The organism is Arthrobacter livingstonensis, from assembly GCF_003219815.1.
GTDB classification, from domain to species: Bacteria; Actinomycetota; Actinomycetes; order Actinomycetales; family Micrococcaceae; genus Specibacter; species Specibacter livingstonensis.
In genome coordinates this window covers 1-56,407 of record NZ_QJVD01000018.1, presented here as the reverse complement: position 1 = coordinate 56,407, position 56,407 = coordinate 1, and the positions used below count along the sequence as shown (strand labels likewise).

52 protein-coding genes, 3 tRNA genes and 1 pseudogene (1 of these 56 cut by a window edge) are annotated in these 56,407 nt (G+C 65.1%); 23 read left to right on the top strand and 33 right to left on the bottom strand.

Features of this window, described 5'->3' with window-relative positions; genetic code table 11:
• A protein-coding gene (locus CVV68_RS15765) for an SACE_7040 family transcriptional regulator (RefSeq protein ID WP_211320870.1) crosses the window boundary here: on the top strand, positions 1-112 show its end. It extends 497 nt beyond the left edge of the window; 112 of the gene's 609 nt are visible here — the last part of the coding sequence; its start codon lies off the left edge, out of view; its stop codon occupies positions 110-112.
• A gap of 295 nt (positions 113-407) precedes the next feature.
• Here the strand turns inward: CVV68_RS15765 and CVV68_RS15760 are convergent, their stop codons facing one another.
• Together CVV68_RS15760 and CVV68_RS15755 are read right to left on the bottom strand one after the other, a co-directional pair.
• Complete coding sequence (locus CVV68_RS15760) at positions 408-4,208, bottom strand: discoidin domain-containing protein (RefSeq protein ID WP_170133197.1); 3,801 nt, start codon at positions 4,206-4,208, stop codon at positions 408-410.
• A 294-nt stretch (positions 4,209-4,502) separates the two neighbouring features.
• Positions 4,503-4,988 (bottom strand): recombinase family protein, encoded by a 486-nt coding sequence (locus CVV68_RS15755; RefSeq protein ID WP_245933579.1) that lies wholly within the window; start codon positions 4,986-4,988, stop codon positions 4,503-4,505.
• Positions 4,989-5,348: 360 nt separating this feature from the next.
• On the opposite strand from CVV68_RS15755, the gene CVV68_RS23230 reads away from it, so the two are divergent.
• Positions 5,349-5,552 carry a hypothetical protein gene (locus tag CVV68_RS23230; RefSeq protein WP_146238920.1) on the top strand — a complete coding sequence of 68 codons (204 nt, stop codon included), beginning with the start codon at positions 5,349-5,351 and terminating at the stop codon, positions 5,550-5,552.
• A gap of 278 nt (positions 5,553-5,830) precedes the next feature.
• Here CVV68_RS23230 and CVV68_RS15750 read toward each other — a convergent pair whose 3' ends face one another.
• Entirely contained in the window at positions 5,831-6,625 is a 795-nt protein-coding gene (locus CVV68_RS15750; protein WP_245933578.1) for a metallophosphoesterase family protein, read from the bottom strand.
• 100 nt (positions 6,626-6,725) lie between these two features.
• On the opposite strand from CVV68_RS15750, the gene CVV68_RS15745 reads away from it, so the two are divergent.
• Positions 6,726-7,271: an ASCH domain-containing protein gene (locus CVV68_RS15745; protein ID WP_245933577.1), complete on the top strand. Its 546-nt coding sequence runs from the start codon at positions 6,726-6,728 to the stop codon at positions 7,269-7,271.
• Between the two features lie 509 nt (positions 7,272-7,780).
• On the opposite strand, the gene CVV68_RS15740 is transcribed toward CVV68_RS15745, so the two are convergent.
• The 4 genes from CVV68_RS15740 to pdhA all read right to left on the bottom strand — a co-directional run bounded on the left by CVV68_RS15740 (position 7,781) and on the right by pdhA (position 11,812).
• Positions 7,781-8,149 carry an SPW repeat protein gene (locus CVV68_RS15740; protein WP_110501949.1) on the bottom strand — a complete coding sequence of 123 codons (369 nt, stop codon included), beginning with the start codon at positions 8,147-8,149 and terminating at the stop codon, positions 7,781-7,783.
• Positions 8,150-8,265: 116 nt separating this feature from the next.
• Positions 8,266-9,657: a dihydrolipoamide acetyltransferase family protein gene (locus CVV68_RS15735; RefSeq protein ID WP_110502001.1), complete on the bottom strand. Its 1,392-nt coding sequence runs from the start codon at positions 9,655-9,657 to the stop codon at positions 8,266-8,268.
• Between the two features lie 5 nt (positions 9,658-9,662).
• Positions 9,663-10,673 carry an alpha-ketoacid dehydrogenase subunit beta gene (locus CVV68_RS15730; protein WP_110501948.1) on the bottom strand — a complete coding sequence of 337 codons (1,011 nt, stop codon included), beginning with the start codon at positions 10,671-10,673 and terminating at the stop codon, positions 9,663-9,665.
• Positions 10,670-11,812 carry a pyruvate dehydrogenase (acetyl-transferring) E1 component subunit alpha gene (pdhA, locus tag CVV68_RS15725; protein WP_110501947.1) on the bottom strand — a complete coding sequence of 381 codons (1,143 nt, stop codon included), beginning with the start codon at positions 11,810-11,812 and terminating at the stop codon, positions 10,670-10,672. The genes CVV68_RS15730 and pdhA overlap by 4 nt, the downstream gene beginning before the upstream one ends.
• 236 nt (positions 11,813-12,048) lie before the next feature.
• On the opposite strand from pdhA, the gene CVV68_RS15720 reads away from it, so the two are divergent.
• The 3 genes from CVV68_RS15720 to CVV68_RS15710 all read left to right on the top strand — a co-directional run bounded on the left by CVV68_RS15720 (position 12,049) and on the right by CVV68_RS15710 (position 13,777).
• On the top strand, positions 12,049-12,519 hold the full coding sequence (locus CVV68_RS15720; protein WP_110501946.1) for an Lrp/AsnC family transcriptional regulator: 471 nt from the start codon (positions 12,049-12,051) through the stop codon (positions 12,517-12,519).
• A gap of 149 nt (positions 12,520-12,668) precedes the next feature.
• Positions 12,669-13,073 carry a DUF4383 domain-containing protein gene (locus CVV68_RS15715; RefSeq protein WP_110501945.1) on the top strand — a complete coding sequence of 135 codons (405 nt, stop codon included), beginning with the start codon at positions 12,669-12,671 and terminating at the stop codon, positions 13,071-13,073.
• A gap of 2 nt (positions 13,074-13,075) precedes the next feature.
• A complete protein-coding gene (locus CVV68_RS15710; protein ID WP_110501944.1) occupies positions 13,076-13,777 on the top strand; it encodes a hypothetical protein in 702 nt (233 codons plus the stop codon).
• Positions 13,778-13,858: 81 nt separating this feature from the next.
• On the opposite strand, the gene CVV68_RS15705 is transcribed toward CVV68_RS15710, so the two are convergent.
• The gene (locus tag CVV68_RS15705; RefSeq protein ID WP_110502000.1) at positions 13,859-15,475 is read right to left on the bottom strand and encodes a monocarboxylic acid transporter; all 1,617 of its coding nucleotides are present in this window, start codon (positions 15,473-15,475) and stop codon (positions 13,859-13,861) included.
• A 39-nt stretch (positions 15,476-15,514) separates the two neighbouring features.
• Positions 15,515-15,886, bottom strand: coding sequence for a DUF485 domain-containing protein (locus CVV68_RS15700; protein WP_110501999.1), 372 nt, complete (start codon positions 15,884-15,886; stop codon positions 15,515-15,517).
• 156 nt (positions 15,887-16,042) lie between these two features.
• Here CVV68_RS15700 and CVV68_RS15695 point away from each other — a divergent pair, with 156 nt between their 5' ends.
• The 4 genes from CVV68_RS15695 (at position 16,043) to CVV68_RS15680 (ending at position 20,519) form a co-directional block, all read left to right on the top strand.
• Complete coding sequence (locus tag CVV68_RS15695) at positions 16,043-17,263, top strand: GAF domain-containing sensor histidine kinase (protein ID WP_438502650.1); 1,221 nt, start codon at positions 16,043-16,045, stop codon at positions 17,261-17,263.
• 621 nt (positions 17,264-17,884) lie between these two features.
• Positions 17,885-18,610: a LytR/AlgR family response regulator transcription factor gene (locus CVV68_RS15690; protein ID WP_110501942.1), complete on the top strand. Its 726-nt coding sequence runs from the start codon at positions 17,885-17,887 to the stop codon at positions 18,608-18,610.
• The gene (locus CVV68_RS15685; RefSeq protein WP_245933576.1) at positions 18,607-19,029 is read left to right on the top strand and encodes a hypothetical protein; all 423 of its coding nucleotides are present in this window, start codon (positions 18,607-18,609) and stop codon (positions 19,027-19,029) included. Before CVV68_RS15690 ends, CVV68_RS15685 begins: the two co-directional genes overlap by 4 nt.
• Positions 19,026-20,519 (top strand): sodium/solute symporter, encoded by a 1,494-nt coding sequence (locus CVV68_RS15680; RefSeq protein ID WP_110501941.1) that lies wholly within the window; start codon positions 19,026-19,028, stop codon positions 20,517-20,519. Before CVV68_RS15685 ends, CVV68_RS15680 begins: the two co-directional genes overlap by 4 nt.
• A 59-nt stretch (positions 20,520-20,578) precedes the next feature.
• On the opposite strand, the gene CVV68_RS15675 is transcribed toward CVV68_RS15680, so the two are convergent.
• From CVV68_RS15675 to rpsB, 6 genes are all read right to left on the bottom strand, one after another.
• On the bottom strand, positions 20,579-21,178 hold the full coding sequence (locus CVV68_RS15675) for a DivIVA domain-containing protein (RefSeq protein ID WP_438502647.1): 600 nt from the start codon (positions 21,176-21,178) through the stop codon (positions 20,579-20,581).
• Between the two features lie 67 nt (positions 21,179-21,245).
• Positions 21,246-22,160: a phosphatidate cytidylyltransferase gene (locus CVV68_RS25095; RefSeq protein WP_438502649.1), complete on the bottom strand. Its 915-nt coding sequence runs from the start codon at positions 22,158-22,160 to the stop codon at positions 21,246-21,248.
• A 731-nt stretch (positions 22,161-22,891) separates the two neighbouring features.
• Positions 22,892-23,449 carry a ribosome recycling factor gene (gene frr, locus CVV68_RS15665; RefSeq protein ID WP_110501939.1) on the bottom strand — a complete coding sequence of 186 codons (558 nt, stop codon included), beginning with the start codon at positions 23,447-23,449 and terminating at the stop codon, positions 22,892-22,894.
• Positions 23,450-23,597: 148 nt separating this feature from the next.
• Positions 23,598-24,359 carry a UMP kinase gene (gene pyrH / locus CVV68_RS15660; RefSeq protein ID WP_110501938.1) on the bottom strand — a complete coding sequence of 254 codons (762 nt, stop codon included), beginning with the start codon at positions 24,357-24,359 and terminating at the stop codon, positions 23,598-23,600.
• 221 nt (positions 24,360-24,580) lie between these two features.
• Positions 24,581-25,408, bottom strand: coding sequence for a translation elongation factor Ts (gene tsf / locus CVV68_RS15655; protein WP_110501937.1), 828 nt, complete (start codon positions 25,406-25,408; stop codon positions 24,581-24,583).
• A gap of 108 nt (positions 25,409-25,516) precedes the next feature.
• Positions 25,517-26,440 carry a 30S ribosomal protein S2 gene (gene rpsB / locus CVV68_RS15650; protein WP_110501936.1) on the bottom strand — a complete coding sequence of 308 codons (924 nt, stop codon included), beginning with the start codon at positions 26,438-26,440 and terminating at the stop codon, positions 25,517-25,519.
• A 349-nt stretch (positions 26,441-26,789) separates the two neighbouring features.
• Between rpsB and CVV68_RS15645 the strand changes: the two genes are divergently transcribed.
• Positions 26,790-27,416: a M23 family metallopeptidase gene (locus CVV68_RS15645; protein ID WP_110501935.1), complete on the top strand. Its 627-nt coding sequence runs from the start codon at positions 26,790-26,792 to the stop codon at positions 27,414-27,416.
• 35 nt (positions 27,417-27,451) lie between these two features.
• On the opposite strand, the gene CVV68_RS15640 is transcribed toward CVV68_RS15645, so the two are convergent.
• The 6 genes from CVV68_RS15640 to CVV68_RS15615 form a co-directional block, all read right to left on the bottom strand.
• Complete coding sequence (locus tag CVV68_RS15640; RefSeq protein WP_110501934.1) at positions 27,452-28,648, bottom strand: acyl-CoA dehydrogenase family protein; 1,197 nt, start codon at positions 28,646-28,648, stop codon at positions 27,452-27,454.
• A gap of 232 nt (positions 28,649-28,880) precedes the next feature.
• Positions 28,881-28,954, bottom strand: a tRNA-Ile gene (locus CVV68_RS15635).
• Between the two features lie 83 nt (positions 28,955-29,037).
• The gene (locus tag CVV68_RS15630) at positions 29,038-30,243 is read right to left on the bottom strand and encodes a glycosyltransferase (protein ID WP_245933574.1); all 1,206 of its coding nucleotides are present in this window, start codon (positions 30,241-30,243) and stop codon (positions 29,038-29,040) included.
• A gap of 136 nt (positions 30,244-30,379) precedes the next feature.
• Complete coding sequence (locus CVV68_RS15625; RefSeq protein WP_110501932.1) at positions 30,380-31,279, bottom strand: DMT family transporter; 900 nt, start codon at positions 31,277-31,279, stop codon at positions 30,380-30,382.
• Entirely contained in the window at positions 31,276-31,884 is a 609-nt protein-coding gene (locus tag CVV68_RS15620; protein ID WP_306415701.1) for a CDP-alcohol phosphatidyltransferase family protein, read from the bottom strand. The genes CVV68_RS15625 and CVV68_RS15620 overlap by 4 nt, the downstream gene beginning before the upstream one ends.
• Positions 31,885-31,946: 62 nt before the next feature.
• Entirely contained in the window at positions 31,947-32,786 is an 840-nt protein-coding gene (locus CVV68_RS15615; protein WP_110501930.1) for a phage holin family protein, read from the bottom strand.
• A 307-nt stretch (positions 32,787-33,093) separates the two neighbouring features.
• Between CVV68_RS15615 and CVV68_RS15610 the strand changes: the two genes are divergently transcribed.
• The gene (locus CVV68_RS15610) at positions 33,094-34,314 is read left to right on the top strand and encodes a multidrug effflux MFS transporter (protein ID WP_110501929.1); all 1,221 of its coding nucleotides are present in this window, start codon (positions 33,094-33,096) and stop codon (positions 34,312-34,314) included.
• Positions 34,315-34,373: 59 nt separating this feature from the next.
• Here the strand turns inward: CVV68_RS15610 and CVV68_RS15605 are convergent.
• The 3 genes from CVV68_RS15605 to dnaG all read right to left on the bottom strand — a co-directional run bounded on the left by CVV68_RS15605 (position 34,374) and on the right by dnaG (position 36,795).
• A tRNA-Asn gene (locus tag CVV68_RS15605) sits at positions 34,374-34,446 on the bottom strand.
• Positions 34,447-34,594: 148 nt separating this feature from the next.
• A tRNA-Asn gene (locus CVV68_RS15600) sits at positions 34,595-34,667 on the bottom strand.
• Positions 34,668-34,734: 67 nt separating this feature from the next.
• Positions 34,735-36,795 (bottom strand): DNA primase, encoded by a 2,061-nt coding sequence (gene dnaG, locus CVV68_RS15595; protein ID WP_110501928.1) that lies wholly within the window; start codon positions 36,793-36,795, stop codon positions 34,735-34,737.
• A gap of 210 nt (positions 36,796-37,005) precedes the next feature.
• Here dnaG and CVV68_RS15590 point away from each other — a divergent pair, with 210 nt between their 5' ends.
• From CVV68_RS15590 to CVV68_RS15570, 5 genes and pseudogenes are all read left to right on the top strand, one after another.
• Positions 37,006-37,344 carry a hypothetical protein gene (locus CVV68_RS15590; RefSeq protein ID WP_110501927.1) on the top strand — a complete coding sequence of 113 codons (339 nt, stop codon included), beginning with the start codon at positions 37,006-37,008 and terminating at the stop codon, positions 37,342-37,344.
• A 69-nt stretch (positions 37,345-37,413) separates the two neighbouring features.
• On the top strand, positions 37,414-37,791 hold the full coding sequence (locus CVV68_RS15585; protein WP_110501926.1) for a VOC family protein: 378 nt from the start codon (positions 37,414-37,416) through the stop codon (positions 37,789-37,791).
• A 123-nt stretch (positions 37,792-37,914) separates the two neighbouring features.
• Positions 37,915-38,157: pseudogene (locus CVV68_RS24640) on the top strand (ATP-binding cassette domain-containing protein); the annotation flags it as partial.
• Between the two features lie 35 nt (positions 38,158-38,192).
• The gene (locus CVV68_RS24635) at positions 38,193-38,702 is read left to right on the top strand and encodes an AAA family ATPase (RefSeq protein WP_211320868.1); all 510 of its coding nucleotides are present in this window, start codon (positions 38,193-38,195) and stop codon (positions 38,700-38,702) included.
• Positions 38,695-39,480: an ABC transporter permease gene (locus tag CVV68_RS15570; protein WP_110501924.1), complete on the top strand. Its 786-nt coding sequence runs from the start codon at positions 38,695-38,697 to the stop codon at positions 39,478-39,480. Before CVV68_RS24635 ends, CVV68_RS15570 begins: the two co-directional genes overlap by 8 nt.
• Positions 39,481-39,510: 30 nt before the next feature.
• Here CVV68_RS15570 and CVV68_RS15565 read toward each other — a convergent pair whose 3' ends face one another.
• Positions 39,511-40,785: a deoxyguanosinetriphosphate triphosphohydrolase gene (locus CVV68_RS15565; RefSeq protein WP_110501923.1), complete on the bottom strand. Its 1,275-nt coding sequence runs from the start codon at positions 40,783-40,785 to the stop codon at positions 39,511-39,513.
• Between the two features lie 154 nt (positions 40,786-40,939).
• The gene (gene dusB / locus CVV68_RS15560) at positions 40,940-42,121 is read right to left on the bottom strand and encodes a tRNA dihydrouridine synthase DusB (protein ID WP_211320867.1); all 1,182 of its coding nucleotides are present in this window, start codon (positions 42,119-42,121) and stop codon (positions 40,940-40,942) included.
• Between the two features lie 184 nt (positions 42,122-42,305).
• Between dusB and CVV68_RS15555 the strand changes: the two genes are divergently transcribed.
• Positions 42,306-42,896, top strand: a complete 591-nt coding sequence (locus tag CVV68_RS15555) for a TetR/AcrR family transcriptional regulator (protein ID WP_110501922.1) — start codon at positions 42,306-42,308, stop codon at positions 42,894-42,896.
• Positions 42,897-42,930: 34 nt separating this feature from the next.
• Here CVV68_RS15555 and CVV68_RS15550 read toward each other — a convergent pair whose 3' ends face one another.
• On the bottom strand, positions 42,931-43,980 hold the full coding sequence (locus CVV68_RS15550) for an alpha/beta hydrolase (protein WP_211320866.1): 1,050 nt from the start codon (positions 43,978-43,980) through the stop codon (positions 42,931-42,933).
• A 96-nt stretch (positions 43,981-44,076) separates the two neighbouring features.
• On the opposite strand from CVV68_RS15550, the gene CVV68_RS15545 reads away from it, so the two are divergent.
• Together CVV68_RS15545 and CVV68_RS15540 are read left to right on the top strand one after the other, a co-directional pair.
• On the top strand, positions 44,077-44,934 hold the full coding sequence (locus CVV68_RS15545) for an alpha/beta fold hydrolase (RefSeq protein WP_110501994.1): 858 nt from the start codon (positions 44,077-44,079) through the stop codon (positions 44,932-44,934).
• Positions 44,934-46,343, top strand: a complete 1,410-nt coding sequence (locus CVV68_RS15540) for an MFS transporter (RefSeq protein ID WP_110501921.1) — start codon at positions 44,934-44,936, stop codon at positions 46,341-46,343. Before CVV68_RS15545 ends, CVV68_RS15540 begins: the two co-directional genes overlap by 1 nt.
• Before the next feature lie 33 nt (positions 46,344-46,376).
• Here CVV68_RS15540 and mgtE read toward each other — a convergent pair whose 3' ends face one another.
• The 5 genes from mgtE to CVV68_RS15515 form a co-directional block, all read right to left on the bottom strand.
• Positions 46,377-47,735, bottom strand: coding sequence for a magnesium transporter (mgtE, locus tag CVV68_RS15535; RefSeq protein WP_110501993.1), 1,359 nt, complete (start codon positions 47,733-47,735; stop codon positions 46,377-46,379).
• A 516-nt stretch (positions 47,736-48,251) separates the two neighbouring features.
• The gene (locus CVV68_RS15530) at positions 48,252-48,860 is read right to left on the bottom strand and encodes a response regulator transcription factor (protein ID WP_110501920.1); all 609 of its coding nucleotides are present in this window, start codon (positions 48,858-48,860) and stop codon (positions 48,252-48,254) included.
• An 88-nt stretch (positions 48,861-48,948) separates the two neighbouring features.
• Positions 48,949-50,067, bottom strand: coding sequence for a sensor histidine kinase (locus CVV68_RS15525; RefSeq protein ID WP_110501919.1), 1,119 nt, complete (start codon positions 50,065-50,067; stop codon positions 48,949-48,951).
• A 32-nt stretch (positions 50,068-50,099) separates the two neighbouring features.
• Positions 50,100-50,927, bottom strand: a complete 828-nt coding sequence (locus CVV68_RS15520) for an ABC transporter permease (RefSeq protein WP_110501918.1) — start codon at positions 50,925-50,927, stop codon at positions 50,100-50,102.
• A 6-nt stretch (positions 50,928-50,933) separates the two neighbouring features.
• The gene (locus CVV68_RS15515; RefSeq protein ID WP_110501917.1) at positions 50,934-51,998 is read right to left on the bottom strand and encodes an ABC transporter ATP-binding protein; all 1,065 of its coding nucleotides are present in this window, start codon (positions 51,996-51,998) and stop codon (positions 50,934-50,936) included.
• A 177-nt stretch (positions 51,999-52,175) separates the two neighbouring features.
• Here CVV68_RS15515 and CVV68_RS15510 point away from each other — a divergent pair, with 177 nt between their 5' ends.
• Genes CVV68_RS15510 through CVV68_RS15500 form a run of 3 tightly spaced genes read left to right on the top strand, consistent with a single transcriptional unit; the run spans position 52,176 to position 55,303 of the window.
• Positions 52,176-53,402 carry a type III polyketide synthase gene (locus CVV68_RS15510; RefSeq protein WP_110501916.1) on the top strand — a complete coding sequence of 409 codons (1,227 nt, stop codon included), beginning with the start codon at positions 52,176-52,178 and terminating at the stop codon, positions 53,400-53,402.
• Complete coding sequence (locus CVV68_RS15505; RefSeq protein WP_110501915.1) at positions 53,386-54,111, top strand: class I SAM-dependent methyltransferase; 726 nt, start codon at positions 53,386-53,388, stop codon at positions 54,109-54,111. Before CVV68_RS15510 ends, CVV68_RS15505 begins: the two co-directional genes overlap by 17 nt.
• A gap of 25 nt (positions 54,112-54,136) precedes the next feature.
• Positions 54,137-55,303: an FAD-dependent oxidoreductase gene (locus CVV68_RS15500; protein WP_110501992.1), complete on the top strand. Its 1,167-nt coding sequence runs from the start codon at positions 54,137-54,139 to the stop codon at positions 55,301-55,303.
• Between the two features lie 38 nt (positions 55,304-55,341).
• Here CVV68_RS15500 and CVV68_RS15495 read toward each other — a convergent pair whose 3' ends face one another.
• On the bottom strand, positions 55,342-56,055 hold the full coding sequence (locus CVV68_RS15495; protein ID WP_110501914.1) for a hypothetical protein: 714 nt from the start codon (positions 56,053-56,055) through the stop codon (positions 55,342-55,344).
• Positions 56,056-56,407: the final 352 nt, after the last annotated feature.

The window sequence follows — 56,407 nt, the reverse complement described above, 5'->3', positions numbered from 1 at the left end:
CAACTCCACCCCACACAGCGTGCGGCTGCACGGCCGGCGCGCCGATACGGCCACGGCCCGCCCGGTGCTGGAGACCATGGCCTGGAACGGGCTGGCCGGCACGCTGCCGTAGACGGGCCGCCATGACGGCGACCGGCCCATGGTGCCGATGCCATGCGCGGAAGGGTGTTGGTGCGGCCAGGCACGTGTAGGTTCTCAAGCTGGCTGTCGGTATTCTCAAATTCGGGTCACCAAGCCTTGGCCTGGTGTGGACGTCAACAAGACCAAGACTCCCGAGCCAGTCGATGATCCGTGCGTCCCGCAAAGGGAACCTCTTATGGGACTCAAAGGCGGCGTGACCCCGAACTACCGGGTCACGCCGCTTGGAACGCTGACTTTGACTTACGGCCATGCGGCCCTGGTATTTGTCAGATGGTGTAGTTGAAGTAGACGATCTGGTTGGGACCGGTGCCGACTGCGGCCTGTTTCTGTACCCGCTTGCCGTTGTAGACATCCGCGAAGCTGTAGGTGCCAGGGAGCATCTCGGTTTGCACGATCTTCTTGTTGTTTGGGTTCTCAGTGGTGATGTTGCGCCAGCTGCCGGCGTAGAAGGACGCCGCGCCGCTGATGATCCCGCTGACCTTGCCTGCGCCGGTGACCGATTGTGTCTGCACATTCACCAGCGTGGTCGCGAACGCAACAGTCTGCGTCGCATTCGCGTGGTTGTTCGGGTTGGGCTCTATGACCGTGTACTGCTTCTGGCTGCGCATCCCGTTGTAGGTCACTGCGAAGCTGTAGGTGCCCGGCAACATCTCAGCCTGCGCACCGGTCATATCGCGCCAGCTGCCGGCATAATACGACGCGGAATCGGCAGTGAGGGCGGCGCCCTTGCTGCTCTGCAGGCCCACGTTCACCAACGCGGTGTGGAAGTACACGGACTGGCTGCTATTCGCACCATTGTTCGGGTTCGGTTCGAGGACCGTGAACTTCTTCTGTTCCCGAGTGCCGTTGTAGACATTCTGGAAGGAGTACGTGCCGGGTAGCATCTGGGCCTGCACTATGCGGGAATCGTTCGCATTGGGGGTCGTGATCGGATGATACTCACCAGCCGCATAATACGATGCGGACGCACCACCGATGGGCGTGCTCGTGTGACTTTGGGTCCACACGTTCACCAACGCAGTATGGAATTCGACGGACTGCGAAATGCCGGATACCACCTGACCGTTGACCTGTTGCCGAGTGCCGTTGTAGGTCATCGCGAACGAGTAGCTACCGGGCGGGATTTGCGCATCCACCGTGCCCTTAATGCCAGTGGTACCGATCGTATGCCAGGCCCCACTGGCATAATAAGATGCGGTTCCGCCGGCCAGCGGGTTCCCGCGGCTGTCTTTCAACACTGTGGTCGCAGTCGTTGTGGTGCCGGATCCCTGGTAGACGGCGAGAGTCAGCGTCTGCTCCGCGGCCGTGGTGAGGCCGCCCGCGGCAGCTGTCTTCTGGTCCCAGGTGCGGCCCGGGGTGGTCGCTGCCTTTGCAGAACCGATCCCCAAAACCAGCCCGGAGTACCGGTTGACGAGCCGGAAGCTGCCGGTCGCCTCCCCTGTTGTAGGCGACGTGTTCGGCACGATGAACCACTGCTGGCCGACGCCGGCTGCATCCTTCGCCGTGAGGGTCAACGGTGTGCCCCAGGCGCGGTCCGACGTCTTCGAAGCGTCGACGCCGAGCAGCACGCCAGCTTGGTCGGTGATCGTGTACGCGCCATCGCCGCTGGCAGCGAAGGTCCAGGCCCCGGCTGCTTTGTCGGCCGTGGCCGCGCTTGTCAGGCCCGTGCCGGCGGCGGTCACGGTGAGCAACTGCTTGTCACCGTTCGCGATTGTGTACGCCTTGGTGGTGTCGATCGCGGCCGCTGGCTTGTCGACGTCGATCGTGATGTTTGCGTACTGCGCTGAAGAGTTGTTCATGCAACCGAATGAGCAGTATGAGCGGAACGACTTGCCTACGACGGCCGAGTTCGTCTTGTTGGCCGGGTCGATGAACCAGCGGTACCACGACGCCGTCGTGTAGGCCTTGCCCGTATCGCCGAGCTTGAACCACTTCTGGGTAGCGAGGTTCTTCGTGGCGTAGAACTCCTGCGGTGCGGTACCCGACTGGTCGGGGTTCTGTGGCTCGCCGATATACAGGCCGAGGTACGCATCGTACGTGACATCCATGACAAACAGCGGCGACGTCGCCGGCATCTGGCCGTTCGTGATCTGCTGCTGGGCCGATCCCGGTGTGTTCGGGTTGTATTCCTTGTCGGGGGCCGTGTAGCCGGTCGTGCTGCTCTCGGTGACAGGAGTCATGTTGCTCTCCTTGCCCCCGACGCCGGGCTGCGTCCACGCCCCGTCGTACCATTTCTGCCACGATCCTGTCGCCATCTTGTCGGCGATGGGGGCACGGGCGACGTGCTCGTAGAACGCGACCCAACTTCCGCTCTTGTTCACGACGCGGGAGCCGTAGAACGCGTAGAAGTAGCCCGAGGCCTGATCGACGTAGAGGCGGGGGTCCCCGTCGCCGTAGTAATACGTCTGCTCCGGGAACGTCGCGGTGTCACCGCGGACCGTGCTGTACGGCGTCGTGATGGCGTGGCCAGGGATGCTCCAGGTCTTTCCCTGATCATGCGAGACTGCATAGTCGATGGCGTCGTAGTGCAAGCCATCACCGAACGGCTGCGGCGTGAACTCATTGTGAACGAGGCCGTACCAGTCACCTGTGTCGGGGTCGACCCACATCTGCGTAATGTCGCAGTAGTTCGGCTGCTTGTAGCCGGATCCCTCTGGCGCCTTCGTCGATTCCTTGCCGGTAGGACTGGAGTTGCAGAAGTTCGTCGTATCGGGGTTCGTGCCGGAAGCATTCAGCGCGGCGTCGGGGCCGGCCGTGTCGATGTTCACCCCTGTGTACCAGTTCCACTGGCGAATGTTGCCATTGCTGCCGTCCGCCTCATTGCCGTAGTTGGCGTGGGACTCACCGAAGTGGAAGGTGCCGTCCTTGTCCGTGAACGGGCTCGCCGGAGTGTCATCCGGGTACTTCCAGCCGGACGAGTTCACCGAATCTACCTTGACCGTGTAAGGCGAGGGCGGCCCGCTCGGCGTTGTCGGTGCGGGCGTGGTGTCGCTGTCAGTCGAATACGCCACGATCTCGGATGCTGATGCGTTGGCCGAGCCGTTGATCGAATTCTCAGCCTCGAATCGCACATAGCGTGCCTTGACCGGCTTGGAAAAGTCGACATATTGGATCTCTGTGTTGCTTGTGGGCTGTGCGAAGGTCGCGGTACCGGACTGCGTCCATCCGGACGCGTTCGGGTCCTTGGCGACTGCGGCGTCGTCGGTTGTGAAGACCTTGACGTCCTCCACCGGGCCGTTGCCCTGAACCTTGACTGAGTAGCCGAGGCCGGTGAGGTCGAACGACCCGCCGACGTCGAACGTGATCCAGTGCGGGAAGCCGGGCTGCGGGTTCGTCTGCCACTCACTGGCCCACTGCGTCGAATAGTTCTGATCGAACGCAGCCTCCGCAGAACCGTCGCCGTTGCTGGCAGCCTCGGAGTCTTTCCCGAGGACTGCGTACTGGGCGTTGGTGATGGCCTTGCCCGCCGGCAGAGCCGAGGTGTCGTCAGTGGAGTACACGACGATCTCGGACGCCGAGGCGTTGTTCGAGCCGTTCACCGCATCGAGAACCTTGAATTCGACATACCGCGCAGTGACGGGCTGGGCGAACGTGACGTACTGGATCTCGGTGTTGCTTGTGGGCTGGTGGAACGTCGCCGTCCCTGCCGAGGCCCACTTAGTGCTTTTGCCGTCCGCCGCGACGCCCGCATCGTCTGTGGTGAGCACCTCGACGTCTTTCACCGGGCCGTTGCCCTGTACCTTGACGGAGTAGCCAAGACCGGTGAGAGTGTGCTCGGCACCGGTGTCGAACGTGATGTAGTGCGGCATCGGGTCCGGGTTGCCACCGTTGTAGTTCGACGCCCACTGCGTCGAGTAATCGCCGTCGAACGCACCGGTAGCAGTGCCGTCAAGCGACGGCGGAGCCGGGTACGCGGCCGACTGCGAGTCGACGTCGAGCAGGGTGTAGTGCGAGTCGGCGATTCCGGCGCCGGGCGGTGGGACGACGGGATCGGCGTTGGCAGGCGCGGCCGCACCGAGCATGAACATCGCGGCGACGAGGGCGGACACGGAGGCGCCCGCGAACATGGTCCACGACCTTCGGTGTGTGTGGTCGAGGTGTGGGGCAGCGTGTCTCATGTGTCTACCTAGCTACTTCGTTGGACCGGATGAGGAGAAAAATAAACGTATCGTTCAGAGTGTGATATCGATAACATTAGTCCGAAACGGTCAGAGCGCAACCCCTTTTTGATCGGAAAGTTAGAGCTAAAGGTGGTCCCGCACCGAACGGAAACGGGCGTGACCGGCACCGCTTCCTCCCAGTGCAAGGCTTGATCCCTAGCGTTCCTTGGTGTTTCAAACTTTGACGTTTGTCTTGAGTTTTTAGGCAGCATTTCCCAGCTTGGCGTTGTCAATGTAGCCGCGGACGTTGTGGTCGATGGTTTCTCGGCTGATGCCGTATTGGCGGGCCAGGGCCGCTTTCGGCTCCCCGGCTGCTGCGCGCCGGGCCAACTCGGCTGCCTGCTCGGCGGAGAGAGCTTTCTTGCGTCCGCGGTAGGCACCGCGCTTCTTGGCCAGGGCAATGCCTTCCCTCTGGCGTTCACCAATGAGGGCCCGCTCGAATTCCGCGAATGCCCCCATGACGGAGAGCATAAGGTTTGCCAGGGGTGAGTCTTCGCCGGTGAAGACGAGATTTTCTTTGAGAAACTCGATGCGGGCGCCGCGGCTGGTCAGTTTTTGCACCACGGAGCGCAGGTCATAGAGGTTGTGTGCTAGCCGGTCCATGCTGTGCACGACTATGGTGTCGCCATCGCGGGCGAACTTCAACAGTTCCTCGAGCTGGGTGTCATTTTCCGAAGACGAGTGCACAAATTTCAGGAGTCGTGCTCACTGTCCATACTTGTCAGAAGTGCTGTGCACAGAATTTCAGAAGACGTCAGCACATCCCTCCCGCGTCCGCAGGGGAACGCTGACCGGACAAGATATGGAGTCTCGGGCGCGTTGCACTCAGAACCCGGTCGGATGAAGCGCATAGAAGCGCAAATACCTGGTCAGAGTGAGACCGTGCAATTCTGCCCGCTTCGCAAATATTGACGCTGCTTGTAGCGTCAGGGCATGAGCGAGGCTGAGGGGTCCAAGTGATTTCAACCCAAAATGACTCGAGGTGGCTTTCGTTTCCTAAGGAAATCCGCAAATCGTGGACGGTTTTTAGCATGAAGGAGATGGAAAATGACCCCCAATGAACCGAAACGAGTCCCGCCCACACCAAGAACGTTAGCGATCATACTTCTCGCTCTCGGCATCGTCTTAATTGCCCTCTCAATCTATATGTTCGTGAATCGCGAAACTCTGCTGGCAGTTGCAATGCTGATCATAGGCGTGGCAAATACTGCACTTGGACTGAGGCGCTTTCTGCAAACCCAAGGACGCTGAAAGCCAGCGACCATCAACGCTTACAAATGGTCCAATGTAAACGTCGGCCCGATCTGGGCGGCACTCCGGCATCCTCGCGAGCATCATCAGTCCGTCTTCGGGGAGGGAACTCCATCGATTCCAAATGCACGTCTGGTTCGGATCTGTGCTGTCCCAGATGATCGGAGCTGGAACTATCCGCCGGCAGCACTCTCCATCCTGTGACTTTTAACCTCGTACATCGTTTAGCGGCCAATTCCAGCTTCGATTGGCAGACTTCGCGGGTCGTATGTGGAACGTTAGCTGGGACGGCCGTCGCGGGCGCTGAAGGTGGTGAGCGCTTCGGCGTCGCTGGCGGCTGAGCGTATGAACAAGTCAGCCCACTCTTGACGAGTAGGGAAAGTCGATTCCGCGACTACCTGCGCGACTGCTGCGTCAATATCAATGATGGTCCGGTGAAGCGCAACGGAACCCTTGTCGAGCAATGCCCAGCTGCCCCCTAGGTGGCCGTAGGGCATGCCGATGCTTCCGGGATTGATCACAAGACGTCGGTCGACGAGCCGGATGAAAGGCATGTGCGTGTGCCCGCACACTACGGTCTGAATATCTTCGGGTAGTTCGTTGAACACGTCGGACCAACGTTTCAGGCTGCTGTCCACAAGGACGACTTCTTCGTCGTTTCGAGGCGTTCCGTGGCAAAACAAGACGGGGCCGAACCCCTCAACATCAACGCTCACCGGGTGCCGCAGCTCAGCAAGCAGGGCGATGTGGTCGGGAGAGAGTTGTGCGGCCGCCCATGGCGTCACGTCGTCGGGAATGCCTATTGATTCGCCTCGGGCCAGGGAAACCAACTCCCGGTCCGCGTTCCCGCGCACGAGCAGCACCCTGTCCCCGAGCGACGCCAGCCGATCCAACACTTGAGTTGGCTGGGGGCCAGAAGCATGGTCGCCAGTCACGACGATCAGTTCGGCTTCCATCACCGCCGGTTCCGCCAAGACAGCATCGAGAATAGGCAACACGCCATGAATATCCGATAAGACCGCAACGCTTCGCACCATGCTGCTGAGCATGCCCCATTGGGAAAGACCTGACAAGCACCGCACTCGACATCAACTGGCCTGACCGCTGGGAAACGCTGACCGGCACAGCATGTGCGCGCACATCGCCAGGTCGGACCCCATTCGCGATTCGAGAATGACTCTTTCACACGCCCAGAGCTTTGAATTGTCGCCAGACCAAGCCGCCGAACACCTGTCCGATGAATTGATGCAGAGGGACATCAAAAGCCTGGCCGGGCGATACGCTGTCACAATGACCGATTACAGCGCCCTGCCCGTATGTGAGTTTGCCTTCCCCGGTCCTCTCCGGGACCAGCTGGTGGCCGCCGTTCTGGACGGTTCCAAGACCTCCACGACGGCAATGCTCATTGGGTACGAGATTGATCAGGAAGATCTGCCCGTGGCCGGTTTGAAAGAAGTGGTCATCGACTCCGCCGGAACGCCAGTGGCCGTGATCGAGATGACGGAAGTACGCCAGACCCGCCTTGACGACGTGGATTTGCAACACGCCATCGACGAGGGCGAGGGCTTCACTACCATCGACCAGTGGCGCGCAGGCCACGAGGAGTTCTGGCATTCGCAGGACATACGAGATGAAATGAACGACCTGCACTTCACGGTCAATGACGACACCATACTGGTGCTCCAGCGATTCAGGCTCGTTTCGCGCTTACCGCAGTGACCCAACCAGAAAAGACACTTCTTTGCTCCCGAATAGGCGACAACGTCCCGTTAGGAGTTTGCCCGGAATGGCTTTTCTCCGTGTCCCGCAAACCGGTCCCTCACCGGACAGAATGCCCTCTGGACTGCAGGTTTGAATCAGAGACTTGGGGAGTGTCCCATAAGCCCGCGAAAAAGCCCGGTGAGCGGGCGGCGGGCGCTATACGGGACAGAATTCAAGTCCCTCACGGGTCCCCCTTCTTCTGGCTCCGACAAAAACTGGCTCTATGCTCGCCAATAACCCACTGATCCCAGGCAGTTTGGACGTCATACTTGCAACAGCGCGCGGTCATTGTCAACAACGGTGATGCACGTCGTAGGAATGTGACATGAATGTGAGAATTTCTGGGAATTAGCCTGGAGCATCGATCCAGGTCCGAGCGATCCGCTGGTGCCAGACAGCGCGGGATCCAGCAGCACGAAGGAAGCGCCGGGGTTCCCGGCGCTTCCAGGGTTTAGCAGGAATGAATTTTAATGTGCAGCCAGGCCGTTGTCGTGGCCCACCGTGTGCTGGCGCATGCTGGGCTGGACTGCCAGGACGCCGGCAATCAAGGCCACAGCACCCGCAATCCAGGACGTCCAGGCCGCCCCCATGTGTCCGGTGTATCCGGCAATCCACGGGGAGATGAACAGCAACGCCCCAAGCACCATCAGAACCCATACAGCGACCGGCGTGCCGGGGCTCATCAGGTTCCAGACGCCCGCAACGATCAGCAGCACTCCGCAGCCGATCATCATGACCATGGAACTGCCTTGCTGTGCTGTCCACAATGTTGACAACGCGGCGTAAAGGCCTGCAATCACGGCAACATAATCTTGCCAGCTGTTCCACTTCTTCATCGATACCAACCTCCTTCAGGTTTCCCGTCAGTTGGCTCCCAAAGTGGGGGTCACTACAAATATACGTCTGCTGCGGCGCCGATTCCAGAGGCCGGTGATTGCAGTAGGGCCGCGGTTCAGGACAGGGCCAGCGCCATGGCCGGATCCGAAATTATGGCACCGACATCGGCCAGGAAGCGTGAGCCCTGTTCGCCGTCGACCAGCCGGTGGTCGAAAGACAGGCTCAGTGTCATGATCTGCCGCAGCGCAATGCCGCCCTGGTACTCCCAAGGCGTGTTCCGCACGGCCCCCAACGCCAGGATCCCGGCCTCTCCGGGATTCAGGATGGGCGTTCCGGCGTCAATGCCGAACACTCCAATGTTGGTGATGGAAAAAGTGCCCCCGGCCAGGTCCGCCGGCTGGGTCTTCCCGCTCCGGGCGGTGGACGACAGCTCCCCGAGCGCTGCGGCCGTACCGTGCATCCCCAGCTGTTGCGCGTCCTTGATGTTGGGCACCACCAGCCCCCGGGGCGTGGCGGCTGCAATCCCCAGGTTGACGTAGTTCATGGTCACGATCTCATTGGCCCCGCCGTCCCACCGCGAATTCAGCGACGGCTGCCGGGCAATCCCCAGGCACACGGCCCGCGCGGCCAGCGTCAGCGGCGTGAGCTTGACGTCCGCGAACTCCCTGGACGCCCGCAGCCTCGCCAGGAAGTCCATGCCTGCCGTGACATCCACGGTCAGGAACTCCGTGACGTGTGGTGCCGTGAAGGCACTCTGCACCATGGCCGCTGCCGTGAACTTCCGCACGCCTTTAATGGGTGTGCGGACCTCCCGGGCAGCATTGCCTGCGGCGTTCCAGCTGCCGGTCCTGCCCTCCCCGTTCGACGCCGGAACCTCCGCCGCAGCGCCCGATTCCCGGGTGGGGTCCCCGACAAGTGCGGTGACGTCCCCGCGCGTAATCAACCCACGGTCGCCCGAGCCCACCAGCACGGCCAGGTCGATCCCCAGGTCCCGTGCCAGCTTTCGCACCGGCGGGGTGGACCTCGGCCGGTCCGCCTGGACACGTGCCGAGGCCAGAGGGGCCGCGGCTTCCGCGGCGGGAACCGTGGTCGCGGTGGTGGTTGAGCCGGACGCAGCAAACGAGCGCGCCCGCCGGGCGGGCCGCTTCGACGATTCGGGATCGGCGCCATAGCCAACGAGCGTGGGGACGCGCTTTTGTGGTTCCTCCCCGGTCACCGGCTGGGAACTGGCGGGGGTCCCATTGCGGCGGGGGCCGGTGCCGGCTGGCGCGTCAACCTCAAAGGTGATGATGACTTCTCCGACCTCCACGACGGTGCCCGGCTCGTGGGCGATTGCCGTGACGGTGCCCGCGAATGGTGACGGCAGTTCAACAACGGCCTTTGCTGTTTCCACTTCACCGATGGCCTGGTTCAATTCAACGGTGTCGCCCACGGCCACGTGCCAACTGACGATCTCCGATTCCGTGAGTCCTTCGCCAAGGTCCGGCAGCTTGAATTCCTGGATCATGGTGGTCATCCTTCCAGCCCCGAAAGGGAGTTGGGGCGGCCGAGGACGCGGTCAACGCCGTCGAGCATGCGGTCGAGGTCGGGCAGGTGGTGCTTCTCCAGCTTTGAGGGCGGATACGGGATGTCGAAGCCGGTGACGCGCACGGGTGCTGCCTCCAGGTAGTTGAAGCAGCGTTCGGTGACGGCTGCGGAGATTTCGGCACCCAGGCCCAGGGTTTCGGAGGCCTCGTGCGTGATGACCAGCCGGCCGGTGCGGCGCACTGATTCCTCCAGAGGGCCGTAGTCGATGGGCGAGAGCGAGCGCAGGTCGATCACTTCCAGTGAAATGCCGTCGTCGGCGGCAGCCTTGGCCGCGTCGAGGGCGGTGCTGACCAGCGGCCCATAGGTCACCAGCGTGACATCGGTGCCGGCGGACACGATGCGGGAGGCGCCCATGGCGGGGGCACGCGAGAGGTCCGCATCCAGGTCCACCTCCCCCTTGGTGTGGTAGCGGCGCTTGGGCTCAAAGAAGAGTACGGGATCGTCGCACGCGATGGCCTGGCGCAGCATGGTGTAGGCATCCTGCGGGTTGGAGGCGCTGATGACACGCAGGCCGGAGGTGTGCACAAAATAGGCTTCGGGCGATTCCGAATGGTGTTCAGGAGAGCCGATGCCCCCGCCAAACGGCACCCGGATGGTCAGCGGCATGCGCACCTGGCCGTGCGTGCGCATGTGGAGTTTGGCCACCTGGGAGACAATCTGGTCAAATCCCGGGTAGATGAAGCCGTCGAACTGGATCTCACACACCGGGCGGAAGCCGCGGTAGGCCAGGCCCACTGCGGTGCCGATGATGGCGGATTCGGCCAGGGGCGTGTCGATGACCCGGTGCGAGCCGAAATCCTTCATCAGCCCGTCGGTGACGCGGAACACCCCGCCCAGCGTGCCGATGTCCTCTCCCATGAGGACCACCTTCGGGTCCTCCTCCATGGACTTGCGCAGCCCGGCGTTGATGGCCTGTGTCAGTGTCAGACTGCTCATGACCGGCTTCCTTCCAGCTTGGAGGTGGCGGATTCCGTGCCGGCAAAGCCAGCCAAATACCGCTCGTAGTGGTCGCGCTGGCGGTCCAGGATGGCATGTTCGGTCGTGTAGACGTTGTCAAAGACGCTCATCGGTGCGGGATCGGGCATGTTGATGCAGCCCTCGCGCAGCTCGGCGGCCACGGCGTTGGCCCGCGCAGCCACCTCGGCTTCCGCTGCGGCGTCGAGCTTGCCCCGGCCTTGCAGGAACGCCTTGACCCTGGCGATGGGGTCCTTGGCCGCCCATTCCTCCAGTTCGGTGACGCCCCGGTAGCGGGTGGGGTCATCGGCGGTGGTGTGGGCGCCCATGCGGTAGGTGACGGCCTCGATGAAGCTGGGGCCGCCGCCGCTGCGCGCCCGGGCCGCGGCCCAGCGCGTGGCCGCCAGGACGGCGAGGACGTCGTTGCCGTCAACGCGCATGCTGGGAATGCCGTAGCCCGGCGCCCGGCCGGCGATCGGCGTGTGCGCCTGGAGGCCCACGGGCTCGGAGATGGCCCAGTGGTTGTTTTGGCAGAAAAAGATGACGGGGGCCTGGAAGCTGGCGGCGAAGACCATGGATTCATGGACGTCGCCCTGGCTGGTGGCGCCGTCGCCCAGGTAGGCGATGGACAGCGTTTCCCTGCCGTCCAGGACCAGGCCCATGGCGTAGCCGGTGGCGTGCAGGGTCTGTGCGCCGATGATGATTTGCGGGGTGGCCATGTTGAACTTGTGCGGGTCCCAGCCGGTGTTGGCGCTGCCCCGCCAGGTGCTCATGATGCCGGCCAAGTCAGCCCCGCGAAGGAAGGCCACACCGTTTTCACGGTAGGTGGGGAAGATGAAGTCGTCCTGGTCCAGGGCCCGGATCGAGCCGACCTGGGCGGCTTCCTGGCCCAGCATGGGCGGCCAGAGGGCCAGCTGGCCCTGGCGCTGGAGGGCTGTGGCCTCCATGTCGATCCGCCGGATGGTGACCATGTCGGCGTAGAACTGGATGAGTTGTTCGTCGTCGACGTCGGCGACAAGGGGCGCCAATTCCTCATCGTCCACGCCGGTGCCGTCTGCGGCAATAAGCTGGTGAATTCCGGGTTGCGGTGATGCCCCGGAGTTGGCTGATGCTTCCAGCACGGCAGTTCGCCTCCTTAACGTCTCGCCCGGAGCCTTGGCTCCCGGCAATGGGCCGGCGCATCTTGTGGATGCAGGCCCCCAGGCCGCAGGCGTTGGGTTGTCGCGCGCGGCAGGGCGGCGTCATTGCAACCCTTAGCTGTGACCCTACTCACAGCATGCAGCTGGCGCAATGTCTCTTCTAAAGACTGAGCATTTTGCTCTTTATGCGGTGGACTGACCGTGCTAATCTGCGCACTATGCATACTTTGGATGGAACTGACTCCCGCATCCTCCTGGCCATGGTGGCGGACCCCCGCCAGACAGTGGTGGCGCTCTCCCAGCAGCTGGGCCTGTCACGCAACACTGTTCAGGCGCGGATGGCGTCCCTGGAGAAGCGGCACGCCTTTTTGACCTTCGACCGCCGCATCAACCCGGCCGTGCTGGGGTACCCGCTGACTGCCTTCATCTCCATCCACGTGCAGCAGCAAAAGCTCGCACCGCTGGCCGTTTCGCTTGCTGCCATCCCTGAAGTGATCGAGGCCCACGGGCTCAGCGGCCGGGCCGACATTTTGGCGCGGGTGGTCTCCACGGGCGCCGAGGACCTGTTCCGCATCAACGGCAAGATCCTCGCGTGCGACGGCGTGGAGCGCACCGAAACGTCGCTGGCCATGAATGAGCTTGTCCCGTTCCGCCTCACGCCCCTGCTGGAGCGGGTCCTGGACAAGTAGCCGGGAACGCCACGGACGCCCCAAAAAATAGCCTGGAAGGCGCAATCCAAAATGGGGTGGCCTCCGAATGACTTCCATGGGCTCCACCCGGATCCCATTCAAGTTGATGCGGACAGGCAACTCCGCACTACCAAAAAGGATTGAACACCATGCGCACTTCACCGAACAGGCTACTCGCCACCGTCTTCGGAGCCGTCTACCTACTGGTGGGCATCGTCGGATTCTTTGTGACCAGCGGGATTGGGTTCTTCGCCACGGAGGGCCGGAACTTGATCGTCTTCGAGGTCAACCCCTTGCACAACATCATCCACCTGGCCATCGGCGCAGCGCTCCTGCTCGCGGGACTGGGTTCCGTGACGGCGGCCAAGACCGCCAACTCAACCGTCGGTGCCGTCTACCTGCTGGTGGGCATCGTGGGACTGTTCCTGACCAGCTCCGCGCTGAACATCATCGCGCTCAACGGTGCTGACAACGTCCTGCACCTCGCCAGCGCTCTCGTGCTGCTGGCAGTCGGCCTGTCGCAGGACCGGACCGTCGCAGCCCGGACCGCCTAGCCGTGGCCGCCATCCAAGCCTTGAGCGCCGCTTCCCCCGAGGTGAGGATTGCCCAGCGCACCTTCCGGGGGAAGCCCCGGGTCTCCACCCAGACCGGCGGTGAGCTGGCCAGCCTGTACGTCAGCATTGCCGCAGTGGGTATTGCGGCCTTGAGCAGTGCCGCGGCGTCCAGCCTGATTGCGGGCTTGAACGGCGTGGGCGGGGCAGCGGCTTGGGGACAATGGGTGGCCGTGATCGCGGCATCAAGCTGGGCAGTCGCCGGGCTGCTCTACGCTTTTGTCAGTTTCCGCACCGCGAACCTCCCGACCATCTTGACGGTCCGGGCCGTGGTGGCGGCGGCCTCGGCCCACCTGGCCATCCTGATCGTGGGCATGTGGCGCCTGCCCGAGGACCTGAGGTCACTTGACCTGACCCTGGCTTCACTACTCGTGCTGGAAATGTCAGTGATTGCCGTGCTTGGCTGGCAGCACAACAGCGGCCTACGGGTGCGGGTCCCGGGTGCCAGGCACAAGCCGTCGGCCTTGGCCGTGGTCGGTACGTTGTTTGCCGCATCAATCCTGGTGGCCTCCGTGACAACGGTGGGCATGGCGGCCTCCACGGCCGGTGAACTGGCAGTTCCACATTCCGGACACGGCGCCACCACCCCGGGGTCTCCCCTGCCAGGCAATCTCGAGCAGTTGAAGCACTCCGGCCATCACCACTGACAGACCGCCCAAAAAGGGCCCCGTGCGTTCCCAAGCTATGTGGGGAACGCACGGGGCCCTTAGGGGTGGTGACGGCCGGGTCTAGTGGTCCGCCGCCTTTTCGGCACCGACGCCAGTCAGCGAACGGACTTCCATTTCGGCCTGGATGCGCGGATTCTCCACGTTCTTGTCCAACACCGTGCCCAGCCAGCCCAGGAAGAACGCAAGCGGGATGGAGACGATGCCGGGGTTGGCCAGCGGGAACCAGTCGAAGCTGGCACCGGGAATCATGGCCTTTTCGCTGCCGGATACCACCGGAGAGAACGCGATGAGGATGATGGCAGCGGCCAGGCCGCCGTACATGCTCCACAGGGCGCCCTGGGTGGTGAACTTCTTCCAGAAAAGCGAGAAGATGATGGTGGGCAGGTTGGCCGATGCCGCGATGGCGAAGGCAAGCGCCACCAGGAACGCGATGTTCTGGCCGTTGGCGAGTATGCCGCCGGCGATCGCCACAATGCCGATCACCACCACGGTGCGTCGTGCCACCTTGACTTCCATTTCCGGCTTCGGTTCGCCCTTGACGATCACGTTGGAATAGATGTCATGGGCGAACGAGGCTGCCGCGGTGATGGTCAGCCCGGCCACCACGGCCAGGATGGTGGCGAAGGCGACGGCGGAAATGAAGCCCAGCAGGATGGGCCCGCCCACCACGAACGCGAGCAACGGTGCGGCGGAGTTGACGCCGCCGGGAGCCGCGAGGATCGCGGTCTTGCCAATCAAGGCAGCGGCACCGTAGCCGAGCACCAGGGTGAAGATGTAGAAGATGCCGATGAGCCAGATGGCCCACACCACGGATTTGCGCGCTTCCTTGGCGGTGGGGACCGTGTAAAAGCGCATCAGTACGTGCGGCAGGGCCGCGGTGCCCAGCACCAGGGCCAGGGCCAAGGAGATGAAGTCAAGCGGGGCCTTCCCGTACGCGGCTCCCGGGTTCAGCAGGGCCGCACCGGCGCCACCTTCATCGATTGACGTCTGCACGGCGGCGTCCATGAGCGTGCTCAGGTTGAAGCCGTTCATGGCGAGCACGATGATGGTCATGATGGCGGCGCCGACAATGAGCAGGCAGGCCTTGATGATCTGCACCCAGGTGGTGCCCTTCATGCCACCGATCAATACGTAGACGATCATGAGCACGCCGACCACGGCAATGACAATGGCCTGGCCCGTCTTGTTCCCGTTGTCCAGGCCAAGGAGCAGGGAAACCAGCCCTCCGGCACCGGCCATCTGGGCCAGGAGGTAGAAGAAGCAGACCACCAGGGTGGTGGTGGCCGCGGCGATGCGGACTGGCCGCTGCTTCAGGCGGAAGGAAAGAACATCGGCCATGGTGAACCGGCCGGTGTTGCGCAGCAGCTCGGCCACCAGCAGCAGGGCCACCAGCCACGCTACAAGGAATCCGATCGAGTAGAGGAATCCGTCGTAGCCGTTGATGGCGATGGCTCCGGTGATGCCCAAGAACGAAGCGGCGGAGAGGTAGTCTCCGGCGATCGCGGTGCCGTTTTGGCCGCCGGAAAAGGACCGGCCCGCCGCATAGTAGTCAGCGGCGGTCTTGTTGTTGCGGCTGGCACGGAACACCACCACCAAGGTGACACCAACGAACGCGACGAAGATCAGGATGTTGATCCACGACGTCTCCTTGGTCTGCTCGCCCAAGGACTTGTCCAGGGCGGCAACATGATACAGAGCAGATGTCAGGCCCACGGGTTAAACCTCTTCCTTGGTCGAGTTGGCAGCGGCGATCTGCGCCTCGAGGCGGGTCCGGATCTCTGCTGCCTTGGGGTCGAGCTTGTTGTTGGCGTACGTGACGTACCACGTGGTGATGCCGAAGGTGGTGACGAATTGCAGCAGGCCCATGACCAGGCCGATGTTGATGGAGCCCCAGACCTTGATGGACATGAAGTCGTGCGCATACGCCGCCAAAAGCACGTAGGCAAAATACCAGAGCAGGAAGCCGACGGCCACCGGGAACACAAAGCTGCGGTGGCTCTTGCGAAGGTCCCTGAATTCCTTCGACGCCTGAACTTCAACAAAGTCCACGTCGGGACTTCCTTGACTTGCATGGGCAGAATTACCCATCATTCCTCCTTGGGTGATGTGATGCCTCTACTATGGAGTGTCCTGAATCACATTTCCGTTAGGAATGGCGGATGCGCGCCGAATGGCACCGGGCATGCGCCCAACGGCAGGGCGCGCTTGGGGACAGCTAGTGTTTATCCCATGTCCGCCGATCCCTTGAGTGACTCCACGCTCCTGCTCATCATCACCATCGCCGTGGTGGCGGCCGCCGTCGCCGTGGTGGCTGTGGCCGGCTTCCGGCTTTCGCGTTCACACCGCGAGCTGGGCACCGACGCCGAGAGAGCCACGTTCCGCGCGCTGCACTCGGCCGCCGCGGCCGGTGCCCAACTGCGCAACGGGCTGGAGCCGGCGGGCGCACTGAAGGCCAGCAGGCAGCTGCGCGCCCTGCTGAACTGTGCCGCGTTCGCCATGACCGACGGCTCGGGGCTGCTGGCCTGGGACGGTTCCGGCGCGGCGGCGAAGCAGCCCGACTCGGGCGTTGTCATGGGCCTGGCAGCACAGGCCCTCGGCAACGGACGCACCCAGGTGGCCGTACTGGACTCGGCCCTGCGGGAATCGCTGGGGCTGCCGGAGGAAGACTCGGACTTGAAGGCCGCGGTGATCTGCCCACTCAACGTGGACTCCCGGGTGGTGGGCACCGTGATCATTCTCAGCAAGCAGCCCAGCGCCGGGCTGGTCCGGGCCACCAACGAGGTTGCCGGATGGGTGTCGGCGCAGCTGGAACTGGCCGAACTCAGCGCCTCCCGCACCTTGCTGGCCGAGGCGGAGGTCCGGGCCCTACGCGCCCAGATCAGCCCCCACTTCATCTACAATTCGCTCAACGCGATCGCCTCCTTCATCAACACCGACCCCCAGCGGGCACGGGACCTGGTGGTGGAGTTTGCCGATTTCACCCGCTATTCCTTCCGCCGGCACGGCGATTTCACCACCCTCGCAGAGGAACTGCGCTGCATCGACAGGTACCTGTTGCTCGAAAGCGCCCGCTTTGGCGACCGGTTGCGAATCAGCCTCCAAATTGCCCCCGAAGTCCTCAGCACCGTCATCCCGTTCCTCAGCCTGCAGCCGCTGGTGGAAAACGCCGTGCGGCACGGGCTCGAGGCCAAGGAAGGGCCAGGCCTGGTGCAGCTTTGTGCCCGCGACCTGGGCGCCTACACGGAGGTCACCATCGAGGACGACGGCGTCGGCATGGACCCCGGGGAACTCCGGGCCGTCCTTGCCGGGCTGCACGACGGCACGCATGTGGGTCTGCGCAATGTCGATGCGCGGCTGCGCCAGGTCTACGGCGACGACCACGGTCTGGCCTTCGACACGGCAGAGGGGCGGGGAATGCTGATCACCATGACCGTACCCAAGAACCAACCCGGCCACGACGCCTGACACCCAGACGCCACCTCGCCGCCGGGGGCCCACGCGCCCGAGGGACCCAAAGGGCAGACGCGCCAGCGGCTGAGTTTTGGGAAGGGCGTGGGGACTAGCGCCGTCGCGTCCTCCCCAAACTCGCTGCGTCCCCGGCGACTCCCACCGCTCGCAATCCCCGGCCGCTCCCACTGCTCGCAAGCTCACAGCGGGTCCCTCGTGGCAGTGGGCCCCCGCAGCGGGGCCCTCGCCGCCGTGGGCCCACGTTTGGGGCCCCTCGGCTGGGGCCCCTCGGCTGGGCCCACGCGCCCGAGGGACCCAAAGGGCAGACGCGCCAGCGGCTGAGTTTTGGGAAGGGCGTGGGGACTAGTGCCTACCGTCCTCCCCAAAACTCGCTGCGTCCCCGGCGACTCCCACCGCTCGCAATCCCCGGCCGCTCCCACTGCTCGCAAGCTCACAGCGGGGCCCTAGCCGCCGTGGGCCCACGTTTGGGGCCCCTCGGCTGGGCCCACGCGCCCGTGGGACCCAAAGGGCAGACGCGCCAGCGGCTGAGTTTTGGGAGGGCGTGGGGACTAGCGCCGTCGCGTCCTCCCCAAACTCGCTGCGCTCGTTTGGGGCCCCTCGGCCGCTAGGCTTGGTCCCATGATCAACGTCCTTGTCGCCGACGACGAGCTACCCGCCGTCGAGGAATTGGCGTTTATGCTGGGCCGGGACCCACGCATCGGCACCATCCACCGGGCCATGGGCGGCTCCCGCGCCTTGGAAATCCTGGCTGTGGAAGACGTCGATGCCGTGTTTTTGGACATTCACATGCCCGGGCTGAACGGACTGGAGCTGGCGCGCGTGATTGGCCGTTCGCCCCGCCCGCCAGTGGTCGTTTTTGTCACCGCCGACGACGACCGCGCGCTGGAAGCCTTTGACCTCGCCGCCGTCGACTACCTGCTCAAGCCGGTCAGCACCGAACGGCTCGCCAAGACGGTCGGGCGTGTGGCCGAAATGGTCGCCCAACCTTCCGTCGCCGAGGCGGTGGAGCTAATCACCGTCGACCAGGGCGGCGTCAGCCGCATCATCCGCCTGGACGAGGTCAGGTTCGTCCAGGCCCAGGGCGACTATGCCCGCCTGCACACCGCCGAGGCCAGCTATTTGATCCGTGTCCCGCTCGCAGACTTGGAGCAGCGCTGGCAGGATTCCGGGTTCCTGCGGATCCACCGCTCCTACCTGGTCTGCATGCAGTTTGTCACGGCGCTGAAGCTCGGCTCGGCCAAGCCCACGGTTTCGGTTTCCAACGCGGACCTGCCCGTGAGCCGGCGCCACCTGCCGGCCCTGCGCGAACGCCTTCAGGCCACCAGGGTTCGGCCGTCAGCATGAACGACGACGACGCCGCGGTTCCCTCCCAGCCAGTCCCACCGGCGTCCCCACCCGCTGCCGGCCGCGTGCGTGTGGTGGCACCGCGGAGCCAGGCCCGGTCGATTCGCGCCAGCACCAGCGTTTCCCAGGAAGTTGCCGAACAGTCGGCCGTGGGCGAGGTCATGGTGCGGTCCCTGATCCGCTCGCAGCTGCGTCTGGCCCTGGTGGTCAGCGCCGGCTTCATGGCGGCGCTGCTGATTTGCTGGATGGCAGTGCGGTGGGTGCCGGCCTTCGCCGACTGGCGGATTCTTGGCATCCCCGCCCCGTGGCTCATGCTGGGCGTGGGCGTGTACCCCATCATTGGCGCCAGTGCCTGGCTTTATGTGCGGGCTGCCACCAGGAACGAGAACCAGTACCGCGACCTGGTGGAGGGGAAATGAACCCGGCCATCGGCTACACGGCCCTGATCTCCGTCTCCGTCATCACGGCGCTGATCGGCTTTTACGGGTTGCGGATATCACGCACCACGAGTGACTTTTATGTGGCCTCGCGGACCGTGCGGCCGTGGTGGAATGCGTCCGCCATCGGCGGGGAGTACCTCTCCGCCGCCAGTTTTCTGGGCATCGCCGGGCTGATCATGATTTCCGGCCTCGATGCCCTCTGGTTCCCCATCGGCTACACCGCCGGCTACCTGATGCTGCTGTTCTTCGTGGCCGCTCCCCTGCGCCGCTCCGGTGCCTACACTGTTCCCGACTTTGCGCAGGCGCGGCTGAACTCGACGCGGGCCAGGCATGTCACCAGCGTGCTGGTGGTGGTGGTTGGCTGGTTTTACATTGTGCCGCAGCTGCATGGCGCGGCCCTGACCATCCGCACCACCACGGGACTGCCGTCGTGGGTGGGGGCCGGCGCCGTCGTCGTGATTGTCTGCCTGACGGTGATCACCGGCGGAATGCGCTCCATCACCTTTGTGCAGGCCTTCCAGTACTGGCTCAAACTCACGGCGCTGGCGGTGCCCGCCATCTTCATCCTGCTCCAGCTTGGCGCCCACAGCGGCCAGCCCGCAGCGTTGCCGGTCGGAACGGAGTTCTTCCCGCTGGCCGATCCGCTCAACGGCTCCAGCATGTACGGGACGCTTTCGCTCATGGTGGCGCTGTTGTTTGGCACTCTGGGACTGCCCCATGTTCTGGTGCGGTTTTACACAAACCCCGACGGCGCGGCGGCACGGCGGACCACGCTGATCGTGCTGGGGCTGCTCTCCGTCTTTTACCTGTTTCCCACCATCTACGGGGTGCTGGGGCGCGTGTTCCTGCCCCGTTTGGCTGCCCACGGCTCCCCCGATGCCACGGTCCTGCTGCTCCCGGGCACGCTCATTGGGGGACTGGGCGGGGACATCCTCTCAGCGCTGGTGGTGGCCGGCGCCTTTGCGGCGTTCCTGTCCACCACCTCCGGGCTGGTGGTGTCGCTGGCCGGAGTTATCAGCCAGGACCTGTTGGGCGGGAATGTCCGTGGTTTCCGGATTGCCGCCGTGGCCGCCGCCGTCGTGCCACTGGGCGTGGCGCTCGGCACGGATTCTCTGGCACTGGCCGGCAGTGTGGGGATGGTGTTTGCATTCACGGCCTCCACCGTGTGCCCGCTGCTGCTGCTGGGCATTTGGTGGCGCGGGCTCACCGACGCCGGCGCAGTCGCCGGCATGCTGGCAGGCGGGGTGCTGTGCGGGACCGCCATGTTGTTCGGCGCGCAGTTGGGGGCCGATTCGCCGTGGCGTGAATTCCTTACTCAGCCGGCGGCGTGGACGGTCCCGGCAGCCTTTGTGACCATGGTGGCGGTGTCGCTGGCAACAGCCGGGCGCCGCAACCCCGGGGTGGCAAGGTTCATGTCAAAGCTGCATGTGCCCGAACGCCCCCATGCCCTTCCGGGCCAGTCCGTTTAACGGGCTGTTTCGGCCGCCCCACGGGCTGTGCTGACTGCCTGGCCGATGGCGGAGGGCGCCTACTTGTCGGCGGCGATGTCTATGGTGGCCATCAGCTCCACCACGCGGTCCAGGAACGCGTCCACCTGGCTTTCCTCGTAACCCTCGGCACCCTTGACCGGCGCAAAGATCGCCCGGCGTACTACGTCGACGCTCAGTTCCCCGTTGTCCTCAATGTACGTCAGCAGCTCACGGCACAGCACGTCGACGTCGTCGGTGTTGTAGCTTTGGATGTTCTTGCGGGTGGGGCGGCGGAACCGCTCTCCGTCGGGCCGGTGCAGGCGCGCGCGCAGCAGGGACGCCGTCTTGCCAATCTTGATCATCCACGCCCTTTCGCCCTCCGCACCGATCAGGAGTTCCTTCTCACGCAGCACAAACTCGTCCTCGATCCGGTCCATGGCTGCGTCCACGGCCTGGGCGTTGTAGCCGCCGCGGGCCGGGTCGAATGATGCGGTGCGAACGTCGTGGCTGGTAATGGCCTTCCCATCCGTGTCCGCATTGAGAAAGTAAGACCGGGCACGGTCCAGGAACACGTCAACCTGCTTGACGTTGTACCCGATTTCCTTGGGACCAACCAGCTTGAACTTCGAGTTGGTGCGAGTCTTCTCTTCCACAGTCACAGTCATTCCTCGGGGGTGGTGCTTGCTTGGACGGAAACCGGGCATGTGCGTACCCGCAGGGTGCGCATCAGAGCCGGCCTAGAACACTAAAAATGGCATAGGCAACGGGAGCGGCAAACAGGATGGAATCCAGCCTGTCCATGACGCCCCCATGGCCGGGCAGCAGATTGCTCATGTCCTTGACGCCAAGTTCACGCTTGACCATGGACTCGGCAAAGTCGCCGCCGGTGCCTGCAAAGACCATACCAATGGCGAGGGCCAACCCCACCCACCAGTGTACGTCGAGGAAGAACACGGTTGCGGGAATGGCCACCAGCATGGCGCCTCCCATGGAACCGGCAAAGCCCTCCCACGATTTTTTGGGGCTGATTTTCGGTGCCATGGGGTGCCTGCCAAACAGCACCCCGACCAGGTAGCCAAAGGTGTCATTGGCAACCACCAGCAGGAGCATGATGACCACCTCGAGGATCCCCGGGTTCAAGTTGGCCAGGTCCAGGGTGAGGCCGGTGGTGGGCGGACGTTCCCCGACCATCATGAGGAAAACGAAGCTGAGCAGGAACGGGATCCACATCAGTGAGAAGATTCCAGCCAGGATGCTCTTCACGGCCCCGGGTTCGGGGTCAAGCGAACGCCACAGCAAGGTGGCCCCCGCACTGGCCACCAGGGCGAAAAGGAGCCCCTCCGAGCCTGCAAAATAAGCCGACGCCGGCATGGCCAGCGTGCCGATCATCACCGGGGTCAACGGCGCCTTGATGCCCCTGGTCCCGATAGCGCGCGTCACTTCCCACACGCCCACGGCCACGAACGCGGTGGCAACCACCACAAACCCCAGCGGGAAGAACAGCAGGCTGCCCAGGACCAGCACCAGCAGCGCGACGCCCACCCCAATGGCCGCCGGAAGGTCCCGTCCGGCCTTGGGCGTACGGGGCGCCTTGCGGGCGGCCGCGGAAGCAGGAATGGGCGCGATGGGCGCGGGCGCCACCGGTACGGCCGGCAGGCCCGTCACGGATGCGGCGGGCACCGGCGGGCGCACCACCCTGGAATCCCGCTGCGACCGGTTCCCGATGGCGCGCTCTGGCTGGCCTATCCCGGAATCCTGCGGCGCCGGATTCCCGGCAGCAGGCTCCGGCGGGCGGGCTGCCGGTTCCTGCGGCGTCGGATTCCCGGCGGCAGGCTCCGGCTGGCGCACAGCTGATTCCTGCGTCGGCCGATTCCGCGCGTCTGATTCGGGCTGGCGCACGACTGAATCCTGCGCCGACCGATTCTTCTTCGCGGGCTTCGCCGCGCCGGCCCGATTGGCGGCCTTGGCGGCGGTCCTGCCATCCGCCCTGCGTCGGCCCGCGGCAGGGACCGCCGCCGCCGACCCGGGTGCCGGCTGCTTGCGCGCACCAGCGTCGGCGACGGGGGCACCCGGGCGGGAAGCGGCGTCGTGCTTCAAGGCTGCGGCCCTGCGCGCAGCCTTGAAGGGCACGGCGTTTTCGGGCACGGCGTTTTGAGCCGCCCTTTTTACTGCTGGTTTTTTTGCTGCTGCCTTTTTAGCCCCACTCTTTTCGGGCACGACAACGGCAATCATGCCCGTCAGTTCAGCTACACGCCGCGCTTTCCGGGTGGGGAACTGGAACGCCTCCAGGCCCGGGGAACCGTCGGCGCCCGGGAGCGGTGCGGCAGGCTCCTCCCCTGGGGAACCGTCCGGCGCAGGCTTGGGGTCCGTCATTAGACCTCGAGAAGCTCGACTTCCTTGCGTTTGAGCATCTCGTCAATGTTGTCGGTGTGTGACTTCGTCAGGACATCAAGTTCCTTTTCGGCGCGAGAGCCCTCGTCTTCACCGGCGTCGCCGTCCTTGACCAACTTGTCCAGTGATTCCTTGGCCTTGCGGCGAATATTGCGGACGGACACCTTTGCGTCCTCGCCCTTGGTGCGGACCAGCTTGACGTATTCCTTGCGGCGTTCCTGGGTCAGTTCCGGCATGACGACGCGGATGACGGTGCCGTCGTTCGAGGGGTTGGCGCCAACTTCGGAGGAACTCAGGGCCCGCTCGATCTCGTGCAGGGCACCTTTGTCAAAGGGCGTGATGAGCAGCGTGCGTGCTTCCGGCACGGCAAAGGACGCGAGCTGCTGAAGCGGTGTCGGCGCACCGTAATAGTCCACCAATACCTTTGAGAACATGGCTGGGTTGGCACGGCCGGTCCGGACGGCCGAGAAGTCCTCTTTCGCGACCTCGATGGCCTTGTCCATCTTTTCTTCGGCCTCGAGCAAAGTTTCTTCGATCACGTCTATCTCCCTCAACTGTTGTGACTCTTTCGACACATCCGCGGCCTTTGCACGCGGTAATTCTCAAACCATCCTACCGTGGGCGGGCTGGCGGACAGGGACACCCGGCGGGCCGGTCCGCGCCGGCGTCGGTCCGCGTCGAAGCCCGTTACGGCGTAACGAGTGTGCCCAGTTCCTCGCCGAGTATGGCGCGGGCAACATTGCCCTCGCCCTCCATGCCAAAGACCAGCATGGTGACGTTGTTGTCCTTGCACAGGCTGAAGGCGGTCTGGTCCATGACACGGATGTCGCGGGCCATGGCCTCGTCGTAGCTGAGGTGGTCCAGCTTGACGGCGGTGGGGTCCTTCTTCGGGTCGGCCGTGTAGACGCCATCCACCCCGTTCTTGGCCATCAGCACGACGTCGGCGTGGACTTCCAGCGCGCGCTGGGCGGCCACGGTGTCGGTGGAAAAGTACGGCAGGCCGGCGCCGGCGCCAAAAATGACCACACGGCTCTTTTCCATGTGACGGATGGCGCGGCGCGGAATGTAGGCCTCGGCCACCTGGCCCATCGTGATGGCACTCTGCACGCGGGTGTCCACCCCGGCCTGTTCCAGGAAGTCCTGCAGGGCCAGGCAGTTCATGACCGTGCCGAGCATGCCCATGTAGTCCGCGCGGGAGCGGTCCATGCCGGCCTGTGACAGCTGGGCGCCGCGGAAGAAGTTGCCACCGCCCACCACAATCGCGACCTCCACCCGGTCAACTGTGCTGGCGATCTGTTTGGCGATGTCGCGGATGGTGTCCATGTCGACGCCGAGCTTGCCGGCCCCGAAGACCTCCCCGGAGAGCTTCAACAGCACGCGGCGGCGCTTGACGGCGCCCGACGGGTTGTGCGCAATGTCCTGGGTGGTGGCTGGGGTGTGCGTTGTCATTTTGCCTTCCGTGGGAACCCGCTCTCATTGACGGGCCGGGTTCCTCATGCAGTTGTGTCGGACCAGTTTGCGGGCAGTGTGGCTGCCGCGCGGGTTCCATGCCCTCGAAAGTGGGACGGCACGGGTGGGTGCGTCTAAAATCCTATCCGACGCCGGGCATGAAGAAGGGGCAGCTGCCACCGGCGGCTGCCCCTTCCCCGTCACATCAATGTGCCGTTGCTTTATGCCCCAACGCGGAAGCGGGCAAATCCAACAGCCTTCACGCCGGCTTCGTCAAGGACGGCGCCGACGCTTTTCTTGGCATCCTTCGCGAAAGACTGGTCAACCAGGACGATGTCCTTGAAGAAGCCTGTCAGGCGGCCTTCAACGATCTTCGTCATGGCAGCTTCGGGCTTGCCCTCGGCCTGTGCGGTCTCGGTGGCAATGCGGCGTTCTTTCTCGACGGTCTCCGGCGAAACTTCTTCGCGGGAGAGGAACGTCGGGGACATGGCAGCGATGTGCACGGCCACGTCGTGGGCAACTTCCTGGTTGTCCCCGTCGATGGCGAAGAGCACGCCAACCTGGGCGGGGAGGTCCTTGGAAGTCTTGTGCAGGTACGCGTCAACCGTGGTACCTTCAACGCGGGCCAGACGGCGGATGGCCACCTTTTCGCCCAGCAGTGCGCCAGCTTCAATGACTACCTCGGACATCGGCTTGCCATCGACGTCCACGGCCAGCAGGGCCTCGACGTCGGCAGCACCGGAGGAAATGGCAGTTGCCAGGACCTTGTTGGAGAACTCGATGAACGGAGCGGCCTTGGCAACGAAGTCGGTCTCGCAGTTGACTTCGACCATGACGCCGACGCCGTTCTCGACCTTGGCGGCAACGAGTCCTTCTGCAGTGGAGCGGCCTTCGCGCTTCGTGGCGCCCTTGAGGCCCTTGATGCGGATGAATTCCATGGCCTTCTCGGCGTCGCCGTTGGCCTCGTCGAGGGCCTTCTTGACGTCCATCATGCCGGCGCCCGTGCGCTCGCGCAGAGCCTTGATATCTGCTGCGGTGTAATTCGCCATATTGAAACTCCTGTTTCTTCTTCTCTTGCTTGCCAGTTGCTTAATGTCCCGCGCCGGGCGGGCATAGCACTGCCGGAACGCCAAGTGGCATCCCGGCAGGCTAAGGAGTTACTTGTCTTCGGTCTTCTCTTCGGAGAGGACCGCCGCGGCATCCTTGGCCGGCGCGTCCGCAATCAGCGTCGCGGCAGCCTTCTCGGCCTCGTCGCCGGTGAGCACCTCGGCGGCCTCTTCAGCCGAGATTGCCTTGGCTTCGCCTTCGGCAGCCGCGTGGCCTACCAGCAGCTCGCGCTCCCACTCGGCCAGCGGCTCAGCCGGAGCTTCGTCGTTGCCAGTGGCCTTGGCGTTGCGGGCAATCAGGCCCTCGGCGACGGCGTCGGCGATCACGCGGGTCAGCAGTGCAACGGATCGGATGGCGTCGTCGTTGCCCGGGATCGGGAAGTCGACGTCGTCCGGGTTGCAGTTGGAGTCCAGGATGGCAACAACGGGGATGTTCAGCTTGTGTGCCTCGTCGATGGCGAGGTGTTCCTTCGGGGTGTCAACAACCCAGATCAAGGACGGTGCCTTGGTCAGGTTGCGGATGCCGCCGAGGTTGGTCTGCAGCTTCGTGAGCTCACGCTTGAGGAGCAGGAGCTCCTTCTTGGTGTGGCCCGAGGAAGCAACGTCCTCGAAGTTGATCTCTTCGAGTTCCTTCATGCGCGAGATGCGCTTGGAAACCGTCTGGAAGTTGGTGAGCATGCCACCCAACCAGCGCTGGTTCACGTAGGGCTGGCCCACGCGGGTGGCCTGCTCTGCGATGGCTTCCTGTGCCTGCTTCTTGGTACCGACGAAGAGAACGGTGCCGCCGTGGGCAACGGTGGCCTTGACGAACTCGTAGGCGCGGTCAATGAAAGACAGTGACTGCTGCAGGTCGATGATGTAGATGCCGTTGCGCTCCGTGAGGATGAATCGCTTCATCTTCGGGTTCCAACGACGGGTCTGGTGTCCAAAGTGGACGCCGCTGTCAAGCAGCTGGCGCATGGTTACGACGGGCATGCCGGCGCTCCTTCTTGTTCTTTACGGTTCTTTAGCTTCTCAGCCTGTGGCGGGGAATTCCGCCGGCGGCTTTGCTCCTGGCACCCTATTGCGCGTCCATTAACCGCCACGTGGCGGACCGTATGGGCGCAATCCGTTGGCAGGACCCAAGATTTCCCTTGGGCACCTCGTCAGGGTGGGGTGCGCGTAGTCAGTGCACAAAGAGCACACTGCTCTGTCCATGTTACTACAGGGCCAATGTGGTGGCCGACCACCCTTGAGTCCTCCACAGGCGGCCCTCACCCCCGCCTTGCACCCATTTTTGGAAAGTGCGGCGCCTGCTTGTCCGGTAGGCGTGCAGGCTGGAGCCATGACAGCCCTTCTTTGCTTCCGGTGGTGGCGCCTGCTTCAGGTGGCGCTGCTGGCCGCCGCTCTGCTCCCACTTTCGGTAGCATCCACAGGCGGTGCTGCGGCGGCGCCCGCCCCGGGGACGGTTGCTGCAGGCATGGTCACCCCACGCACGCTTTCCCCAAGTACGACGGCGGCCCGTCCCCTGCCTGCCTCCCTCTCCTGGGGTTGGCCGTTGGCTGGCAAACCCCGGATGGTCCACGCCTTTGATCCGCCGGACAAGCCGTGGCTGGGCGGGCATCGCGGCGTGGACCTCCTTGCAGTGCAAGGCTCCCCCGTCCTCGCGCCCACGGCTGGGGTGGTTTCGTTTTCCGGCGTCGTGGTTGACCGGCCCGTGCTGACCATTACCACTGCCGGGGGGCTGCGACTGAGCTTCGAACCGGTAAAATCCCCGTTCCGGGCGGGAGAAGCGGTGGTCCGCGGCGAAACACTGGGAACCCTTGCCGGGCCAACGCACTGCGACGCCGGCCCGCCGGGCGAAACCAGCTGCCTGCATTGGGGCGTGCGCCGGGGGGACACATACCTCAACCCGTTGCAATTCATTCTCGACCTGCGCCCGTCAGTGCTGTTGCCAGTGACCGGCGGTTGAGCCCGCCGGGTTCCCCGCACCGACCTCGTGGGAGGTCAGACGATGGCCGAAATGCCGGTGATGGCGCGGCCGGTGACCAGGGTGTTGATCTCGTAGGTGCCTTCATAGGAGTAGATGGCCTCGGCATCGGCGAAGATCTTGGCCATCTCATAGTCGGTGACGATTCCGTTGCCGCCGAAGATGCCGCGGCCCAGGGCGACGGTCTCGCGCATGCGTGCCGTGGTGAAGGCCTTCGCGAGGGCGGACTGTTCGTCCTTGGCCAGGCCCTGGTCCTCGAGCTGGGCCAGGCGGACCATCATGCCGGTGCAGGCAACGATGTTGCCGAGCATCTTTACGAGCTGGTCCTGGACAAGCTGGAACGAGGCGATGGGGCGGCCGAACTGCTGGCGTTCCACGGCGTAGCGCCGTGCTGCGTCGAAGGCGGCCATCTGCTGCCCGACGGCTTGCCAGGCCACGGAGAGGCGGGTGACTTTCAAGACCTTGTTCGTATCGCGGAAGCTGTTGCCTCCGGCCAGCTTGAACGCATGCGGAACAACCACGTTTTCCAGCGTGATATCCGCATTCTGCACCGTGCGCAGGGCTGTCTTGTTTTCAATCTTGGTGGCCGTGTAGCCCGGCAGCGCGGTGTCCACCATGAAGGCCTTGACCTGGTTGTCGGCAACGTCGCGGGCAAAGATGACGACCCAATCGGAGAAGGTGGCGTTGCCAATCCAGCGCTTGGCGCCGTTGATGATCCAGTTGTCGCCGTCGCGCACGGCGGTGGTGCGGGTCCCGCCGGCCACGTCCGAGCCGCCAAGTGGCTCGGTGAGCCCGAAGGCGCCAATTTTCCTCATGGCGTAGATGTCCGGTAGCCAGGCCGCCTTCTGCTCCTCGGAGGCGAGGGCCTCGATCGAGCCCGTAAAGAGGCCGTCGTGGACCCCCATGAAGGTGGCAATGGAGGAATCCGCCCGCGTGAATTCGGCGTGCACGATCCCGGCAAAGACGTTTGAGTGCCCCTGCCGGCGGACCGGGCTCATGAGATTGGCCTCGGCGAGCTTGGGGATGAGTTCCAGGGGGAACTCGCCCCGGTTCCAGCAGTCCACGGCAATGGGCCTGACTTCCTTGGCAAGGAAGTCGCGAATCTCCTGCAGGCGCTCACGTTCAGCCTCGGAGAGCAACAGCTCAAATCGGTAAAAGTCGCCATCGGCGTACGGCAGGTTGTTAAGGTCAACAGCAGCGTGGGACACGGGCATTCCTTTGCTTGGGAGCGATATTGAAAGTCAGCGGCTCAGCGGTTCGCCAAACTTGTTACTCACGAGTAACTTATCGCAAAGGAGTGAGCCGGGCAATAAGCTGGACGATTTCACCCCGCAGCGCGGCGCCGGCAGGTCCGGAGGTTGAGTACGGCCCACCGCACGACATTCGGGCCGCCTTGCACACGAAAAATCCCCGGAATCGTTGTGATTCCGGGGATTTCCTTGCACGTAGGGCCACTCGGACTTGAACCGAGGACCTAAGGATTATGAGTCCCGCGCTCTAACCAGCTGAGCTATGGCCCCTCGCAGCGTGCCTCCCCCGGCTGGAGCCCCGACGGGATTCCGGCACTGGGAAAAGCACTCCTGCAATACTAAACGGTTCCGTCTTAAACTGCGTAGTCCTCGTAGCTGCCGCCACGATAAATGGCTTCAAATGTGTCCAACGTCTTCGCCAGTCCGTGGCGGGCCACCATGGAGTGGCTGGCGGACCCCATGGCGGCACGGTCCTCCGGCGACAGCCGCATGATCGTGGTGATTTTTTCGGCCAGGTCGTTGCTGTCGTTCGGGGTGAACAGGTAGCCGTTGACGCCCTCCTCCATCAGATGGGGCAGGGCCATGGCGTTGGCCAGGATTACCGGGGTGGAGGCGCTCATGGCCTCGAGGGTCACAAGGGACTGCAGTTCGGCGGTGCCGGGCATCACGAACAAGTCAGCCTTGAGGTAGAGGTCGCGCAGTTCCGCATCGCTGATCAATCCGGTGAACCTGACACGGCCGGCTAGCCCCAGCTTTTCAGCCTGGGCCTTCAAGGCAGCCTTGACCTCGCCACCACCAACCACCACCAGGTGCAGGTTCAATTCGGCAGGCGTCTTGGCAATGGCATCAATGAGCACGTCAATGTGCTTCTCCTCCGCCAAACGGCCGGCAAACATCACCGTAGGGTACATGTTCGGTTCTAGAACTTCACCTTCCGCCAGCTCATAGTTGCCAACTTCAATGCCGTTTGACAGAGGCAGCACCTTCCGCAGGAACGCATGCTGGTGCATGGCTTTGGCCGCCAGCGGTGTGGGGGTGGTGACCACGTCAGCCCGGCTCATGACCTTGCCCATGTCACGCCAGGAAACCCGCCCAACAACGTTCTTAAACCACTGGGGGAACGGCAGGAACGGGTTCAGGTTCTCCGGCATGAAATGGTTCGTGGCTACAATGCGGATGCCGCGCCGCCGCGCCTCGGACACCACGCGTCCGCCAATCATGTAGTGGCTTTGCACATGCACAACATCGGGCTTGATAACGTCAAACAGTGCCACAATGTCTTTCTTAATTTCCCACCCGAGGCTGATCCGGAAATATTCGTTCGTGGGAACCGACCGTGAACGCAGGCGATGCACTGTTGCCTCATCGCGCTTCTCCGTGAACATGGGACCGCTGTCCGCGCGGCACGCCATCACGTGCACGTCATGGCCGCGTGCTGTCATGCCGGTGGCCAACCTAAACGAGAATTGCGCGGCACCGTTGATGTGCGGCGGGTAGGTGTCGGCGGCGATCAAGATCGTCAGCGGCTTCTGCGGGCTCTCGCCGGGTGTGGTTGTCACGGATAAGACTCCTGGTGGTTTGATCGGCCGTCGGACTGGACCGGCGCCCCGACGCAAGGAAACCGCGGAGGTCCCCAACGCCGTCGTACTTCTGGATTGACTGGTTCCGCTGGCGCAGGACCACTTCGTGCGGAAGCTACTTTCGCTGCTCCCTCTTGGCATCCGCCCGGCGCTTCACCACGTCCGGATGGTGCCGCGACAAGGCAACCACCCCAACGATAGCAAGCAAAGCGGCCCCCGCCATGGATATGGCCACCACCGGCGGCACGTCAGGACGAAGCTCACCCAGGATGGTGATCCCGATGGCAATGCCGACCATCGGGTCGATGACCGTCAGTCCGGCGATGACGAGGTCGGGCGGACCGCTCGCGTAGGCACTTTGCACAAACCAGCTGCCCAGCCCGCCCGCGGCCGCCAGGGCGATGATGGAGTACCACTGGACATTGAGCAGGAACAGGCCGTTGGGGTCAAAGATCTGGCGGGAGATGATGCGGGTGAGCACTGCGACGAAGCCGAACAGGACACCGGCGCCGAGGATGTAAAAGAAGGCCTTTAGCCGGTGCTTGAACATCACCAGCGAGCCGCCAAAGATCACAATGACAATGGCCAACAGCATGACCACGGTGAGTTCTTCGGAGGACTTGACGTGGGTGTTCTCACTGACCACGTTGACGGCCATGAGCACAAAAAGCGCGCTCCCGGTGACGCAGGCGGTGATGGCGACCACCGTGGCGCGGTTGAGGCGGATGCCCTGGTCCCGGGAGTTGACGATGGTGGTGATGACCAGGGCAATGGAGCCAATCGGCTGGATGACCGTCAGCGTGCCCAGTGTAAGGGCGACGACGTTCAGGGCCATCCCGGCGCCCAGGAGCAGGAGGCCGAAGACCCAGCGCGGGTTGCGCAGCAGGCGCAGGAAACCAGAGCTGCCCAACGCCAGGCCGCCGGTGTTGTTCTGCACTGCGGTGCCCTGGCGTTGCGCGCCAAACGCGAGGAAAAATGCTGCAATCACTGCACACACCACCGCCAGCCACATCATGGGAGGCCAACTTGGTCGGATGACGGCGGGTGGTGGATTTCGCGGTGCTTGGCCAGCAACGCGCGGAAATATTGACTAAAGGCAATCACGTGCATCACCATGGCCGAGCCCAGGAAGACCCAGGCCAGGACGGTGGTGAAGTCCGAATCGAGCGCCTTGGCCAGCAGCAGCATGGGAGTGCCAATCATCAACGCGGCCGTGCGCGTTTTGCCGAGCATGGTCACCTTCAGGTCCGCGTCGCCACGGAACAGGTACAGCGTGGCGGCCAGCAGGACGACGTCGGGAATCAGCAGCAGCAGCAATAGCCAGAGCGGCAGGATCGCCGCGATAACCAGGGTGATGGTGACGGCCACCAGGGCCACGCGGTCCGCCAGCGGGTCCATGATCCGGCCCAGCTTTGAGGTTTGGTTGAGCTTGCGGGCCACAAAGCCGTCTATCCAGTCGGTGCACCCCATCATGGCCAGAACAAAAACCGCCCAGCCGTATTCGCGCGGTCCAAGGACCAGCCATACAAAAAGCGGCGTCCCGAGAAACCTGACCACGGTAATGATGTTGGGGATGGTGACGATGGCGCCCGGATTGCCCGTGTTTGATCCGGCAGACATGCGTGTCATCCCTCCCCGCTGATAATTAGGCCCGCCACGCTTCCGGCAGGATGTCCAAGGCTTTACTTCTTGAACAACTTTCGCAGGAACACGACGCAAGCCACGGCCGACACGGCGAAGACGGCAAGTGGTTTCCATCGCGTTTTCGCCGTCTCCACGCCCTGCGACAGTGCGACGGTGGCAGCGGACCGCGCCGATTCGGCGGCCTTGTCCTTGGCAAGGTCCACAAAGTGGGAGGCCTGCTTTTTCACGTCCGCCTGCTCCAGCAGCTCTTCGCGCAGGGCAACCAGGTGCTCGCGGCGTGCCGAAGTGCGTTCGATCAGCTCGGCCTGGCTGGCCTTGGGGCCATGCTCGGCGGACTTGGCCGCGCGTTCTGCCTTGGCCTTCTCCTTGGCGGCCTCTTCCTGCGCCTTCTTGGCTTTCTTTTCGGCCTTGCTTAGGTCCTGTGCGTCGAGGGTTGATGCGTCAAAGGCCCGGCCTTCCCTAACAATTCCGAGATCGTGCCTGAGACCGCGCCAGGCATGTTCGGGCATCAGGGGAAGCAGCCCCTTGACTTTCCTGTAGGTGACAAGAGCGGCGACGGCCAGGAGCAGCAGCAGGGCCGCACTGATGATCAGGGCCGAGAGCCAAAGCGGCACGACGGTGGCGAGCCCCGCAATGGCCGCTACGACCAGGGCAATGACCAGCAGTGCAACGAACACCAGTGCCAGCGCCGCGAACGTTGCAATCCCGCCCACACGGGCCTTTTTGTGCTCCAATTCAAGCTTGGCCAGATCAATTTCGTCGGTGACCTGGCGGGGAACCAGCCGGGCAGTCGTCTTCACCGCCTCAACCAGGGTTGAGTCCTCAGGCTCCGTGCGTTCTTCCGAGTCGACGTGCGCTGACTGCTGCCCACCTGCCATGGATCCGCCTCCATCTTTTGGTTCCGCACCCGTTTCATGGGCGGCGGAATCTTTTTGCGCCCCAATTCCGCGGCGCTGCCGTAAACACAAAATTACCATCCATCGGATGCAACGATTCGACGCATCACGGAATACGAATGGCGGCACCGGTGTTCTTGCCCCCGTGTGGTTGGAATTCTAGCCCAAAGGGCCGTTCCTGCCACACGCCATATACGCATAACATAAGCACACAGGCGTCTTTGCGTGGCGCTTTCGCAGCCCTCTGCTTCAACCCACTCGATTCTTCCAGGCAGCTAGGATTTTCTTTTTGACCATCATCACCCACCCCGGCGACAGCCTGACACGCCGGCAAAAGCTCATCTACATTCTGGTGCTCGGCCTGCTGACCGCCCTGGGTCCGTTCACGATAGACCTCTATTTGCCAGCATTCCCCATCATTGGCCATGAACTGAACGTCAGCGCCACCGCCGTGCAGCTGACCCTGACAGCGACCACCATCGGCTTTGCCGCCGGCCAGCTGATCGTTGGCCCCTTCAGCGACAAGTTCGGCCGCCGCATGCCGCTGGTCCTGGCCACGTCCCTGCACGTGGCCGCCTCCGTCGGCGCGGCCATGTCCACCGACATCACGATGCTGGGGATCTTCCGCGTGTTGCAGGGGATTGGTGCGGCCGGTGGAGGGGTGGTGGCCATGGCCATGATTCGCGACCTGTTCGGCGGCTACCAGCTCGTCCGCATGCTCTCGCGCATGTCGCTGGTCAACGGCATGGCCCCCATCCTGGCCCCGGTCATCGGTTCCCAGCTGCTGGGCATCATGGATTGGCCCGGCATCTTCTGGTTCCTGGCCGGCTACGGTGCGCTGGTGGTCATTGCAGCCTTTATGTTCATCGTTGAAACCCTGCCGCCAGAACGGCGCCATTCCGGCGGCGTAAGCGTCAGAGGACGCTACAAGGCGGTATTCAGCGACCGGATCTTTGTGGGCACCTTGTTTGTGGGCGGGTTCAACTTTGCTGCCCTGTTCACCTATTTGTCCGCGTCGACGTTCCTGTTCCAAACCACGTACGGATTTACCCCGCAGCAGTACGGCTTCCTTTTTGCGGCAAATTCGCTGGGTATTGTCTCCGGTGTCCAAATCGCGGCATACCTGATGCGTCACACCGGGCCGCAGTGGGTGATCGCCTGGGCCACCGTGGGGCAGGTGTGCGCCGCGGCTGCCATGATCATCTTTGACCAACTCGGCCTGGGGCTGTGGGGCATCATGGTGCCACTGTGGTTCTTCATTTGTTTCACCGGCTTCATGTTCCCCTCCGTCCAGGTGATGGGCCTGGCCCGTAACGGCCGCCAGGCCGGCACTGCAGCATCCCTGCTCGGAGCGACAACGTTTGGTTTCGCCGGGATCATCACCCCCGTGGTGGGGCTGCTGGGCGTTGCCACGGCAACGCCCATGGCGTTGATCATGGGTAGCTGCATCCTGCTGGCCATCGCCGCCTTGTGGTTCATTGTCCGGCCCCGCACGGTGCCGAAGATCTAGCTCCTGTTTGGAACATAAAAATCCCCCGCACTCGTAGTGAGTGCGGGGGAATTTTCAAGCTCCTCTGACTGGACTTGAACCAGTAACCCTTCGATTAACAGTCGAATGCTCTGCCAATTGAGCTACAGAGGAATGAAGCAGACAATAGATTAGCAGGGCATTTTCGGAAAAACAAAAAACCTTCAGACACACTATCTGCTGCGCGAAAACTCACGGAATTGGCTTTTCGAAAACCAACGGCCCCTGCCTGAATTTCAGGCAGGGGCCGTTGGATGACAAGCTCCTCTGACTGGACTTGAACCAGTAACCCTTCGATTAACAGTCGAATGCTCTGCCAATTGAGCTACAGAGGATCGCGCACGAACAACAATAACAAAGGCTGGCCCGGTTGCGAAATCGGGCGCCCGCAGGCTGTTGGGTTCAGTCCCCCCGCAGTGCCCGGCGTGCCATTTCCAGCTCCATGAGCTCGCGTTGAAGCAGCCGGTACCCCTCGGGATCCACTGCCGGGTCCATGCGTTGCAGGGCACCGAGCCGCTCCTGCTTCAGCCGCGTGATTTGCCCTTCGAAGAGCCTGCGCAGCATCGCCCGGCAATACCGTTCAAGTGACTCGTCTGCCTTTGTGGGCAGCGGGCTCATGGCCAGCTCGGCGACGAGGTTCCCCAGCTCTTCGGGCACGTTGGCCCGCACGGCCTCCAGCCACTGGGACGACGCCGCGAGCGACTCCCCCGCGGCCGCAATCCCCGAGTGGATGGCACGGTACGCGGCAACCTGGAATTCGGTGGCGGCAAAATGCTGCCAATTCCCGGCCGTGAGCAGCCCGGGATGCTGGAGCACCACCTCCAGCGCCTCCCGCTCCATCCGCGCCTGGGGGTCACGCGGGTCGGGCCTGGGCACCCTTTGTTGGGCGGGCTGGTCGGCAGGACCCTCGACAAGTACGACGCCGGCTCCCCCTCCCAGCGCCTGCCCGCCGAAAGCGAACGGGCCCTGCGGGCCCGCTCCCCGGGAGGGCGCCCCGTTCCCGCCGTGCCGCTGGGAGGCGCCGGGCCCGGCGTCGTACGACGTCCGGGCGGGAGCCGGCTGCGAGCCGGCCTGCCGGGTTCCCGGCGCGGAGCCGTGCTGGGCCGGCGCAGAATGGGCACGTTTCTCCGCGCCCTTGACGGCCCGCAGGACCTCGTCGGGGTCCGCAATGCCCAGCCAGCCGGCCAGTTCCTGGCTGTAGCCCATCCTGGTCGAGCCATCACGGATGGCGGCCACCACAGGTGCTGACGCACGCAGGCCGTTCACGCGGCCCTCCACGGTGCTCAGGTCAAACTTGGCCAGCGTGGAGCGGATGGCAAACTCAAACAGCGGGCGGCGGGAGCGGATCAGTGAGTGGACGGCCTCGTCGCCGCGGCGCTGGCGCAGTTCGCAGGGGTCGGCGCCGGACGGCTCAACCGCCACGAACGTCTGCGCCACAAAGCGCTGGTCCTCGTCAAAGGCCTTGAGGGCTGCCTTCTGGCCGGCGGCGTCACCGTCGAAGGTGAAGACCACCTCGCCGCCGGTGCCGTCGTCGGACAGCAGGCGGCGGGCCACCTTTATGTGGTCGGCGCCAAAAGCCGTGCCACAGGTGGCCACGGCCGTATCCACCCCGGCCAGGTGGCAGGCCATGACATCCGTGTAGCCCTCCACCACCACGAGCTGGCGCTTGGAGGCAATGTTCCGTTTGGCCAGGTCGATGCCATAGAGGACCTGGGACTTCTTGTACAGCTGTGTTTCCGGGGTGTTCAGGTATTTGGGGCCCTGGTCGTCGTCGAACAGCTTGCGCGCGCCAAAGCCCACGGTGTCCCCGGCGATGTCCCGGATGGGCCACATGAGGCGCCCTCGGAAACGGTCATAAATCCGGTTTTGTCCACCTGCGGCGGACCTCTCGGAGAACATGCCGGTGAGCTTGAGCTCCTCCTGGGTGAAGCCGTTTCCAGTGAGGTGCTTGAGGAGGGCGTCCCAACCCTGCGGGGCAAAGCCCACGCCAAAGCGGTCCGCGGCGCTGCGTTCAAATCCGCGCTCCTGCAAAAATGCCCTGCCTGACGCCGCCGCGGGGGTCAGGAGCTGGGCCCGGAAAAATTCCCCGGCGATCTTGTGGGCATCCAGGAGCCGCTGGCGCCGCCCGATCTCCTCGCGCCGGGGGCCGGTGCCGCCGTCCTCATAGTGCAGCTCAAAGCCGATGCGCCCCGCCAGCTTCTCCACGGCCTCGGAGAAGGGAATGTGGTCCATTTTCTGGATGAAGGAGATGACGTCGCCGCTCTCCTGGCAGCCAAAACAATGGAAATATCCCATCTGCGGGCGGACGTGGAACGAGGGGCTGCGTTCATCATGGAACGGGCACAGCCCCTTGAAGGAGCCGATTCCGGCCGACTTCAAGGTGACGTAGGCGTCGACGACTTCCTTGAGGTCGGTGCGGGTGCGCACCTCGTCAATGTCTTCGCGTTTTATCAATCCAGCCACCCGGCCAGTTTACGTGAGATTCCCCCGCGCCGGACCAGCCAGGCCGGTGCTTGTGGAGAACGCCTGGGTGTCCGGAATCACCCCGGATCTTCGGGAAAACGCGGCTCCCCCCGGAGCATGCGGCGATATTCTGGAAGTGCCCCCAATGGCGCGGACATGCCTGCGCCGCACAGGACGCAGGCCCCCTGCCGCACACCTTGGGAGCCATCAATGATTTCGTACGCAACCCGCCGTTCCGTTGGATCGGACATCCTGCTGGCCCGCCACGGCAACGCCATTTCCTCCATGCGCCTGGACCGCCGGCATGGCCAGGTGGTGGCCGTGCTGGCCGACGGCACCTTTGACTTCGCCCCGAACCTGATCGATTCCGCGCTGGAGATGCCCGGCCGGATCGACGACGACGCCAAGCTCATCGCCGTGGTCGCCGCGGCCACGGTCGGCGTCGCCGCCGCGATGACGGCCGTCGTCGGTGTCCTGTTTTCCCTGTCCAGTCCCGAGCAGCTGTCCAACTTTGCCGCAGCCATGGGGAGCTACACCTCGGCCATGTAGCGCCGGCGGCTGCCCGCTCCTGTTGACGGCCATGGCCAGTTCCAGTCCTGCGGTGGTAGTCTCGGCGGCATGATCGGGCGCCTGCACCACCTTGTGATCGATTGTCCGGACCCGCTGTCCCTGGCAGGTTTTTATTCGACACTGCTCGGCCAGCCCGTCACCTACCGCTCCGACGACTTTGTGGTGGTCTCCGCCGATGACCACAGCTCCGGGCTCGCCTTTCAGCTGGCCCCCGGCCACCGTGCGCCCCGCTGGCCGGATCCTGCCTCCCCTCAGCAAATGCACCTTGACGTGATGGTCGACGACGTCGAAACCGCCGGCGTGCGCGTCCTCGCCCTGGGTGCCACACGGCTGGGCGGGTCCGCCTCCCCTGTCTACGCGGATCCTGCCGGACACCCGTTCTGCCTCATCCCCCGCCCCGGCTGGGCGGCGCCGATTGGCCCGTAATGAGGACGGCACCGCAAACAGAAAACGCATCACCTGCCCACAGGCGACTAACAGCCTCCGCTCCTAGCATTGGTCTTGGGGGCGCGGCAGGCTTCCGCCGGTCCCCGGAGAGGGTGTGCCATCATGGCTGACGCGGACGAACCGGCCCCACCTTCCGTCCTGGTGGTTGACAAACTTGAGGTGGCCTACGGAGCCCGAATCGCCGTCGCCGGTGTCAGTTTTAACATCGACCCCGGGGAGATCTTCGGCCTGCTGGGCCCCAACGGCGCAGGTAAGACGAGCACGCTGAGCGCCATCGAGGGCCTGGTCCGCCCCAAATCGGGCCGCATTCTCGTCGACGGCATCGAGGCCATGTCACAGCCCCTGGAGGTAAAGGCCCGCCTGGGCGTGCATCTGCAGTCTTGCAGCTTTCAGGCCGAGCTGGGCATCGAACAAATCGCCAGCTCTATGCCGGGCTGTACGGTGTGCAGCTCAGCAGCAACGAGCTCCGCGCCCGACTGGAGTCCATCGGGCTTGGCGAGGAACTGGGCCGGCGGTTCAAGCAGCTCTCCGGCGGGCAGCAGCAACGCCTCGCCCTCTTCATCGCCTCCATCCACGAGCCTCTACTACTCCTTCTGGACGAGCCAACGGCCGGACTGGATCCACAGTCCCGCCGCCAGTTGTGGAACCGGATCGAGTCCCTTCGATCCGAGGGGCGCAGCATCCTGCTCACCACGCATTCCATGGACGAGGCGCAGGCGGTCTGCGACCGCGTGGCAATCATGGACCACGGCGTGCTCGTGGCACTGTCCACGCCGTCCGGGCTGATCGAAAAGTACAAGGACGACGCCGAGGTAATCAAGGTGGCGCACGGGGCCGTCACGCTCGAGGACGTTTTCATTGGACTGACGGGAAGTGGGAGCCATGACTGACGCCGGCACGAACACGGGCGGTGCCACTGCCCGGCCGCCGCTGGGCCTGGCCCTGAGCTCACTGCTCCGCGCCGACGCAACCGTCCTGCTGCGAAGCAAGGTATCTGCAACCTTGAGCGTCCTGCTGCCGATAGTTATTCTGGTGGCCACCACCTTTGGGAAGTCCCAGTCCCGTCTCGGCGGGAGCACGCTCACCATAGGCCTGGCCCTGACCCTGGGTCTGCTCACCTCCAGCATGCTGGGGTACACCCTCGCCGTCGCCCACGACCGGGAGACCGGCGTCCTGCAAAGGCTGCGGGCCGCCCCCGTTCCCACGTGGGGCATCATGGGCAGCCGCATGGGCATCCAGGTGGCCGCCAACCTCGCCGGGTCCATCATTGTTGTGGTGGTCGGCGTCATCCTGCACGGCCTGGCGCTGGGGGCCGGCCAATTCCTGCTGGTCCTGGTTGTGGCACTTCTGGGCGGCGTGTCGTTTCTGGCGATCGGGCAGGCCGTGGTGGGGCTGGTGAAGTCGGCCACCGCCGTCCTGGCCGTGAGCCGGCTGATTTTCATCGTCCTGATCCTGCTGGGCCTGGTGGGCGGCACGGGCCTGCTCGGCGACACGCTCAACACCATCTCGCAGTGGACCCCGGTCGGCGCGCTCATGACCTTGTTCGCCGACGTGCTCAACCAGGCGGCCTGGAGCGCCCAGGACGCCTGGTCCCTGGTGACCTGTGTTGCCTGGACAGCGGTGTGCGCAACCATCGGCATCCGCTGGTTCCGGTGGGAGTCCCGCTGACGGCGGCGTGGCCGGCCCGCGCCGCTGCGGCTAGAGCAGCGTGCGTTCCATCCCCACGAGCCGCTCGTGCAGCGCCAGGGCCGACACATCGGTGAGGGAGGCGATCTGGTCGACGACAACGCGAAGCCGGGCATCGTCGTCGTCCGCTTCACGCCAGTCCGCCGCAAACATGGTCTCCAGGTGCGCGTCCCCCGTCGCGTTCAGGACGGCCACCAGCTCGCTGAGCACGTCCTGCTGCCGCTGGTAGATGGGCTGGCGGTGGTCCGTGGTCATGACGAACGTGGTGGCCAGGCCCTTCATGACGGCAATTTCGACGCTGGTTTCCCGAGGCACGACGACGTCCGCCGCGTAGCGCGTCAGCCGTCCGGTCCCATAGATGGCCTGGGTGGCGCCGACTGCGCTTTGGCAGAAACGCCCGATCAGCTGGCTGGTCATGTCCTTCAACGCCGCCATCGAGGCCCGGCTGCCGTCCGCGTGGCGGACCCACACGTCCGCCGCTTCCAGGCGCTGCAGGGCCGCGTCGATTTCGGCCGTGTCCACCGTCGGCAGGTACCACTGCTGCGTGTAGCCCAGGACGCGGTTGCGCTGGTCCTGGTTGGCCAGCCACTTCAGCTGCACGTGGCCGGCGACAATGGCGTCCTCCACGTCGTGGACGGAATAGGAGATGTCGTCGGCCAGGTCCATTACCTGGGCCTCAATGCACGTTTTGCCGGCCGGCGCGTCACGGCGCAGCCAAACAAATACGGGCAGGTCGTCGGCATAGGCCCCAAACTTGCTGGTCCGGCGGCCGCCCACCAGAGGGGCGTCGGCGGCCAACCACGGGTATTTGGAGGAGGCGTCCAGGGAGGCGCGGGTCAGGTTCAGGCCGGCCGAACCACCGTCGGCCGTCATGACCTTGGACTCCAGCCGGGTCAACAGGCGCAGTGTCTGGGCGTTGCCCTCGAAGCCGCCGATGTCGTGGGAGAGGTCGTTGAGGACCGACTCGCCGTTGTGGCCAAAGGGCGGGTGGCCGAGGTCGTGGGCCAGGCAGGCTGTGTCGACGACGTCGGGATCGCAGCCCAGCGTGCGGCCCAGCTCGCGGCCGATCTGCGCAACCTCAAGGCTGTGCGTGAGCCGGGTGCGGACAAAGTCGTCGGTGTCCGGGGCCACCACCTGCGTCTTGGCACCGAGCCGGCGCAGGGCCGAGGAATGCAGCACACGAGCCCGGTCCCGCTCAAAGACGGTGCGAAAACTGCTCTTATGGGCTTCCTGGACCCACCGCTCCACATCGCTGGTCGAATACTCTGGCTGCGCGGGGGTAGACATATCCCTTAGTTTAGGGCCAACGCATAAACTCCCGCGGACGATGTCCACAGACTGCCGGCCGCGAACGGAAAAATGATCCCGATCCCGCTTTCTGCCGCAGGGATCCCGGTGTCAGAAAGCGGGATCGGGATCATTTTTGCTGACAGGGCCATTTCTAGCCGCCGGAGACGTCCAGCTCGGCGCCGGCAAGGTCCGTCTTTTGCGGGCCGCTGAGGGTGCGCTCCTTCAGCCAGCCTTCGGGCAGCGCTGTGCGCTTGGGGGTGCCGGCGCGGCCGCGGGGGCCCTCGGCGTCGGCGCCGGGGTACGGGGAGTCCATGTCCAACTGGTCCAGCAGCCCGCGCAGGACCTCGAGGGTGGGGACGGCCGACAGCTGGGCGCGCAGTTCCCCGCCCACCACGTAGCCCTTGAAGTACCAGGCCATGTGCTTGCGGATGTCGCGCAGGGCCTTGTTTTCGTCGTCGAAGGTGTCAATGAGCAGCTCTGCGTGCCGGTACACGGCGGCGGCCACCTCGGCGAGGCCGGGCTTGTGCCGGAGGTCGCTGCCCTCGAAGGCGGCCATGAGGTCTCCGAACAGCCAGGGACGGCCCTGGCAGCCGCGGCCGACCACCACGCCGTCGACGCCGGTTTGGCGCACCATGGCAATGGCGTCCTCGGCGCTCCAGATGTCGCCGTTGCCCAGGACGGGAATGTCCGGGAGCGCCTCGCGGAGCCGGGCGATGGCGTCCCAGTCGGCCTGGCCGGAGTAAAACTGGCTGGCGGTGCGGCCGTGCAGCGCCACGGCGGCCACGCCGGCGTCCCGGGCAATCCTGCCCGCTTCGAGGTAGGTCAGGTGATCGTCGTCGATGCCCTTGCGCATCTTGATGGTCAGCGGGACATCCCCCTTGCCTGCCTCGCGGACGGCGGTCTGCACGATGGCGGTGAAGAGGTCCAGCTTCCACGGCAGTGCCGCTCCCCCGCCGCGGCGGGTCACCTTGGCCACGGGACAGCCAAAGTTCAGGTCAATGTGGTCAGCGTGGTCTTCCTCGACCAGCATGCGCACGGCCCTGCCCACGGTTTCTGGGTCGACACCGTACAACTGCACCGAGCGGATCTTCTCGTCGTCGTCATGGCTGATCAGGCGCATCGACTCCGGTGTCCGCTCCACCAGGGCCCGCGAGGTCACCATTTCGGAGACGAACACGCCGCCGCCATGCTCGCGGCACAGGCGCCGGAACGCCGTATTGGTGATTCCCGCCATGGGGGCCAGCACCACCGGCGTTTCCACTGTAAGGTTGCCAAGTTTCAGGGGAGGCAGGTCCAACTTGGTGTCGCTGGAGGGGATATCTGTAACAGTCACCCTCCAATTCTCTCAAATGCGTCCAAATTAAGCGCCCGGGGGCTGGAGGGCACACCCCAGCTACGTTTCCGGCAGGCCGCCGGGCCGCCCCGCTGCCAGCGGACTTCGGGAGACCTCGACGGGTGGAATAGACTCGCGGTTGTGGACCGGACCGCTCCGTTCCGCCCAGCACCGAAGGATTCCCATGCCACGCATCTCAGCCACAAAACAGGCCATCCTGGCTGCCGCCCTGGAACTGGGTGCCCTGCACGGGATTTCCGGAACCACCATGGACGAGGTGGCCGAGCGGGCCGGCGTGGCCAAGGGCAGCGTCTACTACAACTTTGCCTCCAAGGATGGGCTATTTGGGGAGTTGCTGACCTCCGGCGTCAGCTCACTGTCCAGGACGCTCAGGGAGGCACGGCTGTCCGCCACCGGCTTCGCCAGCATTGAGGCAATGGTGGCAGGCATGCTGACGTTGATAGCGGACAACAGGGCGCTGGCCAAGCTGATGGCGGCGGAGATTTTCCGCACCGACAGGGCATGGCAGGAGACCATGGTTTCGCTCCGGCGCGAGGCACTGTCCGAAATCGAAGCGGCCCTCGCACCGCTGGTGCCTCGGGACACCTCGGAGAGCACGCGCCTGCTGATGGCCGGTGGCATTTTTGGGGCCGTGCTGATGGGCGGGCTGGAATGGCTGCTGTTCAGCCCGGGCACGCCGGCCGCCGAGGTGTCGGCCGCCTTGTTGTTTACCTTTTCCGGAAAACTCGACGCCGGGTCCCCGTCTGCCGCCTGAGCCCCGCCTGCCGCTGCTGGCACCAATGGATCCGTCAGGCCGCGCCGCGGACATGCCCGGTGAGCAGTCCGGCGAACCGTTCCGGCTGCTCAAGTGAGGGTGCGTGGCCGGCTCCGGCAAACACCTCCTCGGCATAGCGGCCGCCGTTCGCCGAATAGCGATCCAGCACGGCCCGTGTCTGTGCCAGCATCTGCTGGGCCGGCGCCACCTCCTCGCCCGGCCAGCCAGGGATGACGCCGGCCCGGCCCAGGAAGTTCAGGTCGAAGGCGGAACCGTCGGAGACGATGGCGTCCGCATCCCCGCGCACCCACAGGATGGGCGGCTTGACGGCGAGCGCCGCAATGCCCGAGACGTCAAAATGGCCCGGTGCCATGGTGTTCAGCACCCCGCGCGTGCCTGCGGCAAAGCCCGGCCAGTTCACCGATGGCATGGAGTCCCCCGGGTAGTTGTCCTCACCCGTCGCCGTGGTGAGCATCGATTCAACCCAGGTGTCCTCGTGTTCGGACGCGAATCCGGACGAAACATAGGAGCTTTTGTACACGGCCCAAGGCCCAAGGGCGTTGTCCCGGCTGGTGTCGCCCGCATCGAGCGCGGCCACGAAGCCCGGATTGGCGCCGCCTCCCCCGGTGCCGGCGTCGTCCTGGGTAAGCCGGGTGCCGTCCAGCCGGGTCCCGCCAAAGCCATACGGCGAGACAGGCGCCTGCAGGGTGATGCTGGCGGCGGGGTGGTCCAGGGCGTACTGCAGCGCAACTCCACCGCCCATGCTCCAGCCCACCAGGTGCACCGGGCCGAGTCCCAGTTCACGCACCACGGCGTGGACGTCGTCGCTGAAGTCGCGCACGCCCCGGGTGGCGTCGACGGGCTCCGCCCCGCTGCCGCCGAAACCGCGCAGGTCCACGGCGTAGGCTGCGATGTCTTCGGGCAGGGCCAGCATGACCGGCTGCCAGAACAGGGACGAGGAGACGTTGCCGTGGATGAACACGACGGCGGGGCCGTCCGTGCGCTGCCCCGTGCGGGTGAGTACGTTCGCGGCCAGTCGGCCGGTTTGGACGGTGATGGCGGTGATGCCGTCAAAGAGTGGCACGAGGGGACCCCTGTTCACGTTGCTGGCGACTGCTTGTGATGAGCCCCACTTTAGGGCACATTGAAGGAAGCGGTACCGACGCGGGAAAGGTGCACCATGAACTACTGGCTCTCCAGGGTGCCCGGTTCGCTGGCCTTCGGCGAGTGGGGCGATCCCGGCTCCCCCGCCGTGCTGGCCATCCACGGCATCACCGCCAACCATCTCGCCTGGGCCGCCGTCGCCCGGGCCTTGCCGGGGTTCCACGTCATCGCCCCGGACCTGCGCGGGCGCGGGGGGAGCCGCGACCTCGGAGGGCCTTACTGCATGGATGCGCATGCGGCCGACCTGGCGGCCGTGCTGGACCACCTGGGCGTTCCGTCCGCGACCGTCGTCGGGCACTCGATGGGCGCGTTCGCGGCCCTCGTGTTCGGCCTGCGGCATCCGGGGCGGACGGCTGCCACCGTATTGGTCGACGGCGGCCTGCCGCTGGTGCTGCCGCCCGGGGTCGGCGTCAACGACACGCTCGGCCCGGCGGCCGAACGGCTGACGATGGAGTTCGCCGACCGCACCGCCTACCGGGCGTTGTGGAAGGCGCACCCCGCCCTGGCCGGCGCGTGGAACGCGGACATCGAGGCCTATGTGGACTACGACCTCGTGGGCGAGGCGCCCCGGCTGCACTCCAGCGCCAGCTACGAAGCCATGGCGCTGGATTCGGCCGATCTGTTCGGCACGGACGCCGTCGACGCTGCCCTGGCGGCCCTGCCGGCGGGGACACCGCTTCTCACCGCCCCGCGCGGGCTGCTGGACGCCGATCCGCTGTACTCCCCCGAGGCCCTGGCACAGTGGCGCGCCCGGTTGCCCGGGCTGGTCGTGTCCGGGGTGCCCGACGTCAACCACTACACGATCGTGATGGGCAGGCGCGGGGCGGCCGCTGTCGCCGCGGCGGTTGCGGTGGCGGGCCGGCCGGAGGGCTGATGTCCGCCGGGGCCGGGGTGGGACTGCGCTCCGAACGCGGCCCGGTCCTGCTCGCCCTCATGGTCAGCATGGCGCTCGTGGCGCTGGACTCGACCGTCCTGGCCACGGCCGTACCGTCCATCGTGGGCAGCCTGGGCGGCTTTTCCTTGTTCCCCTGGCTGTTTTCCGTCTACCTGCTCGCCCAGGCGGTCACGGTCCCCGTCTATGCGAAGCTCTCCGACACGATCGGCCGCAAGCCCGTGATGCTGGCCGGGATCAGCATCTTCCTGGTGGGATCGGTTCTGGCCGGGCTGGCTTGGAGCATGCCCGTGCTGATCGGCTGCCGCCTCGTCCAGGGCCTCGGTGCCGGCGCCATCCAGCCGGCCACCTCGACCATTGCCGGGGACATCTACACGGTCGAGGAACGCGGCAAGGCGCAGGGCTACCTGTCGGGAGTGTGGGCGGTGGCGGCCGTGCTCGGACCGGCCATCGGCGGCCTGTTTTCCCAGTTCGCGACGTGGCGCTGGATCTTCTTCATCAACGTCCCCGTCTGCCTGGTGGCCATGGCACTGCTCCTGCGCTCCTATCACGAGCACGTGGAACGCCGCCGGGTCCACATCGACTCCCCGGGCGCGGTGCTGCTCGCCGGCGGCCTGTCCCTGCTCATCCTGGCCGTTCTGGACGGCGGGCAGGCGTGGGCGTGGGTCTCGCCGCCGAGCGTTGGCGGCTTCGCACTTGGTGCCGCCTGCATCGCCGCCTTCGTGCTGGTGGAGCGGCACACCGCCGACCCCGTGCTGCCGCTGTGGGTGCTCTCACGCCGGCTGCTGCTGACGACGACGCTCGTCTCGCTGGGCGTCGGCGCCGTGCTGATCGGGCTGAGCTCCTACGTCCCGACGTTCCTGGAGGGGTCGATCGGCACGGTGCCGCTTCTGGCGGGGCTGGCCGTGGCGGCCCAGTCGATTGGGTGGCCCATCGCGTCCAGTTTCTCCGGCCGCGTCTACATGCGTTTCGGCTTCCGCAACACGGCGGTGCTTGGCATGTCTGTCATCGTCCTCGGCGCCCTGGTGCTTTTCCTTGCTTCCGTGCGGCCAAATGTGTGGGCCGTGGCGGCCTGCTGCCTGGTCATTGGCGCCGGCCTCGGACTGTCCTCCACGCCGGCCATCGTGGCCGCTCAGTCGTCGGTGGGCTGGGGCGAGCGCGGCGTGGTGACCGGTTCGAACATGCTGGCCCGGGCCATCGGCAGCTCCGTGGGCGTGGCCATCTTCGGGGCCGTGGCCAACTCCATTGTGGCGTCCTCCGGCCTGGGCCCTGCGGACCCGGCCACCATCATTGCCTCGGCCCGCGGCGTGTTCCTGGCCGTGCTGGCCTGCGGGATCCTGGGGCTCGCCGCGGCCGCCGCCATGCCGCGCACCGTCGCCGGCGTGCCCTAGCTAAGGTGATGCGGCCCGGGCCGGCGCCGGGCCTCAGAGCCCCAGAATGCTCGTGGCGATCAGGAAATAGATAACCAGCCCCGTGGCGTCCACAAACGTGGAAATGAACGGGTTGGAGAACACCGCGGGATCCGCCCTCACGGCCTTGCCCAGCAGCGGCATGAGTCCGCCAATGCTGGCCGCCATCGTGCAAACCCCCAGGAGTGTCAGCCCAATGACCAAACCAATGGGCACTGTGAAGGCCAGGGACGCAATGGTGAATCCCAGGGCCCCCAGCAGCAGCCCCAGGAAGGCACCGACACGCACTTCACGGGCAAGCACCTTGAAGACATCGTTCGGACGCACATCCCCGAGGGCCAAGGCACGGGTAATGGTGGTGGCCGCCTGGTTGCCGGTGTTCCCACCGGTGCCAATAAGCAAGGGGATGAAAAGGGACAGCACCACCTGCTGTTCAAGTGTGGCCTCGAAGGCGCCTATGACCTGCACGGTAAGCGTTGCGCCAACCGCCAGCACCAGAAGCCATACCACCCTGGCACGCACGAGGCTGCCGACCGGGGTGGCCAGGTAGGGCCTGCGCAGCGGTTCGGTGCCACCCGAGCGTGCAGCGTCCTCGCTCTCGGCATCCTCAAGAATTCGCAGTGCATCGTCAACCGTCAGGATCCCGACCAAACGGTCTTCGGCATCAACAATGGGCAGCACCAAAACCTTGGCATCGGCACAGTAGCGTGCGGCCTCCTCCGCGTCCTGGACCGCCGGAACGCTGAGCGGCGTTTTCATGATGTCCGCGATCAATTCGGATTCGTCGGCCCTCAGCACGTCGCGAAGGGACACCACGCCAACAAGGTGCCGGCCGGCATCCGTGACGGGAATGGTGTAGACGCTTTCGGCGTCGTCCAGCTCCCTCCGCACCCTGGCGAAGGTCTCCCCGACGCTGAGGTGCGGATGGGTGTTGACAAACTCGGGGCTCATGTAGCGTCCCACCGCACGCTGGGGGTAGCCCAACACGGTGCTGGTCAGCGCCCGGTCCTTCTCGTTCAGCCCGGAAATCAGTCGGTTGGCAACGGACGCCGGAAGCTCGTCAAGCAACGCCACCCGGTCATCGGGGCTCAGCTGCGCAAAAACCTCTGCAACGTCGGCTTCCTGCAGCCCTGACACCAGATCGGCCTGGAGCGCTGCATCCAGGCGCTCAAAGACCTCCATGGCCCGGTCCTTGGGCAGTGTGCGGTAGGCCAACGCCCGGTCAATGGTGCTCAGGCGCTCCAGTTGTTCGAGTGTTTCGGTCAGGTCCAGCGGCGCCAGCACGCGTGAAACACCTGCAACGTCGTTGGTACCCAGGGCCTTGCCCAAAAGTTCGGCGCTGGCGTCAAACGTCTGGGTGGGGGATTTGATCATGGTCCGGTTCCCTCCGGTGAAAGCACACATAGGAGTTCCACGGCGTGAACCGTGGCGTGCGCAAAGAATGGGCATGTGTGGTGGGGCTGCGAAATTGCCACCGCACGAGCACACTGCCACAAGGGAAATCCCATTTTCGTCCGGGGCAATGCCCGGACTTCACATCCAATGCGCGGCAACGAAGGAATTGCGGAAGGACTCCGCGGGTTGCCGCAAGTGTTGGGGATTAAGGGGAGGTTGTTTCCCGATGGCGCTGGCGAGGCTCGCGCGGTGCGGTAGATCGACTAGGTCCGTCGTCCATGCGCCTCACCTCCATCGTTTCCGGGCCCGGAAGACTCCGCCGCTGCATTTCAGGGCAGGTACGGCGAGTCAGGGCGTTCTTCCCATCCTAGGACACGGCGGGTGGGAACCATCAATCCCTGGACACGGCAGCCGGCTTTGGGGTCTTCATCCTCCGTCGCTCCCTCCACCCGCAAGCTCGAGCCGGACCCCTCGGCTTGTGGGTCCAACCCTCACTTAGAGGAGCCAGCCGTTTTCCTCGGCGATGTGCACGGCATTGGCCCGGGTCCTGGCACCGGTCTTGCCCATGCTGCTGGAGAGGTAGTTGCGCACCGTCCCCTCGGAGAGGAACGTGGCCGCGGCAATGTCTGCGACCGTTCCCCCGGTGCCAGCCGCGCGCAGCACGTCGGTTTCGCGTTCGGTCAACGGGCTTTCGCCAGCGGTCATGCTCTCCACGGCCAGGGCAGGGTCCACCACACGCAGCCCGGCCGCCACCTTCCGTACGGCGTCCGCGAGCTGCCGCGCCGGGGTGTCCTTGACCACGAACCCGCCTGCCCCGGCCTGCATGGCGCGGCGCAGATAGCCCGGCCGGCCAAAGGTGGTGACCATCAGCACACGGCAGTCGGGGGCGGCGGTGCGCAGCTGCGCCGCGGCGGCGATTCCGTCCAGCCCGGGCATTTCCACGTCCAGCAGGGCCACATCGGCCTTGTTAAGCACGACGGCGGCGCTCACCTCATCCCCCCGGCCCACCTCGGCGACCACCTCGATGTCCGTTTCCAGGCCTAGGAGCGCGGCGAGGGCGCCGCGGACCAGTGCCTGGTCGTCGGCGATCACCAGGCGGATCACAGTGTGAGCCTTAGCTTGAATCCGCCCAGTTCCGAACGGCCCACCTCCATCATTGCCCCGGCCGCGTCGGCCCGTTCGGCAAGGCCTTTCAGGCCGTTGCCGGCTGCCGGGCCTCGCCGTCCCGGGCCTCGCCCAGGCCGGCGGGCGGCGCGGAGGGGCCAACGCCGTCGTCGTCGATCTGCAGCAGGCGGGCGGACAGGGTGACCCTGCAGCGGTTGGCGTCTCCGTGCCGGATAACGTTTGTGACGCCTTCGCGCAGTGCCCAGCCGAACAGTTCGCGGTGCTTGGCGGGAACGCCGTCCGCCGCGCCGGGAAGATCGGCGTCAATGTCCGCGGCCGTCAGGGCCGTGCGTGCATTAACAAGTTCGGAGAGGATGTTCACTCCCCGGTAGCCCCCCACGGTTGCCCTGACGTCCTCCAGCGCGCCGCGGGCCAGGTCCTCGAGATCGGAAATCTCGGTGGCCGCCTTTTCCGGGGCGATGGGCAGCAGCCGACCGGCCAGCTCGGCCTTGACGGCGATGACCGTCAGGGAATGGCCCAGGATGTCATGCATGTCCCGGGCCACCCTGCTGCGTTCCTCCCGCACCGCCAGCTCGGCAAGTTCGTGCTGGGTCTGGCGCAATTCCCGGATGGTGGTCAGCTGGCGGGAGAATGCCATCATCATCATGCCCAGCGAACCGATGGTGACAGCTTGGGAAAACGCATTGGCGCCGGTGGCCCCCTGCGCGGTGTTGATGACAAACGCCCCGCCGGACAAACCAGCGATGGCGGCAATGCCCACCATGCGCGGGTGACCCTGGCTGGCCACGAAAACGGACACAAAAGCCCACAGCCAGGTGGTCCCCAACGACGCGTCCCGGTAGGCAAAGAACGCAACGCTGATGGCAAAGAAGCCCAGTGCCAGCAGGGCCTTGAATCTTTGGCTGCGGTACCAGCTCAGCGGCGGCCCCGCCATGAAGACGGCGACGAACAGGAGCAGGTGGCACCATAACAAGGCCTTCACCCACGGCGAGTGCTCCCCGGCGGTAAGGTCCCAGCCGCTGCTGACCAGCAGGATCAGGGAGGAGATCCCGGCCCCCAGCACCCAGCGGCGCGGGCCCCGGCTGGCGGCAAGTTCGCGGATGGCGGGCACGTGGCCGGTGGCCGGGAACCAACCGACGTCCTCCTGTGGGTGGTCCCGCCGTGCGTGCGGTGCAATGGATGCCATGATGCCAACTTTAGGCGTTGCGGCCGGAACCGCTATACCCGTTTGGTGTCGCGGCGGAATGCCAGGGCGGCACCAATTCCAAATACGGCAAGCCAGAGAATCACGTTGCCCACGGCAAGCCAGTTGAACGCGTCGCCGCTCAAGGGTGCGCGGGCTATCTCGCCGAGCCCGTAGGTGGGGGTCCAGACGCCGATGTCCTGCAGCGGCTTGGCCATGGAATCCAGCGGGGTGAACAGCCCGCCAAAGAATGCCAGGAAGGCCAGCGCCGGGCCCATGAACTGCATGACGTTTTCGCTGGGTACCAAATATCCGACCATCAGGCCCATGGCGGTGAACACCAGCGAGCCGAGCCACGCCGTTACCCCGGCAACCAGCCACACGTGCAGCGGCAGGCGCACCCCGATCGCCAGTCCGGTGGCAAAGGTGGCCAGCACGGCCAGCAGGCCAATCGACAGCCCGCCAAGGATCTTTACGGCAATGTTGGCGACCGGGGTCAGCGGGGTCAGGCGCAGCTGACGGCTCCAGCCCAACTGCCGTTCAATGGCCACCGCACCTCCGGCCGAGGTCGAGGCCATCATGGCACCGTAGACGGCCATGGAGATCATGATGAACGCCGCCACGGAGGGGGCGCCCTGGGCCACGGTGCGGCCTGTTTCGATTGACGTGTCCCGGTACTGGAGCCCGAAGGCCAGGAACATGGCCACGGGAAAGGCGATGGTGAAGAACAAGGTGCGGCGGTTGCGGAAGCGGCGCTTGATCTCGATGCCGAGCAGGGTGGCATTGAAGGCGCCAAACGGCGGCACGTTGCGGCTGTGCCGTGTGACGGGTGCTGCGGTGGCACTGCTGGGAAGGGTTGTCATGTCGGGCTACTTTCCCGTGTTGTCATTGGGTCCGTCGGAGCCGTCGGGTCCGTCGGGTCCGTCGGAGCCGTCGGAGCCGTCGGGACCGTCGGAGCCGTCGGAGCCGTCCCGGTCCCCGGTCAGTGCAACGAACGCGTCTTCAAGGTTGTGGGAGGTGATTTCAAGGTCGACGGCGTCCGTGGCCGTGAGCAGGTAGCGCGCCACGGCGTCGGAATCCTTGGTGCGGATGCTCAGCCTGCCTCCGCGGCTTTCCACGGAGTCAACCCCGGGGATGGCGGCGAGCGCGGCGGCGTCGGCATTGTGGACACTGGCGTTTACAGTCCGGCCGGAGGCGAGGTTCTTGATTTCCGCCGCCGTGCCGTCGGCCACGATTTCCCCGCGGCGCACCAGCACGATCCGGTCTGCGTAGGCGTCCGCCTCTTCCAGATAGTGGGTGGCGAAGATGACGGTCCTGCCACGGGCGGTGTCCGCACGGATCGCGGACCAAAAATCCCGGCGCCCCTCCACGTCCATGCCGGTGGTTGGCTCGTCCAGGATCAAAAGCCCAGGATCGGAGAGCAGGGCCATGGCGAACCGCAGCCGCTGCTGCTGGCCGCCGGAGCACTTCTCCACCCTTCGGCCGGCGATGTCAAGGATGCCGGCACGCTCCAGGACCTCGTCCACCGGCTGCGTTTGGGAAAAGAGCGAGCCGGTCAGGGAGACGGTCTCACGCACGGTCAGGTCCTTGAGAAGGCCGCCGGACTGCATTACGGCACTGACCAGGCCCTGAGCGATGGCCGCACGGGGGCTCAGGCCAAAGATGGTGATGCTGCCGCCGTCGGGCTTGGACAGTCCCAGCAGCATGTCGATGGTGGTTGTCTTCCCGGCGCCGTTCGGGCCCAGGAACGCCACCACCTCGCCCGGCCGGATCTGAAGGTCGACGCCGTTGACGGCGTGGACCTTCCGGCCGGCGGTGCCAAAGGACTTGTGCAGGCCGGTGGCGTCAACGGCCAACAGCGCGGCCGGTGGCGGCGCTGTTGGGGAAATTTGTGGGTGCGGCGCCAGCTCGGGGCTGGTGGTGGAGTTGTTCATGGTGGTCCCTTGGTGGTTGTTCCGGCTGTGATTCCATGCTCCCGGGCTTCCCGATGCCGACCCCCACACGCCTGTCACCTGCTCCCCATGACATTTGTCATCCCGGCGGCCGTCTGCGGCCTGGGCATTGTGTTCCCGGGCATTGCGTTCCCGGGCTGGGGAGCCTAAGAATGGACTATGACGGTCACGCTGAGATCCTTGGAAACCGCTGTTCCGCCCACAATCCTGGTTCAACCCGAGGCACGGGATGTATTTGCCGCCCAGCCCGGGCTCACCCGGCTCGGCCAGCGGCTGGTGCGCACCTGTTTTGATTCGGCGGCGATTGACACGCGCCACACGGCCGTGGCGGAGATGTCCCGTGACTTCCACAGCGACGATCCAGTGTTTTTCGACGCTACTTCCGGGCGGCTGCTCTCACCCAGCACCAAGGTGCGCAACGACCTGTTCACGGTGGAGGCCACCCGGCTGTTCATCGAAGCGGCGTCCAAGGCCCTGACTGCGTGCGACGGCGTGTCCCCGGCGGATGTCTCGCACGTCATCACCGTCTCGTGCACGGGATTCTTCAATCCGGGTCCCGACTACAAAATAGTCCGGGCGCTGGGGCTCGACGCTTCGGTGCAGCGTTACCATCTGGGGTTCATGGGCTGCTACGCCGCCTTCCCGGCGTTGCGGGCGGCAAAGGCCTTTTGCGATGCCGACCCCGACGCCGTGGTGCTGGTGGTCTCCGCCGAGTTGTGTTCCCTTCACGTGCGCACGTCCAACAACCCCGACACCATCATGGGATCGTCCCTGTTCGCCGACGGCGCGGCGGCCGCCGTCGTGACCGCCCGTGAGCTGCCAGGCGCGGGCCCGGTGGTGGTGCTGGACCATTTTGAGACAGTGCTGACACCCGTGGGCGAGGACTCCATGGCCTGGAACATTGGCGACGAGGGCTTTGAAATGGTGCTGGACAGCTACGTTCCTCGCATTATCGACGAACACATCGTGGATGCGCTGGCGCCCCTGCTCGCCCACGAACCGACGTTGGCCGCGCAGCCGTACCGGGACATCAGGCATTGGGCCATCCACCCCGGCGGGCGCAGCATCCTGGACAAGGTGGAGGCCAAGCTTGAACTCACACCGGACCAGCTGGTGCCCTCCCGGGAGACACTGCGCAACTACGGCAACATGAGCAGCGCCACCGTGATGTTCGTGCTCAAGCACATTTTGGACCAGCCCGCCGCCGAAGCCGAGGAAAGCATCTGTGCCATGGCGTTTGGCCCCGGCCTGACGGTGGAAACCGGCCTGTTCACCAAGGTCTCGCCCGGCGTGGGTGCCGGCCGGGCCCCTGGGCGCGCCGCCGCGGTTCCGGCTGCCAGCGAAACGACAGACCCGTCGGCATTGGAAAATGCTGCGCGGGTCTGAGTCGGTGAGGCTCCTGCGGGAACGTGCCACGGACGCGGTGGAGGAGATGGACCGGCGGGACTGCGATGCGGACCGGCTCGAACGCACCTATGCGCAGTTTCCGCTCGTCAACTCCGTGGTGTCCGGGTGGCGCGGCGTGTACCGGCAACGGATCCGGCCGCTGCTCTCCTCCGCCACGGCCACCTCGCTGCTGGACGTCGGCTGCGGGGGCGGGGACATTGCCCGGAAGCTGGCCGCGTGGGCGGCCAGCGATTCACTGCTGCTGGAGATCACCGCGATCGACCCCGACCGGCGCGCCTTTGACTTCGCCACCTCCGCGCCGCCGCAACCCCGCCTGACGTTCCGGCAGGCCTACAGTTCCGAGCTGGTCCAGGCAGGGGCCTCCTTTGACCTGGTCATCTCCAACCACATGCTCCACCACCTCTCCCCCGGCGAGTTCCAGGAGCTGCTGGCCGATTCCGCGCTCCTGGCCACGCGCGCGGTGATCCACAGCGACATTGCCCGAAGCCCGATGGCGTATGCACTGTTTTGGGCCGGGACGCTGCCGTTCTTCCCGGGATCGTATATCCGCCGCGACGGGCTCACCTCCATTCGGCGCAGCTACACGGCCCCGGAACTGCGTGCCTTGATTCCGCGGGGCTGGAGTGTCCGGGCCGAAAGGCCCTACCGCAACCTGCTGCTGTTCACCGCCGGTGACGGCGTTGGCTGAGGGGTTGCCGGCCGCGGACCCCCGCATGCTTGACGTGGCCATCGTGGGTGCCGGGCCGGTGGGCCTGTACCTCGGTGCGCTGCTGCTCCAGCAGGGACTGAACGTGCGGGTCCTGGAGCAGCGGGGCGTGCCGAATCCGCATTCCCGCGCCATCGGCATCCATCCGCCGGCCCTGGCCGCGCTGGCGCAGGCTGGTGTGGCCGCAGCGCTCGCGGGGGAGGGCGTCCACATTCGCGACGGCGTCGCCCGCAGCCGGGGCCGTTTTGTCCGGGAATTGTCCTTTGCCGAGGCCGCACCGGCTTCACCCTTTATCCTGACGCTCAAGCAGGCGCGCACGGAGGCCGTTCTCGAGGCCCGGCTCCGTGAACTGTCCTCTGGCGCGCTGCTGCGGGGATTCCGGGTCCAGTCCATGCACGACGCCGGCACCCACGTCAGGCTCGCAGCCGCGACGGGCACCGGGGAAGGGTCTGGTGGGACGGGACCTGACGGCGCCACCACGGCTGTTTCGGCGCGGCTGGTGGTCGGCGCAGACGGCGCGCATTCCACGATCCGTCGCGAACTGGGCATCCCCACCAGCGGCCGCGACTACCCCGACACTTACCTGATGGGCGATTTTCCCGACACCGGCAGCGACGGCACCACGGCCGTGCTGTACCTGGAGCCCGGCGGCATCGTGGAGTCGTTCCCGCTCCCGGACGGGCTGCGGCGGTGGGTGGTCCACACCGATTCGCTGCTGGACGGTGCGTCCGCCGGGGACCTGGCAGAGTTGATCCGCCAGCGGACGGGCGCCACTGTGGACCCCCGCGCCAACAGCATGCTCAGCGCCTTCGGGGTCCGCTCCCGGCTGGCAACCCGCATGGTGCAGGGCCGGGCAGTGCTGGTGGGCGACGCGGCTCATGAGATCAGCCCCATTGGCGGGCAGGGCATGAACCTTGGCTGGCTCGACGCCGCGGCGTTGGCCCCCATTGTCGTCGCGGCGTTGCGCGGTCAGCCCACCGGCGCCCGGCTGGAAAGGTTTGAGGGTACCCGGATGGCCGCGGCGCGTCGGGCGTCTTGGCAGGCGGGACTAAACATGGCGCTGGGAAGGCCCCTCCCGGCGTCGTTCATGGATGTCCGCAATGCGGCCGTGGGCCGGGCATTTGGCAACGCCCGGCTGCGCAACGCCGTGGCCCGCCGCTTCACCATGCAGTAGCGGCGGCGTGGTCCGCACAGTCTGCACCCACGGGCCTGTCAGTAACCTGCTGGCCAGGTGAATGCTGCGGGCGCCGCCGCCTTCTCGGAGCCCTTGGTGATGACGATATCGACGTCCTCGTGGTCGGCCAGCTGGATCGAGGCCGGATCTCCGGACTGTTTCGTGCCGTTGACGAAGGTCGTGATGGTGTAGCCGCCGGACGCTGCATAGGAGCCCACCCGGCCGGTCGAAAGGGCCACATCCCATTCCGTGAACACCTCGCCCAGATTAAAGTTCTTTTGGACGGGCGATTCCACGTGAACAATCCCCGTGGCATCGTGCGTGTGCAGCGGCGAGATCAACTGCGCACCGAGGTCGATGCCGAGGTCGCCGGGCACCGTGATGGGTTTGCCTTCCGCGGTGACACTCAGGTGGGTGTGGATGTGTTCGGCCGTGCCCTCTGCGGTTAACATGGACAGTCCGGCAACCTTGGCACGGGCCGATGCATCGGCGGGCGCGGCCCACGGCGGTGTCTGTGTGGAGCCCTGGGATGCAGGGACAGTGGCAACGCTTGCGGTGCTGTTCGCGGCGGCGTTACCTGCTGATTTAGTGCTGATGCCCACTCCGGCCGCGACCACCACAGCCACCAGTCCAACACCGGTGCCAGACCACATCATCACGCGGCGTCGCCGTTCTTTCGTCTTTTGGGCCGTCACGACGGCTGCGGCTTTCTTGCGCGCTTCCTCGATTTGCTTGTTGCTTTCCGGTTCCATGCATGTCTCCTCACGGCCCGGTCGACACCTGGCCCGGATTCGATGTTCCCACGCCTGCTCCGCCGTCAAGCGCTTTTCCGGGGCTTTCACAGGCAATCCCCTGCAGATCCCCAGCCGGGCGGTAACCGGCGGCCGAGGCCCGTTGAGACTCGTTGGTTCCTGTATACCGGGAACGTTGTTAGTGGTCTTCGTTGGTGTGGGGCTTGATGTTGTATTCGATGAGGTTTTCGAGCGGGCTGTGGCTTCGGTCGAACCGGGATGCTGCCATGCCCGCCGCCCGGGCGCCTGGCGCCGTTCCCGCCGCCGCGCCGGTCCCCAGGCCTGCTGTCGTGTTGTTGCGGTGGTCGAGTTG

Excerpts from the sequence above, each read along its gene's own strand:
- CVV68_RS15760 (WP_170133197.1), bottom strand. The coding sequence starts at position 4,208 with ATGTTCGCGGGCGCCTCCGTGTCCGCCCTCGTCGCCGCGATGTTCATG.
- CVV68_RS23230 (WP_146238920.1), top strand. The coding sequence starts at position 5,349 with ATGACCCCCAATGAACCGAAACGAGTCCCGCCCACACCAAGAACGTTA.
- CVV68_RS15745 (WP_245933577.1), top strand. The coding sequence starts at position 6,726 with ATGACTCTTTCACACGCCCAGAGCTTTGAATTGTCGCCAGACCAAGCC.
- CVV68_RS15740 (WP_110501949.1), bottom strand. The coding sequence starts at position 8,149 with ATGAAGAAGTGGAACAGCTGGCAAGATTATGTTGCCGTGATTGCAGGC.
- CVV68_RS15735 (WP_110502001.1), bottom strand. The coding sequence starts at position 9,657 with ATGATCCAGGAATTCAAGCTGCCGGACCTTGGCGAAGGACTCACGGAA.
- CVV68_RS15730 (WP_110501948.1), bottom strand. The coding sequence starts at position 10,673 with ATGAGCAGTCTGACACTGACACAGGCCATCAACGCCGGGCTGCGCAAG.
- CVV68_RS15720 (WP_110501946.1), top strand. The coding sequence starts at position 12,049 with ATGCATACTTTGGATGGAACTGACTCCCGCATCCTCCTGGCCATGGTG.
- CVV68_RS15715 (WP_110501945.1), top strand. The coding sequence starts at position 12,669 with ATGCGCACTTCACCGAACAGGCTACTCGCCACCGTCTTCGGAGCCGTC.
- CVV68_RS15700 (WP_110501999.1), bottom strand. The coding sequence starts at position 15,886 with ATGGGTAATTCTGCCCATGCAAGTCAAGGAAGTCCCGACGTGGACTTT.
- CVV68_RS15690 (WP_110501942.1), top strand. The coding sequence starts at position 17,885 with ATGATCAACGTCCTTGTCGCCGACGACGAGCTACCCGCCGTCGAGGAA.
- CVV68_RS15685 (WP_245933576.1), top strand. The coding sequence starts at position 18,607 with ATGAACGACGACGACGCCGCGGTTCCCTCCCAGCCAGTCCCACCGGCG.
- CVV68_RS15680 (WP_110501941.1), top strand. The coding sequence starts at position 19,026 with ATGAACCCGGCCATCGGCTACACGGCCCTGATCTCCGTCTCCGTCATC.
- pyrH (WP_110501938.1), bottom strand. The coding sequence starts at position 24,359 with ATGACAACGCACACCCCAGCCACCACCCAGGACATTGCGCACAACCCG.
- tsf (WP_110501937.1), bottom strand. The coding sequence starts at position 25,408 with ATGGCGAATTACACCGCAGCAGATATCAAGGCTCTGCGCGAGCGCACG.
- rpsB (WP_110501936.1), bottom strand. The coding sequence starts at position 26,440 with ATGCCCGTCGTAACCATGCGCCAGCTGCTTGACAGCGGCGTCCACTTT.
- CVV68_RS15645 (WP_110501935.1), top strand. The coding sequence starts at position 26,790 with ATGACAGCCCTTCTTTGCTTCCGGTGGTGGCGCCTGCTTCAGGTGGCG.
- CVV68_RS15640 (WP_110501934.1), bottom strand. The coding sequence starts at position 28,648 with ATGCCCGTGTCCCACGCTGCTGTTGACCTTAACAACCTGCCGTACGCC.
- CVV68_RS15625 (WP_110501932.1), bottom strand. The coding sequence starts at position 31,279 with ATGATGTGGCTGGCGGTGGTGTGTGCAGTGATTGCAGCATTTTTCCTC.
- CVV68_RS15620 (WP_306415701.1), bottom strand. The coding sequence starts at position 31,884 with ATGTCTGCCGGATCAAACACGGGCAATCCGGGCGCCATCGTCACCATC.
- CVV68_RS15615 (WP_110501930.1), bottom strand. The coding sequence starts at position 32,786 with ATGGCAGGTGGGCAGCAGTCAGCGCACGTCGACTCGGAAGAACGCACG.
- CVV68_RS15590 (WP_110501927.1), top strand. The coding sequence starts at position 37,006 with ATGATTTCGTACGCAACCCGCCGTTCCGTTGGATCGGACATCCTGCTG.
- CVV68_RS15585 (WP_110501926.1), top strand. The coding sequence starts at position 37,414 with ATGATCGGGCGCCTGCACCACCTTGTGATCGATTGTCCGGACCCGCTG.
- CVV68_RS15570 (WP_110501924.1), top strand. The coding sequence starts at position 38,695 with ATGACTGACGCCGGCACGAACACGGGCGGTGCCACTGCCCGGCCGCCG.
- CVV68_RS15565 (WP_110501923.1), bottom strand. The coding sequence starts at position 40,785 with ATGTCTACCCCCGCGCAGCCAGAGTATTCGACCAGCGATGTGGAGCGG.
- CVV68_RS15555 (WP_110501922.1), top strand. The coding sequence starts at position 42,306 with ATGCCACGCATCTCAGCCACAAAACAGGCCATCCTGGCTGCCGCCCTG.
- CVV68_RS15545 (WP_110501994.1), top strand. The coding sequence starts at position 44,077 with ATGAACTACTGGCTCTCCAGGGTGCCCGGTTCGCTGGCCTTCGGCGAG.
- CVV68_RS15540 (WP_110501921.1), top strand. The coding sequence starts at position 44,934 with ATGTCCGCCGGGGCCGGGGTGGGACTGCGCTCCGAACGCGGCCCGGTC.
- mgtE (WP_110501993.1), bottom strand. The coding sequence starts at position 47,735 with ATGATCAAATCCCCCACCCAGACGTTTGACGCCAGCGCCGAACTTTTG.
- CVV68_RS15525 (WP_110501919.1), bottom strand. The coding sequence starts at position 50,067 with ATGGCATCCATTGCACCGCACGCACGGCGGGACCACCCACAGGAGGAC.
- CVV68_RS15520 (WP_110501918.1), bottom strand. The coding sequence starts at position 50,927 with ATGACAACCCTTCCCAGCAGTGCCACCGCAGCACCCGTCACACGGCAC.
- CVV68_RS15515 (WP_110501917.1), bottom strand. The coding sequence starts at position 51,998 with ATGAACAACTCCACCACCAGCCCCGAGCTGGCGCCGCACCCACAAATT.
- CVV68_RS15510 (WP_110501916.1), top strand. The coding sequence starts at position 52,176 with ATGACGGTCACGCTGAGATCCTTGGAAACCGCTGTTCCGCCCACAATC.
- CVV68_RS15505 (WP_110501915.1), top strand. The coding sequence starts at position 53,386 with ATGCTGCGCGGGTCTGAGTCGGTGAGGCTCCTGCGGGAACGTGCCACG.
- CVV68_RS15500 (WP_110501992.1), top strand. The coding sequence starts at position 54,137 with ATGCTTGACGTGGCCATCGTGGGTGCCGGGCCGGTGGGCCTGTACCTC.
- CVV68_RS15495 (WP_110501914.1), bottom strand. The coding sequence starts at position 56,055 with ATGGAACCGGAAAGCAACAAGCAAATCGAGGAAGCGCGCAAGAAAGCC.